This is a genomic window from Salegentibacter sp. BDJ18 (assembly GCF_017579965.1).
In the GTDB taxonomy this organism is placed as follows: Bacteria; Bacteroidota; Bacteroidia; order Flavobacteriales; family Flavobacteriaceae; genus Salegentibacter.
Window position 1 is genome coordinate 1 of the sequence record NZ_JAFLQX010000020.1, and the last position, 57671, is coordinate 57671.

General features: G+C 35.9%; 57 protein-coding genes (1 of these 57 running past the window's edge). 31 read left to right on the forward strand and 26 right to left on the reverse strand.

Annotation, left to right across the window (positions count from 1 at the left end):
• Positions 1 to 176: 176 nt before the first annotated feature.
• The gene (locus J0871_RS11190) at positions 177 to 521 is read right to left on the reverse strand and encodes a YbaB/EbfC family nucleoid-associated protein (protein ID WP_346014343.1); all 345 of its coding nucleotides are present in this window, start codon (positions 519 to 521) and stop codon (positions 177 to 179) included.
• Positions 522 to 628: 107 nt separating this feature from the next.
• Here J0871_RS11190 and J0871_RS11195 point away from each other — a divergent pair, with 107 nt between their 5' ends.
• The 3 genes from J0871_RS11195 to J0871_RS11205 all read left to right on the forward strand — a co-directional run bounded on the left by J0871_RS11195 (position 629) and on the right by J0871_RS11205 (position 5229).
• Positions 629 to 2689, forward strand: a complete 2061-nt coding sequence (locus J0871_RS11195; protein ID WP_208225303.1) for a S9 family peptidase — start codon at positions 629 to 631, stop codon at positions 2687 to 2689.
• 87 nt (positions 2690 to 2776) lie between these two features.
• Positions 2777 to 3817, forward strand: coding sequence for a cysteine synthase family protein (locus J0871_RS11200; protein ID WP_208225306.1), 1041 nt, complete (start codon positions 2777 to 2779; stop codon positions 3815 to 3817).
• Between the two features lie 146 nt (positions 3818 to 3963).
• The gene (locus J0871_RS11205; protein ID WP_093302578.1) at positions 3964 to 5229 is read left to right on the forward strand and encodes an aminotransferase class I/II-fold pyridoxal phosphate-dependent enzyme; all 1266 of its coding nucleotides are present in this window, start codon (positions 3964 to 3966) and stop codon (positions 5227 to 5229) included.
• 185 nt (positions 5230 to 5414) lie between these two features.
• Here the strand turns inward: J0871_RS11205 and J0871_RS11210 are convergent, their stop codons facing one another.
• Entirely contained in the window at positions 5415 to 6389 is a 975-nt protein-coding gene (locus tag J0871_RS11210) for a transporter (protein ID WP_208225308.1), read from the reverse strand.
• A gap of 106 nt (positions 6390 to 6495) precedes the next feature.
• On the opposite strand from J0871_RS11210, the gene J0871_RS11215 reads away from it, so the two are divergent.
• The 4 genes from J0871_RS11215 to J0871_RS11230 all read left to right on the forward strand — a co-directional run bounded on the left by J0871_RS11215 (position 6496) and on the right by J0871_RS11230 (position 12034).
• Positions 6496 to 6771: a DUF4834 domain-containing protein gene (locus J0871_RS11215; protein ID WP_075326750.1), complete on the forward strand. Its 276-nt coding sequence runs from the start codon at positions 6496 to 6498 to the stop codon at positions 6769 to 6771.
• Positions 6772 to 6850: 79 nt separating this feature from the next.
• Positions 6851 to 9268: a YfhO family protein gene (locus J0871_RS11220; RefSeq protein WP_208225310.1), complete on the forward strand. Its 2418-nt coding sequence runs from the start codon at positions 6851 to 6853 to the stop codon at positions 9266 to 9268.
• 8 nt (positions 9269 to 9276) lie between these two features.
• A complete protein-coding gene (locus J0871_RS11225; RefSeq protein ID WP_208225312.1) occupies positions 9277 to 10566 on the forward strand; it encodes a glycosyltransferase family 4 protein in 1290 nt (429 codons plus the stop codon).
• A 4-nt stretch (positions 10567 to 10570) separates the two neighbouring features.
• A complete protein-coding gene (locus tag J0871_RS11230; protein ID WP_208225314.1) occupies positions 10571 to 12034 on the forward strand; it encodes a polysaccharide biosynthesis C-terminal domain-containing protein in 1464 nt (487 codons plus the stop codon).
• A gap of 80 nt (positions 12035 to 12114) precedes the next feature.
• Here J0871_RS11230 and J0871_RS11235 read toward each other — a convergent pair whose 3' ends face one another.
• Both J0871_RS11235 and uvrA read right to left on the reverse strand, forming a co-directional pair.
• Entirely contained in the window at positions 12115 to 13320 is a 1206-nt protein-coding gene (locus J0871_RS11235; protein WP_208225316.1) for a hypothetical protein, read from the reverse strand.
• A gap of 190 nt (positions 13321 to 13510) precedes the next feature.
• Positions 13511 to 16297 (reverse strand): excinuclease ABC subunit UvrA, encoded by a 2787-nt coding sequence (gene uvrA / locus J0871_RS11240; RefSeq protein ID WP_208225317.1) that lies wholly within the window; start codon positions 16295 to 16297, stop codon positions 13511 to 13513.
• A 238-nt stretch (positions 16298 to 16535) separates the two neighbouring features.
• On the opposite strand from uvrA, the gene J0871_RS11245 reads away from it, so the two are divergent.
• Together J0871_RS11245 and J0871_RS11250 are read left to right on the forward strand one after the other, a co-directional pair.
• Positions 16536 to 17120 (forward strand): sigma-70 family RNA polymerase sigma factor, encoded by a 585-nt coding sequence (locus tag J0871_RS11245; RefSeq protein ID WP_075326756.1) that lies wholly within the window; start codon positions 16536 to 16538, stop codon positions 17118 to 17120.
• 59 nt (positions 17121 to 17179) lie between these two features.
• On the forward strand, positions 17180 to 17332 hold the full coding sequence (locus J0871_RS11250) for a hypothetical protein (protein WP_208225319.1): 153 nt from the start codon (positions 17180 to 17182) through the stop codon (positions 17330 to 17332).
• 164 nt (positions 17333 to 17496) lie between these two features.
• On the opposite strand, the gene nth is transcribed toward J0871_RS11250, so the two are convergent.
• Positions 17497 to 18153 carry an endonuclease III gene (gene nth, locus J0871_RS11255; RefSeq protein WP_208225321.1) on the reverse strand — a complete coding sequence of 219 codons (657 nt, stop codon included), beginning with the start codon at positions 18151 to 18153 and terminating at the stop codon, positions 17497 to 17499.
• A gap of 118 nt (positions 18154 to 18271) precedes the next feature.
• Between nth and bcp the strand changes: the two genes are divergently transcribed.
• Positions 18272 to 18727 carry a thioredoxin-dependent thiol peroxidase gene (bcp, locus tag J0871_RS11260; RefSeq protein WP_208225323.1) on the forward strand — a complete coding sequence of 152 codons (456 nt, stop codon included), beginning with the start codon at positions 18272 to 18274 and terminating at the stop codon, positions 18725 to 18727.
• A gap of 82 nt (positions 18728 to 18809) precedes the next feature.
• Here the strand turns inward: bcp and J0871_RS11265 are convergent, their stop codons facing one another.
• The 6 genes from J0871_RS11265 to J0871_RS11290 form a co-directional block, all read right to left on the reverse strand.
• The gene (locus tag J0871_RS11265) at positions 18810 to 19184 is read right to left on the reverse strand and encodes a DUF4258 domain-containing protein (RefSeq protein WP_208225325.1); all 375 of its coding nucleotides are present in this window, start codon (positions 19182 to 19184) and stop codon (positions 18810 to 18812) included.
• Positions 19185 to 19226: 42 nt separating this feature from the next.
• Entirely contained in the window at positions 19227 to 20426 is a 1200-nt protein-coding gene (locus tag J0871_RS11270) for an alanine dehydrogenase (RefSeq protein WP_075326760.1), read from the reverse strand.
• Between the two features lie 59 nt (positions 20427 to 20485).
• Entirely contained in the window at positions 20486 to 21085 is a 600-nt protein-coding gene (locus tag J0871_RS11275; protein WP_208225327.1) for a hypothetical protein, read from the reverse strand.
• A complete protein-coding gene (locus J0871_RS11280; RefSeq protein ID WP_208225329.1) occupies positions 21024 to 21170 on the reverse strand; it encodes a hypothetical protein in 147 nt (48 codons plus the stop codon). The genes J0871_RS11275 and J0871_RS11280 overlap by 62 nt, the downstream gene beginning before the upstream one ends.
• A 281-nt stretch (positions 21171 to 21451) precedes the next feature.
• A complete protein-coding gene (tsaE, locus tag J0871_RS11285; RefSeq protein ID WP_075326762.1) occupies positions 21452 to 21856 on the reverse strand; it encodes a tRNA (adenosine(37)-N6)-threonylcarbamoyltransferase complex ATPase subunit type 1 TsaE in 405 nt (134 codons plus the stop codon).
• Positions 21857 to 21940: 84 nt separating this feature from the next.
• Positions 21941 to 23491: a bifunctional response regulator/alkaline phosphatase family protein gene (locus J0871_RS11290; RefSeq protein WP_208225331.1), complete on the reverse strand. Its 1551-nt coding sequence runs from the start codon at positions 23489 to 23491 to the stop codon at positions 21941 to 21943.
• Positions 23492 to 23676: 185 nt separating this feature from the next.
• Here J0871_RS11290 and J0871_RS11295 point away from each other — a divergent pair, with 185 nt between their 5' ends.
• The 20 genes from J0871_RS11295 to hisIE all read left to right on the forward strand — a co-directional run bounded on the left by J0871_RS11295 (position 23677) and on the right by hisIE (position 44567).
• Positions 23677 to 24906, forward strand: coding sequence for an HD domain-containing protein (locus J0871_RS11295; protein WP_208225332.1), 1230 nt, complete (start codon positions 23677 to 23679; stop codon positions 24904 to 24906).
• Positions 24907 to 24930: 24 nt separating this feature from the next.
• Positions 24931 to 25959, forward strand: coding sequence for a UDP-3-O-(3-hydroxymyristoyl)glucosamine N-acyltransferase (lpxD, locus tag J0871_RS11300; protein WP_075326765.1), 1029 nt, complete (start codon positions 24931 to 24933; stop codon positions 25957 to 25959).
• Positions 25949 to 27349, forward strand: a complete 1401-nt coding sequence (locus J0871_RS11305; protein WP_075326766.1) for a bifunctional UDP-3-O-[3-hydroxymyristoyl] N-acetylglucosamine deacetylase/3-hydroxyacyl-ACP dehydratase — start codon at positions 25949 to 25951, stop codon at positions 27347 to 27349. Before lpxD ends, J0871_RS11305 begins: the two co-directional genes overlap by 11 nt.
• Before the next feature lie 5 nt (positions 27350 to 27354).
• Positions 27355 to 28140, forward strand: a complete 786-nt coding sequence (lpxA, locus tag J0871_RS11310; RefSeq protein ID WP_075326767.1) for an acyl-ACP--UDP-N-acetylglucosamine O-acyltransferase — start codon at positions 27355 to 27357, stop codon at positions 28138 to 28140.
• A 9-nt stretch (positions 28141 to 28149) separates the two neighbouring features.
• Complete coding sequence (gene efp, locus J0871_RS11315; RefSeq protein WP_075326768.1) at positions 28150 to 28716, forward strand: elongation factor P; 567 nt, start codon at positions 28150 to 28152, stop codon at positions 28714 to 28716.
• Positions 28717 to 28886: 170 nt separating this feature from the next.
• Positions 28887 to 29816 carry a UDP-3-O-(3-hydroxymyristoyl)glucosamine N-acyltransferase gene (locus tag J0871_RS11320; protein ID WP_208225334.1) on the forward strand — a complete coding sequence of 310 codons (930 nt, stop codon included), beginning with the start codon at positions 28887 to 28889 and terminating at the stop codon, positions 29814 to 29816.
• A gap of 6 nt (positions 29817 to 29822) precedes the next feature.
• Positions 29823 to 30218 (forward strand): hypothetical protein, encoded by a 396-nt coding sequence (locus tag J0871_RS11325; RefSeq protein WP_075326770.1) that lies wholly within the window; start codon positions 29823 to 29825, stop codon positions 30216 to 30218.
• 141 nt (positions 30219 to 30359) lie between these two features.
• A complete protein-coding gene (gene sucD / locus J0871_RS11330) occupies positions 30360 to 31235 on the forward strand; it encodes a succinate--CoA ligase subunit alpha (RefSeq protein WP_208225336.1) in 876 nt (291 codons plus the stop codon).
• 132 nt (positions 31236 to 31367) lie between these two features.
• Positions 31368 to 32114: a 3-oxoacyl-[acyl-carrier-protein] reductase gene (gene fabG, locus J0871_RS11335; RefSeq protein ID WP_075326772.1), complete on the forward strand. Its 747-nt coding sequence runs from the start codon at positions 31368 to 31370 to the stop codon at positions 32112 to 32114.
• Positions 32115 to 32180: 66 nt separating this feature from the next.
• Positions 32181 to 34211, forward strand: coding sequence for a VWA domain-containing protein (locus tag J0871_RS11340; RefSeq protein WP_208225338.1), 2031 nt, complete (start codon positions 32181 to 32183; stop codon positions 34209 to 34211).
• A 14-nt stretch (positions 34212 to 34225) separates the two neighbouring features.
• Complete coding sequence (locus J0871_RS11345; RefSeq protein WP_093302589.1) at positions 34226 to 35044, forward strand: prohibitin family protein; 819 nt, start codon at positions 34226 to 34228, stop codon at positions 35042 to 35044.
• 10 nt (positions 35045 to 35054) lie between these two features.
• Positions 35055 to 36353 carry a serine hydrolase domain-containing protein gene (locus tag J0871_RS11350; RefSeq protein WP_208225340.1) on the forward strand — a complete coding sequence of 433 codons (1299 nt, stop codon included), beginning with the start codon at positions 35055 to 35057 and terminating at the stop codon, positions 36351 to 36353.
• A gap of 372 nt (positions 36354 to 36725) precedes the next feature.
• Positions 36726 to 37589, forward strand: coding sequence for an ATP phosphoribosyltransferase (gene hisG / locus J0871_RS11355; protein WP_075326776.1), 864 nt, complete (start codon positions 36726 to 36728; stop codon positions 37587 to 37589).
• A gap of 1 nt (position 37590) precedes the next feature.
• Positions 37591 to 38874 carry a histidinol dehydrogenase gene (gene hisD / locus J0871_RS11360; RefSeq protein WP_208225342.1) on the forward strand — a complete coding sequence of 428 codons (1284 nt, stop codon included), beginning with the start codon at positions 37591 to 37593 and terminating at the stop codon, positions 38872 to 38874.
• A 117-nt stretch (positions 38875 to 38991) separates the two neighbouring features.
• Positions 38992 to 40038 (forward strand): histidinol-phosphate transaminase, encoded by a 1047-nt coding sequence (gene hisC / locus J0871_RS11365; RefSeq protein WP_208225344.1) that lies wholly within the window; start codon positions 38992 to 38994, stop codon positions 40036 to 40038.
• A gap of 118 nt (positions 40039 to 40156) precedes the next feature.
• Positions 40157 to 41299 (forward strand): bifunctional histidinol-phosphatase/imidazoleglycerol-phosphate dehydratase HisB, encoded by a 1143-nt coding sequence (gene hisB / locus J0871_RS11370; RefSeq protein WP_208225346.1) that lies wholly within the window; start codon positions 40157 to 40159, stop codon positions 41297 to 41299.
• 113 nt (positions 41300 to 41412) lie between these two features.
• Positions 41413 to 42015: an imidazole glycerol phosphate synthase subunit HisH gene (hisH, locus tag J0871_RS11375; RefSeq protein ID WP_208225394.1), complete on the forward strand. Its 603-nt coding sequence runs from the start codon at positions 41413 to 41415 to the stop codon at positions 42013 to 42015.
• A gap of 174 nt (positions 42016 to 42189) precedes the next feature.
• On the forward strand, positions 42190 to 42927 hold the full coding sequence (gene hisA, locus J0871_RS11380) for a 1-(5-phosphoribosyl)-5-[(5-phosphoribosylamino)methylideneamino]imidazole-4-carboxamide isomerase (protein ID WP_208225348.1): 738 nt from the start codon (positions 42190 to 42192) through the stop codon (positions 42925 to 42927).
• Positions 42928 to 42976: 49 nt separating this feature from the next.
• Positions 42977 to 43732: an imidazole glycerol phosphate synthase subunit HisF gene (gene hisF / locus J0871_RS11385; RefSeq protein WP_208225349.1), complete on the forward strand. Its 756-nt coding sequence runs from the start codon at positions 42977 to 42979 to the stop codon at positions 43730 to 43732.
• 196 nt (positions 43733 to 43928) lie between these two features.
• Positions 43929 to 44567, forward strand: a complete 639-nt coding sequence (gene hisIE, locus J0871_RS11390) for a bifunctional phosphoribosyl-AMP cyclohydrolase/phosphoribosyl-ATP diphosphatase HisIE (protein WP_346014342.1) — start codon at positions 43929 to 43931, stop codon at positions 44565 to 44567.
• A gap of 55 nt (positions 44568 to 44622) precedes the next feature.
• On the opposite strand, the gene J0871_RS11395 is transcribed toward hisIE, so the two are convergent.
• From J0871_RS11395 to J0871_RS11430, 8 genes are all read right to left on the reverse strand, one after another.
• On the reverse strand, positions 44623 to 45129 hold the full coding sequence (locus J0871_RS11395; protein WP_243870481.1) for a VOC family protein: 507 nt from the start codon (positions 45127 to 45129) through the stop codon (positions 44623 to 44625).
• Positions 45130 to 45240: 111 nt separating this feature from the next.
• Positions 45241 to 45639, reverse strand: coding sequence for a heme-binding protein (locus J0871_RS11400; protein WP_208225355.1), 399 nt, complete (start codon positions 45637 to 45639; stop codon positions 45241 to 45243).
• Between the two features lie 79 nt (positions 45640 to 45718).
• Complete coding sequence (locus J0871_RS11405; protein ID WP_075326785.1) at positions 45719 to 46459, reverse strand: NYN domain-containing protein; 741 nt, start codon at positions 46457 to 46459, stop codon at positions 45719 to 45721.
• A 220-nt stretch (positions 46460 to 46679) separates the two neighbouring features.
• Positions 46680 to 47840: a hypothetical protein gene (locus J0871_RS11410; RefSeq protein ID WP_208225356.1), complete on the reverse strand. Its 1161-nt coding sequence runs from the start codon at positions 47838 to 47840 to the stop codon at positions 46680 to 46682.
• Between the two features lie 111 nt (positions 47841 to 47951).
• Complete coding sequence (locus tag J0871_RS11415) at positions 47952 to 48830, reverse strand: cation diffusion facilitator family transporter (protein WP_208225358.1); 879 nt, start codon at positions 48828 to 48830, stop codon at positions 47952 to 47954.
• An 86-nt stretch (positions 48831 to 48916) separates the two neighbouring features.
• The gene (locus J0871_RS11420; RefSeq protein WP_208225360.1) at positions 48917 to 49747 is read right to left on the reverse strand and encodes a DUF1853 family protein; all 831 of its coding nucleotides are present in this window, start codon (positions 49745 to 49747) and stop codon (positions 48917 to 48919) included.
• 37 nt (positions 49748 to 49784) lie between these two features.
• Positions 49785 to 50852, reverse strand: a complete 1068-nt coding sequence (locus J0871_RS11425) for an AI-2E family transporter (protein ID WP_208225362.1) — start codon at positions 50850 to 50852, stop codon at positions 49785 to 49787.
• 78 nt (positions 50853 to 50930) lie between these two features.
• Positions 50931 to 51284 (reverse strand): SRPBCC domain-containing protein, encoded by a 354-nt coding sequence (locus tag J0871_RS11430; RefSeq protein ID WP_208225396.1) that lies wholly within the window; start codon positions 51282 to 51284, stop codon positions 50931 to 50933.
• 402 nt (positions 51285 to 51686) lie between these two features.
• On the opposite strand from J0871_RS11430, the gene hemN reads away from it, so the two are divergent.
• Positions 51687 to 53042: an oxygen-independent coproporphyrinogen III oxidase gene (hemN, locus tag J0871_RS11435; protein ID WP_208225363.1), complete on the forward strand. Its 1356-nt coding sequence runs from the start codon at positions 51687 to 51689 to the stop codon at positions 53040 to 53042.
• 92 nt (positions 53043 to 53134) lie between these two features.
• Here hemN and J0871_RS17370 read toward each other — a convergent pair whose 3' ends face one another.
• The 7 genes from J0871_RS17370 to ccoN all read right to left on the reverse strand — a co-directional run.
• Complete coding sequence (locus J0871_RS17370; RefSeq protein WP_257787181.1) at positions 53135 to 53269, reverse strand: hypothetical protein; 135 nt, start codon at positions 53267 to 53269, stop codon at positions 53135 to 53137.
• A 16-nt stretch (positions 53270 to 53285) separates the two neighbouring features.
• A complete protein-coding gene (locus J0871_RS11440) occupies positions 53286 to 53987 on the reverse strand; it encodes a sulfite exporter TauE/SafE family protein (RefSeq protein WP_208225365.1) in 702 nt (233 codons plus the stop codon).
• Positions 53988 to 54434, reverse strand: coding sequence for a FixH family protein (locus J0871_RS11445; RefSeq protein ID WP_075326793.1), 447 nt, complete (start codon positions 54432 to 54434; stop codon positions 53988 to 53990).
• Between the two features lie 61 nt (positions 54435 to 54495).
• A complete protein-coding gene (gene ccoG / locus J0871_RS11450) occupies positions 54496 to 55914 on the reverse strand; it encodes a cytochrome c oxidase accessory protein CcoG (protein WP_208225398.1) in 1419 nt (472 codons plus the stop codon).
• Between the two features lie 15 nt (positions 55915 to 55929).
• Positions 55930 to 56811 (reverse strand): cbb3-type cytochrome c oxidase N-terminal domain-containing protein, encoded by an 882-nt coding sequence (locus J0871_RS11455; RefSeq protein WP_093302620.1) that lies wholly within the window; start codon positions 56809 to 56811, stop codon positions 55930 to 55932.
• The gene (locus J0871_RS11460) at positions 56808 to 56996 is read right to left on the reverse strand and encodes a cytochrome C oxidase subunit IV (protein WP_075326796.1); all 189 of its coding nucleotides are present in this window, start codon (positions 56994 to 56996) and stop codon (positions 56808 to 56810) included. The genes J0871_RS11455 and J0871_RS11460 overlap by 4 nt, the downstream gene beginning before the upstream one ends.
• A 2-nt stretch (positions 56997 to 56998) precedes the next feature.
• Positions 56999 to 57671: the end of a cytochrome-c oxidase, cbb3-type subunit I gene (gene ccoN / locus J0871_RS11465; RefSeq protein WP_208225367.1), read on the reverse strand. The gene runs 1529 nt beyond the window's last position; 673 of the gene's 2202 nt are visible here — the last part of the coding sequence; its start codon lies beyond the right edge, outside the window; it ends in the stop codon at positions 56999 to 57001.

The following is a 57671-nucleotide window of genomic DNA, read 5'->3' on the forward strand; positions in this document are numbered from 1 at the left end:
TCTTGCCAGACATGAACTGGTCAAGTACCTTCTTCTCGAATTCTTGTTGTTCTTTTGTTGTCATAATTCTGTATGAATGAAATTAATAAATAATTCAATTCAGACAGAGTTTAATTTACACCCTCTTTTTTTGATTTAAATTCTGAAATAGATTCTGGATTTAAGATAATTAAATTTTATTTAAATTGATCTAAACCGGGAATATCTGGCATCCCGTCTTTTGCTACGGCAGCAAGTTCTGCTTCGTTAATATCTGAAGCTCTGCTTATCGCTTTATTTAAAGTTAATACCAAATAATCTTCCAGCTGTTCTTTATCTTCCATCAATTCATCAGCAACGCTAATATTCTTAATTTCACGTGTAGCGCTAATAGTCACTTTTAGAAGTCCGTCACTGGATTTTTCTTCAATAGTTACTGTTTTTAGGCGTTCTTTAGTTTCTTCAACTTTTTGCTGGGTTTCCTTGATTTTATTCATCATACCCATCATATCTCCAAACATATTCTCTTTTTTAAATTTAATAAACACAAATTTACTAATTACAGGTTTAATCCTGTTAATTTGAACCCACTAATTATGTATTTGGTTGGGAAGCCTTACCTTTGCAAGCGCTTAAAAATAATGCAGATTTGAAAAAAGAAATTTTACCGCCAAAAGCTAAGAAAATACCTAAAACCCTGGAATTTCACGGAGACGTGAGAATAGATAATTATTACTGGATGAACAATCGCGACAATCCAGAAGTTATTGATTATCTAAATCAGGAAAATGAATATAACCAGAAAATGACTGCCCATACCAAAGATTTTCAGCAGCGGTTATTTGAGGAAATGAAAGGCCGAATAAAAGAAGATGATGAATCGGTTCCCTATAAATTGAATAATTACTGGTATTTAACCCGTTTTGAAACCGGAAAAGATTACCCAATTTATTCAAGGAAAAAGCGGGAATTGGATGCGCCTGAAGAATTGCTTTTTGATGTTAATGAAATGGCAAATGGTTTTGAATATTACAGTCTTGGCGGATTGAATGTGAGCCCCGATAATAAAATGGTGGCTTTTGGGGTAGATACTTTAAGCCGAAGAAAATATACCATTCAAATTAAAGACCTGCAAACCGGAGAAACTTATCCTGATAAAATTGAAAATGCTACCGGAGGTTCTACCTGGGCGGCCGATAATAAAACGCTTTTCTATACTAAAAAAGACGAACAAACGCTCCGTTCTTATCGAATTTATAAACACATTTTAGGGACAGATTCTGCCGAAGATGAACTGGTTTTTGAAGAGGAGGATGAAACTTTTAACACCTATGTTTATAAATCGAAGTCCAAGGAATATATCATTATAGGAAGTCATAGTACATTAACTACAGAATACCGAATTTTAAAGGCTGATGATCCCTCTGGTAAATTCCAGGTTTTTCAGCCCAGGGAACGAGGTTTAGAGTATAGCATAGCGCATTACGAAGATAACTTTTACGTAATGACCAATAAAGATGGCGCCACCAACTTTAAACTTATGAAAACCCCGGTTGATAAAACCACAAAAGAAAACTGGGTAGACGTTATTCCGCATCGCGAAGATTATTTACTTGAAGATATTGATATCTTTAAAAAGTATCTGGTAGTAAGCGAGCGTAATAATGGCTTAAATAAAATAAAAGTGATTCGCTGGGATAATTCAGAAGAATATTATATTCCTTTTGATAATGAAACCTATACCGCTTATACCTCTATAAATCCTGCTTTTGATACTGATATTTTAAGGTTTACTTATAATTCTATGACCACGCCAACTTCGGTTGTAGATTTTAATATGGAAACCCGGGAAAAGACGGTTTTAAAAGAACAGGAAGTTTTAGATAAAAATTTTAATAAAAATAATTACCTCTCTGAGAGAATTTGGGCTACTGCCAAAGACGGCACTAAAATTCCGGTGAGTTTGGTTTATAAAAAAGGAACTAAATTAGATGAAAATAGTCCGCTACTACAATACGCTTACGGTTCTTACGGTTCTACCATAGACCCTTATTTTTCTACGGTAAGGCTAAGTTTACTAGACCGCGGATTTATTTATGCAATCGCACACATTCGTGGTGGGGAATATTTGGGACGTAACTGGTATGAAAACGGGAAGCTTTTCAATAAAATGAACACTTTTACCGATTATATAGATGTTTCAGAATATTTAATTCAGGAGAAATATACTTCCGCAGCACATCTTTACGCAATGGGTGGTTCGGCAGGAGGTTTGCTTATGGGCGCGGTTATTAATATGGCGCCACAGCTTTATAACGGAGTTATTTCTGCAGTTCCTTTTGTAGATGTGGTAACTACTATGTTAGATGATAGTATCCCTTTAACCACCGGTGAATACGATGAATGGGGAAATCCAAATAATAAAGATTATTACGAATATATGCTGCAATATTCGCCTTACGATAATGTAGTGGCGCAAGATTATCCAAATTTACTGGTAACAACAGGTTTACACGATTCCCAGGTTCAATATTGGGAACCGGCAAAATGGGTAGCGAAATTAAGAGAATTAAAGACCAATAATAATTTATTGTTGTTCCATACTAATATGGATGCCGGTCACGGTGGGGCTTCCGGACGTTTTGAAGCTTTAAAAGAAGTAGCCGAAGAGTATGCGTTTTTACTGGATTTGGAAGGAATTGACCACTAATTAAAAAATTTGCCTTAAATTTGGGGGATTTTACGCTCTTAAAAAGAGTGAAATAGTTAACCCAAATTTTGTAAAGAACTTCGATTTATGAAAGAAGATTTGCAAGTATATGATAATGTATTGCAATTAATTGGCAATACACCCTTGATACAACTGAATAAAATAACCCAGGAATTTAAAGGGGAATTCTTCGCTAAAGTAGAAGCCTTTAATCCGGGACACTCCGCTAAAGACCGTATTGCACTTTATATTATTGAAGAAGCCGAGAGAAAAGGTATTCTTAAACCGGGAAGCACAATTATAGAAACTACTTCTGGTAATACCGGTTTTAGTATTGCTATGGTGAGTGTTATAAAAGGTTATGAATGTATTCTTGCGGTAAGCTCCAAAGCTTCTAACGATAAGATTGATATGCTAAAAACAATGGGCGCCAAGGTGTATGTTTGCCCGGCGCACGTTTCGGCAGACGATCCTAGATCTTATTACCAGGTTGCTAAAAGATTGCATTCAGAAACTAAAGGCTCGGTTTATATTAATCAGTATTTTAATGAGCTGAATATTGATGCGCATTTTAATTCTACAGGCCCTGAGATTTGGAAACAAACCGAAGGAAAAATAACTCACCTGGTAGCTTGTAGCGGTACCGGTGGAACAATTTCTGGAACTGCTAGATATTTAAAGCAGCAAAATCCTGAAATGAAAGTTATTGGTATAGATGCTTACGGTTCAGTTTTAAAGAAATATCACGAAACAAAAGAATTTGATTCTGGTGAGATTTATCCGTACAGAATAGAAGGGCTGGGAAAAAACCTTATTCCATCTGCAACAGATTTTGAAATTATAGATCGTTTTGTTAAGGTTAGTGACGAAGATAGTGCACATACCGCCAGGGAACTTGCAAAAACCGAAGGTTTATTTGTAGGTTACACCAGTGGGGCAGCTACCCAAGGATTAAAACAACTTGCTGAAGAAGGAGAATTTGACGAAAACAGTAATGTTGTAGTAATTTTCCCCGATCACGGCTCCCGTTATATGGGGAAAGTCTTTAGCGACGATTGGATGGAAGAACAGGGCTTTTTTGATACTAAAAATGAAATTGAGGTACAGCCTATAGAATTTATAAAATAAGAAGTATTTTGAAATTTATTCAGAAATAAAGTTTATAAAAGCATCCCGCGTAGGATGCTTTTCTTTTATTTGAATTTGCTGAATAAATAACTTTGTGCAATTGAGCTAATTTTAAGTATTTTTGCGGCTCGACTAAAAAAAGATCGATGAGGGATTTATTTGAAAAAATATATAAAGATAAAGGACCATTAGGAAAATGGGCAGAGCAGGCTGAAGGATATTTTGTATTTCCTAAGCTGGAAGGGCCAATTTCTAACCGAATGAAATTTAGAGGGAAAGAAGTAATTACCTGGAGTATTAACGACTACCTGGGACTTGCCAATCATCCCGAAGTAAGAAAAGTAGACGCTGAAGCTGCTGCTGAGTACGGTTCGGCTTACCCAATGGGTGCTAGAATGATGAGCGGCCATACTCAGCTTCACGAAAAATTGCAAGACGAATTAGCTTCTTTTGTACACAAACAATCGGCCTACTTGCTTAATTTTGGTTACCAGGGAATGGTTTCTACCATAGATGCTTTGGTATCTAAACAAGATGTGATCGTATACGATGTAGATGCTCACGCCTGTATTATTGACGGTGTAAGATTACATTTAGGTCAGCGTTTTACTTATAAGCACAACGATCTTGAAAGTATAGAAAAGAACCTGCAGCGTGCCACTAAAATTGCAGAACAAACCGGAGGAGGAATTTTATTAATTTCTGAAGGCGTTTTTGGTATGCGTGGTGAACAGGGAAAATTAAAAGAAATCGTTGAGCTGAAGAAAAAATATAATTTCAGACTTTTTGTAGACGATGCCCACGGTTTTGGTACTCTTGGTAAAACAGGAGCCGGAGCAGGTGAGGAGCAGGGCATTCAGGATGAGATTGATGTGTACTTCGCTACTTTCGCTAAATCTTTAGCCAGTACCGGTGCATTTATCGCAGCCGATAAAGAAATTATAGATTATTTAAAATATAATTTACGTTCGCAAATGTTCGCTAAATCATTGCAAATGCAATTGGTGGTGGGAGCATTAAAACGTTTGGAAATGCTAAGAACAATGCCAGAGCTTAAAGAAAAGCTATGGGAAAATGTGAACGCACTTCAAAACGGACTTAAAGAAAACGGATTTGATATTGGAACCACCCAAAGTTGTGTGACTCCGGTATATCTAAAAGGAAGCATTCCGGAAGCAATGGCTTTAGTAAAAGATCTAAGAGAAAACCACGGCGTTTTCTGTTCTATTGTAGTTTACCCGGTTATTCCTAAAGGACTTATTTTATTAAGAATGATTCCTACCGCTACGCATACCCTTCAGGATATTGAAGAAACCCTAACTGCTTTTTCAGCAATTAGAGAACGTTTAGAAAACGGAACTTATAAAAGGTTATCTGCTTCAGTTTCTGCTGCAATGGCAAGCAAGGAATAGGTAAGATTAAGTTCTTAAAAATTAATAAAAGCCGTTTAAAATTTCACTTTTCGTCACCCTGAACTTGTTTCAGGGTCTAGTTTAATACCAATTAGATTCTGAAACAAGTTCAGAATGACGTTAGCAAGAAGAAATTTTAAACGGCTTTTTTATGTTTGAATTTTAGAAAAATTTAAGGTTCAGGATTAATTTCCAGAACCATTAACATCTTCATTTTCTTTATAAAATCCGGTTTCTTCCAATTCTTCACCACGTTGGTTTCGGTCGCCTTCATAAGTGTCTTCAATATATTCATCATCGTCGTGAAAATCGAATCTATAAGAAACTCCGGCAGCTACCTGCCATCTCGAAGGAGTGTCTTTAAAATTAACAAGACCAGAAATATCTACCTGAAAATCTTTTCCAAATAAATAAGCTGCGCCACCTCTTACCAAATCATCGGCATATAGATCACTTATATAAGTTTGGAATTCCCCAAAAACGGCAAATTTTGGAGTAACAGCGTGGGTTAAAGTAAAGATCCCGCCGTAAGAAGGATATTCTTCTGTAAATTTATCGGCTATAAAATTCATAACCAAAACCCATCGGCCCCAGTTATGTTGGGTTATTAAAGCAGCTTTAGGGCTAATTATTGATTCCCCCTCAAACATATAGGGATTTTCCCACCAGCTAAAATTGGCGCCGGCATACACCGAGACAGCGGGAATTAAACTACGTAGATTTAACCGTTGATTCGCCTTCCAGCTATATAAATTTACTTTTCTCTCTTTTACACTAACTCCTGGATCAAAAACCAGGAATTTAGCGCCAAGAGTATTTGTTTTAAAGTTGCTAAATCTAAACTCATCACTGCTATTTCCCACGGGAATAGAGGTAACCTGATCCTGAAAAGAACCAAAGAAGTTAAGTTCCAGTATTTCAGTTAAAAATCCATATCGTAACCCATAACTGGCACCTAAAATATCGGTGTCGCTATTAAATAAAGTATGATTATCATTACCGAAATAGCCACCGGCTTCAAGTTGTAAAACGTTTTTGCCCACGGCATACGCGCCCTGTGATTCTCCCGGGCGATTGGAGTTTATGGTTTCAGTATATTGCGCATTTGCGCTAAATATTCCGAGGAAAATAAAAGCGATACCTACTTTTAAATAGTGCATATTAGATTGGTTTGTTACTTTCAAAGATAGCAGATTTATTATTTTTTTAGGAGCTCAAAGCTTCTATTCTCAAGGCTTATTTTTATTTTTGCATAAATTCCTAAAAATGTTAGAAGCTTCTTTTTCCGATGTATTACAAACGATTCTAATCATTCTATTAGTATATTTTGCTTTTAAAATGCTAATTAAATGGTTTGGACCGCTTATTCTTAAATATTTCCTTCGGAAAATGGGAAAACGTTTTGAAGAACAATTCAGGCAACAACAAGGTCCTGCTTCACAGAAAAAAGAAGGAAAAGTTAGCATTGACAAGAAGCCGAAAGGAAAAAGGAATTCTAATAAAAACGTTGGGGAATATATAGATTACGAGGAAATTGATTAATTTCGGGATCAATTTTTTATATTGAAAAGGGAAGAAGCTGCCCGTTCAATTTAACAGAAAGTGATCTAAAAAATTTCAGATGGCCAATCTTAAAAAGTTTCTACCGCATCTTCTCGTTTTGGTAGGCTTCGTAATAGTTTCTTTATTTTATTTTAGTCCGGTTCTAGAAGGAAAAAAGATTTTTCAAAGCGATATAGTTCAATATATCGGGATGGCCAAAGAGCAAAACGATTTTCGCGATCAAACCGGCGAAGAGCCCTACTGGACCGATTCTGCTTTTGGAGGGATGCCAACTTTTCAGTTAGGCGCTTACTACCCACATAACTACGTTAAAAAGCTGGATTCAGTTTTAAGATTTTTACCCAGACCTGCCGATTATCTATTTCTTTATTTAATTGGCTTTTATATTCTCTTACTCTGCTTAAAATTAGATTTTAGACTGGCATTTTTAGGTGCTCTAGCCTTCGGGTTTTCTACCTATCTTATTATAATCCTTGGAGTAGGGCATAATGCCAAGGCTCACGCGATAGCTTATATGCCGATGGTCTTAGGCGGAATTATTCTCACTTTCAGGCAAAAATATTTATGGGGGTTTTTAGTCTTGGCTATTGGAATGGCGCTGCAAATTGGCGCAAACCATTTCCAGATGACCTATTATTTACTCCTCCTGGTAATTGTTCTGGGAATTGCATATTTAATTGATGCCTACCGAAAACATATACTTCCAAAATTCTTTAAAGCTTTAGGAGTAATGGTTGTGGCGGTTATACTGGCTATAGGCGCCAATGCTACCAATCTACTTGCAACTCAGGAATACACCGCACACAGTACCCGAGGTGATACCGGTTTAACCATTGCGCCCGACGGTTCAGATAAACCCGCAGCCGGCTTAACTTATGATTATATCACCGAGTATAGCTACGGGATAATGGAATCTTTTAACCTTTTTGCTCCCCGGTTTATGGGCGGCTCCAATGCAGAAGATATTGGAAAAGATTCAGAAATTTACGATTCCTTACTCAAACTTGGCGCATCCCCGGCACAGGCGGCTAATTTTACTGAAAATGCACCTACTTACTGGGGCGATCAGCCTTATGTAGGCGCGCCGGCGTATATTGGTGCCACAGTATTATTTCTCTTTATTTTTTCACTTTACCTTGTGAGAGGACGTTTAAAATGGTGGATTGTTGGAGGGAGTGTTTTAGCCTTGATTCTTTCCTGGGGTAAAAACTTTGAATTTTTTACCGAGTTCTTTATAAATTACGTGCCGCTGTACACTAAATTTAGAGCCGTTTCTTCCATACAGGTAATTATAGAATTATGCGTTCCTGTTTTAGCAGTTTTCGGCCTTTTTAAATTATTTGATCCCAAACTTCAAAAAGAGACAAAAGTTCACGCGCTTAAATGGTCTGGGATAATTGTAGGTGGAATTGGATTAGCTTTATTGCTTTTCCGTTCTGTACTATTTGATTTCAGCGGTGCGGGAGATTCAGCTTTAATTCAGCAAATGGGCGCCGATTTTGTAAGATCTCTAAAGGAAGACAGGCAGGCCATTTATACCGAAGATCTTATTCGATCACTTATTTTTTCAGCTTTAACAGCAGCAGCCCTTTGGTTATATATTGAAAAGAAAATCACGCAAAATTGGTTAGTACCAGCTTTAGCACTTCTAATTTTAATCGATTTAATTCCTGTAGATAAACGCTATGTAAATGATGATGATTTTGTAAGCGCTAGACAGATGGATCGTCCATTTCAACCTAATGCTGCCGATCAACAAATTTTACAGGACGATGCACACTACCGCGTTTTTGATGTTTCCGGCAGTCCTTTTAATACAGGAAGAACTTCTTATTTCCACAATGCAATAGGTGGCTATCACGCTGCTAAACCCGGCAGAATGCAGGATTTATACGATTTCTATATTTCTCAAAACAATATGGAAATTCTAAATATGCTGAATGCTAAATACTTTATTGTTCCTTCTGAAGGTGGTCAGCCGCAAGCACAACAAAATCCGAATGCTTTTGGAAATGCCTGGTTTGTAAAGGATATTATATGGGTTGAATCTGCCAACGAGGAAATACTTAATTTAAACGAAGTTGATCTAAAAAATACGGCGGTAATTAATTCAGAATTTAAGGATGAAGTTTCTGAAAATTTTAAAGCCATCGAAAATGCAGAAATTCAATTGCAAAGCTATCAGCCTAATGAATTGGTCTATGAAACTAATGCCTCATCGCCTCAGTTTGCAGTTTTCTCTGAAATGTACTACCAACCGGGTTGGCAAGCTTATTTAGATGGGGAAGAAGTAGATCACGTTAGGGCAAATTATGTATTGCGAGCAATGAATATTCCTGCAGGCGAGCATACTGTGACTTTTAGGTTTGAACCTGAAGTAGTAAATACCGGAAGCAGCATTGCCCTGGCAAGTTCTATAATTTTGGTTTTAATTATTTTAGGCGGATTTTACTATAAATCCCGAAAGAGGGAATAAGTTCTTAAATGGAAAAGGCACTCATTATAACTTATTATTGGCCACCGGCCGGCGGTCCCGGCGTGCAGCGCTGGCTTAAGTTTGTGAAGTATTTAAGGGATTTTAATATTGAACCTGTGGTTTATATTCCTGAAAATCCTAATTACCCTATGTTGGATAATTCTTTAAAAAATGAAATTCCGGGGGGAATAACTATTCTTAAGAAGCCAATTTTTGAACCTTACCAATTAGCCGGTTTTTTGGCAAAAAATCAAACAAAAACCATTAGCAAAGGAATTATTGCTGCTGAAAAAAATCAATCTTTTTTACAGAAAAGTCTACTTTTTATTAGAGGTAACTTATTTATTCCTGATGCCAGGAAATTCTGGATAAAACCATCGGTGAAATTCCTGAAAACCTATTTGAAAGAAGAAGGTATTAAAAAAATAATTACAACCGGTCCGCCGCATAGCTTGCATCTAATTGGTTTAAAATTGAAGCAGGAACTCGATTTAAAATGGATAGCCGATTTTCGAGATCCCTGGACTCAAATTGGATATCATAAAAAGCTGAAACTTACTGAATCCAGCAAAAAGAAACACTTACGTCTTGAACGAGAAGTTTTAAATTCAGCCGATCAAATTATAACTACCAGTTTTACTACAAAAGCTGAATTTGCAGAAAAAACCAGTAAACCAATAAGCATAATTACCAACGGATTTGATGTTGAAGAAAATGAAGCAATTACCAACGAATTAGATACTAAATTCAGTATTTCTCATATCGGTTCCTTGCTTTCAGAAAGAAATCCCGAGAATCTTTGGAAAGCCATAGCGGAACTTACAAATGAGAATTTAAATTTCTCAGAAGACCTGGAATTGAAATTAGCCGGTACGGTGAGTGAGGAAATAATCACTTCAATTAAATCTGTAGGATTAGGGGAGAAACTTCAGTTATTAGGTTATGTAAGTCATACGCAAGCAATCGCGCTTCAGCAGAAAAGCAGGTTATTATTATTAATTGAAATTAACAGCGAAGAAACTTGCGGAATTATTCCGGGGAAGTTATTTGAATATTTAAGTTCAAAAAGGCCCATATTAGCTATTGGACCCGAAAAATGGGATGTTCAGCAAATATTGCAGCAAACCAGATCTGGAGAATATTTTCAATATTCAGAAAAAGACCGACTTAAAAGTCTAATTTTAAGACATTACGATGCTTATAAAAAGGGCAACGGTAATTTTATAAAAGGAGATATTCAGCAATATCACAGAAGAAATCTTACGCAAAACCTGGCCAGTTTAATAAAGAGCCAATAGAATTATGGGAATAATAATCAAGCAATCTTTTAAAAACCTAATTACCACCTATTTTGGTTTTGCGATTGGCGCGATTAATACTTTGTTTCTATTTACTTACTTCCTGGAACCTGAATATTATGGGTTGGTGACCTTTTTACTTTCAGCGGCAAGTTTGCTTTGGCCTTTTATGGGTTTTGGTGTTCACAGTACATTAATAAAATTCTTCACTTTTTATAAAACCAGGGAAGAAAAAGATAAGCTACTAAATTTAGTGCTGTTTTTACCGCTAATCGTTTCATTAATCCTAGGATTAATAGTGGCTTCTGGTTATTCATTTTTAATCAATTATTTTACCCAGGGCAACGGATTGGTTCGACCGTATATTTGGCTAATTTTTTTAATAGCTTTTGCCACCGCCTATTTTGAGATCTTTTTCGCCTGGTCTAAGCTTTTTTATAAAAGTGTATTCGGAAACTTTATGAAGGAGGTTTTTCATAGGTTCTGCATCAGTTTATTGCTTTTAGGAGTTTATTTTAACTGGATTACAGTGCATCAATTTATCTATTGTATTGCCGGGGTTTTTATCCTGCGACTTATTGCAATGAAGATCTATGCGTTTTCGCTCTATTTGCCGCGTTTAAATTTTAAGTTCCCAAAAAACTTATCACCGGTTTTAAAATATACCTCGCTAATTCTTATTGCGGGTTCAGTCGCGACAGCTTTATTAGATTTAGATAAAGTGATGATAGAGTATTTTATGCCGATAGAAAACGTGGCTATCTACGGAATTGCAATTTATATCGCTACGGTAATTTCGGTGCCTCAAAAAGCTATGCACCAAATTACAAACCCCATGACGGCTGAATTCCTTAATACCAAAAATAAAAAAAGCCTTAAAGAGCTTTATAAAAAGAGTTCTTTAAACTTATTGATTGTAAGCTTACTCATTTTTATCCTGATAATCACTAACGTAAAACAACTTTACGAACTTATTCCCGATGAATATGAGTTGAGTATATTGGTGGTTTTATTAATCTCCCTGGTGAAGCTTTATGATAATCTTCTTGGAAATAATAACAGTATTCTTTTTAATTCAGATTATTACCGAATTGTACTGTTTATAGGTGTTCTTCTTGTTTTTGTAGCCTTTGTTTTAAATTTGATATTTATTCCTAGCTTCGGGATAGAAGGAGCGGCAATTGCCAGTTTTATAGCTTTTTTTGTATATAATTCTTCTAAAATCTGGTTGGTGCATAAAAAGTTTAATTTCCTTCCATTTACTTCAAAAACCTGGTTGGTACTTTTTACCGGAGTGATCCTTTCATTTGGGTTTTATTTCTGGGATTTTGGTTTTCATCCAATATTAAACATCGCACTTAAATCTATTTTAATAGGAATAAGCTATGTCGGCTTAGCGTATTTCCTGAATTTTTCTTCAGAAGTGAATTCTATAATTAATAAGGTTTTGGGTATAAAAATCTCTTAAAAACGGGAAACCCCCGAAGCTTTTGAGGCTTCAAGGGGTTTCCAACTAACCAACCAAAAAATTAAATTATGAATTCTTTATTATCTGTTATTCACATTTCGTGCCGAACTTCTTCCTCGTGAAGAAGAATTTGAAGTTCTAGCCGAAGATCTTGTATTTGTACTGCTTTTTACCGCTTGTGTGTTATTACTTCTATTACTACTTCTGGTGGTAGCCTGCGTTCTTCTTGAGCTTGGAGCGGTTGTAGCTCTACTGGTTTGCCTCGCAGGAGTACTTTTTATAGTTCTGCTATTCCTTGCAGAGGAGTTTACATTTGTATTAGAAGATCTACTGGTATTTACTGCAGCTCGTCTTGTATTCACACTTGAATTTGCATCAACTCTTGTACGGTTATTTCTGCTTTTCGCAACATCGCCAGTATTAGAACTTCTAGATGATCTTACAGCATTTCCTCGAGAATTGGTGCTACTATTTTTTTCTGATCTAATCGTTCTGCTTCTGTTAGCGGAGTTATTAGATCTTTCAGAATAAGCGTTGCTTCTTACATTTCTTGTATTTGAAGCTACACGATTTTCGTCACCTCTAATATCTTTTATATCACGTCTTTCAGAAGTTCTTCTTCCTTTATTATAAGAAACCGCTTGTTGATTTGGCCTGTAAAAATTTTGATGCACATTATTAGAATAATGATTATTATAATAATTCACATGTTGCACGTAAGTAACGCGGTTTGGCTGATAGTAAGCCCTGTAAGGTTGCCCAAATACTATGCTCACACTACTGCGAGGTCTTGAATAATACTGGTGCCACGGTCTATAAACATAAGTATTATTATAATGATTTATAAATCCTGTATAATTGGTGATTCGGTTAAAACGGTTGTATTGAATGTGTAAACCACCAACTCTTGCAATACGGCCACGACGGTTATAATCAATAAAAACATCACCGGCACGAATAATTCTTCCGTAGTAATCATAAAAAACCGGAACACTTTCAATTTGAATTACCGCTCCATAATCGTCATACTGCACATACGCATCATAATTATGTCCTGCGTTATAACTAATATTCATATTTGGAGTAGAAATATTTACTATACTGGTTCTTCTGAATTCCGGGTTATAATAGAAATCAAATTCCCCGTTGGGATAAACGGCAAACTCAACGCCGTTTTCAACGAAAATAAAGGCATTATTATAGGCATTACGAGGCATAGCTTCTGAAGCAGCCTTTGCCGAAATACCAATAAATAAAAAGCTGAATAAAATGGCGATATTTTTCATGGTTTGCGTTTTATGTTGTTAAAGTGATTCTCACTTAGAATCAATACATAAAATACAAACCGCGTGCCAAAAAAAGAAAACCTCTAAAAAAGCTTGTTTTTAGAGGTTTTATATAGAAAATCGAATAATTCAGTAGAAAATATTCAAGAGAAATGAAGTTTAGCGTATATTTTTTCAGAAATAATAATAGCTATAATTTTTCTTTGAGATACTTGGCGGTAAAAGATGTTTTTGATTTAATAATTTCTTCCGGAGTGCCGTTTGCAACGATATTTCCGCCGTTTACTCCTCCACCAGGGCCAATATCAATAATATGATCGGCACATTTCACCAGGTCCATGTTGTGTTCTATCACTACTACGCTATGTCCTTTTTCTATAAGGGCATTAAAAGACTTCAATAGCTTTTTAATATCGTGAAAGTGAAGTCCTGTGGTAGGCTCATCAAAAATGAACAATGCTTTTTCTTTGGTAGCGCCTTTTACTAAGAATGAAGCCAGTTTTATTCTTTGTGCTTCACCACCTGATAGGGTAGAAGAGCTTTGCCCTAATTGCACATAACCTAAACCAACGTCTTGTAATGGTTTAAGTTTTCTAACAATTTTATCGAGTTTGTTTTCGGCAAAAAAGTTAGTGGCGTCATCAATGGTCATATTCAGTACATCGTCAATATTTTTTCCTTCAAACTGAACTTCCAGCACATCTTTTTGAAAACGTTTCCCGTTGCAGGCTTCACATTCTAAATGAACATCGGCCATAAACTGCATTTCTATGGTAACTTCGCCTTCACCTTTGCAAATTTCGCAGCGGCCTCCTTCTACATTAAACGAAAAATGTTTAGGCTTAAAACCTCGAATATTCGATAATTTTTGATCAGAAAAAAGGTTTCGAATATCGTCGTAAGCTTTAATATAGGTTACGGGATTGGAGCGGGAAGATCTACCAATTGGATTTTGGTCTATATATTCTACGCTACCTAAATTTTTAAAATCACCTTCAATATCGGTGTATTGACCGGCTTTTTCTCCATAGCCTCCAATTTTCTTCTGAACAGCAGGATAAAGAATTTTCTTCACCAGCGTACTTTTTCCACTTCCTGAAACTCCCGTTATAGCGGTAAAGGTTTTAAGAGGAATTGTTACATCAATATTCTGAAGGTTATTTTCTCTAGCTCCCAAAATCCTAATTTCTCCCGAAGCTTTTCTGCGCTCTTTAGGAACAGGTATTTCCTCTTTTCCATTAAGATATTGAGCGGTAAGCGAATTTGATTTTAAAATCTGTTTTAGCGTTCCTGTGGCTACAACCTCACCGCCGTGGGTACCTGCTTCGGGGCCAATATCAATAATTTCATCGGCCGCATTCATAATATCCTCATCGTGTTCTACCACAATTACGGTGTTGCCAAGATCACGCAAGTTTTGAAGCACTCCAATTAAACGTTCTGTATCGCGCGGATGCAAACCAATAGAAGGTTCGTCTAAGATATACATAGAACCCACCAAACTACTTCCCAGGGAAGTTGCCAGGTTAATTCGTTGTGATTCACCACCAGACAGCGTGTTTGACTTTCGATTTAAGGTGAGATAATCTAAACCAACTTCCGATAAAAATTTGAGTCGGTTATTGATTTCTGTTAAAAGTCTTTTCGCAATTTGCTGGTCATATTCGTTCAATTTTAAATTAGAGAAAAATTCCCGCACTTTATCTAAAGGTTTTCCCACTAAATCGGTAATACTGTGATCGGCGATTTTTACATATTCAGCTTCAGGCCTTAAGCGCTTTCCTTTACAGGTACTACAGCGGGTTTTTCCGCGATAGCGGGAAAGCATCACTCTATTCTGAATTTTATAAGCTTTACTTTCTAAAAACTGAAAGAAATCGTTTAGACCTTCAAAATGTTTATTTCCATTCCAAACCAAATCCTTTTGTTCCTGCGTAAGCTGAAACCACGGTTTATGAATTGGAAAATCGAATTTATGCGAATTATTTACTAATTGATCGCGGTACCAGCTCATACTATCGCCGCGCCACGGGAAAATGGCATTTTCATAAATTGAAAGTCCTGTATTGGGAATAACCAGATCTTCATCAATTCCAATTACATCGCCATAACCTTCGCATTTAGGGCAGGCCCCGTAAGGATTATTAAAGCTAAAAAGGTGCACATTTGGCTCCAGGAAACTAATCCCATCTAACTCAAATTTATTGCTGAAATGGCGCTTTTTTCCTGATTTTAAGTTTTCAATATAAAGTTCGCCTTTTCCTTCAAAAAAGGCTGCATCGGTAGCATCAGCCAACCTATTGTAAAAATCTTCCTCATCTTTGGTGATAATTCTATCAACCACTAATAAAGTGTCTTCAGCTTTAATTTTTTCAAGATCTGCCTCATCTATTCTGAGAACATCGTCTTTTACTTTAATACGGCTATAACCTTGCTGCGCGAGAACCTTAATTTTTTCAGCAAGAGTTCTTCCTTCTTCAATATGAATTGGAGCCAGCAAAAGTAATTTTTCCCGTTCCTCAAACGATTTTACGTGATCTATTACATCGGCCACACGGTCTCGTTTTACCTCGTTGCCTGAAATAGGAGAGTAGGTTCGCCCTATTCTCGCGTAAAGTAATTTAAGGTAATCGTAAATCTCCGTAGATGTACCCACGGTGGAACGTGGATTGGTAGAATTTACTTTTTGCTCAATAGCTATGGCGGGAGCAATTCCTTTTATATAGTCAACTTTGGGCTTATTTAATCGGCCTAAAAACTGCCTGGCATAAGAAGAAAGACTTTCTACATAGCGGCGTTGGCCTTCAGCATAGAGCGTATCAAAGGCTAAACTGGATTTTCCCGAACCCGAAAGTCCGGTAATTACCACCAATTTATTCCTCGGGATAACTACATTTATATTCTTAAGATTGTGCAGTTTTGCACCTTTTATGATGATATTTTCTTTAGGATTTACCTCGGCAACGTCAATATTCATGCTTATTTTTCTAGTTCAGGAATGCAAAGGTACTTAATAAGAAGCAGTGTAAAAAGCCATAAAAATCCTATTGTAATGTTAAAAATTTAAACTTTTGTTTGCTTTTGTTAAATATATCTTGCTATATTTGGTCATTCAAAAATTATAAAACTACACCTGCCTATAGCATAAAGTTACTTTTAGAAACTAAATAACCTAACCTCAGGAGCCCCAACCGTCCTGAACAAAAGTAACTGATATGAATAACGTTGAAATCACTGACGCTGTTCTTGTGCGTGAATACATGCAAGGAAATGAAATCGCCCTAAGCAAACTTATAAACAGGCACCAACACCGAATTTATAGTTTTATTTTCTCTAAAGTTTTTGACAGGGATGTTGCTGAAGATATTTTTCAGGACACTTTCATCAAAGTCATTAATACCCTTAAACGTGGAAAATATAATGAAGAAGGTAAGTTTCTTCCCTGGGTAATGCGAATTGCGCATAACCTGGTTATTGACCATTTTAGAAGAAATAAACGTATGCCTAAATTTGATAATAGTGGCGACTTTAATATTTTTTCGGTTTTAAGTGATTCTGAATTGAATATTGAAACTCAAATTATTAAAGACCAGATTGAAAATGATGTAAAGGAGCTCATTAAAGAATTGCCTGAAGACCAATTAGAGGTTCTTACTATGAGAATTTACAAGGATATGAGTTTTAAAGAAATTTCTGAGCGTACCGGTGTGAGTATTAATACAGCTTTGGGAAGAATGCGCTACGCTTTAATCAATCTTAGAAAGATTATTGAAAAACATAATTTGGTTTTAACAAACTAATCTATAATATTCCTCAAAAGATTGCGTTAGAATAAGAAACCAACGCAAAATATTATCTAATGAGGAAACTTTACACTAAAAAACTATCAAAAAAAGATCAGTTTAAGGACTTGAATCCCAAAAAAGAAACGGTAGAGTTTCTTTTAAATTATTCAAAAGCATTAAGAGTGGTGGAAACCCGAGGAATTAAATTCGGTACCATTCTTAATTAGTATTTGACAAAGAGGCTGTCTGAAAATCTCTGTTTTTCGTCAAGCTGTCCCGAAGTTTCGGGTTTCAGCTTCTAACATGTTTTTCACTTTAACATCTTATATCCTGAAATAAATTCAGGATGACGTTATTAAGAGATTTTCAGTCAGCCACTTTATTTTTAAATCTATTTCTTCTTTTTATAATATTCGCTAATCACAGATTTTCTACCAATTTCTTTGGTAATAATATCTTTATCAAGGTTCCAACCTCTTGCCGGGGAAAACTGGCGACCGTACCAAATAATTTGTAAATGAAGTTTATTCCAGAGATCTTTTGGAAATAGGCGTTTTGCGTCTTTTTCGGTTTGAGTTACGTTTTTTCCGTTGCTGAAATTCCAGCGATACATTAAGCGGTGAATATGGGTGTCTACCGGAAATGCAGGAACGTTAAAAGCCTGTGCCATAACCACACTTGCTGTTTTATGGCCAACTGCCGGTAAAGCTTCAAGGGCTTCAAAACTTGCGGGAACCTCGCCATTGTATTTATCCAGTAAAATTTCAGATAAACCGTGAACTCCTTTAGATTTCATAGGCGAAAGACCCACCGGTTTAATAATTTCCCGAATTTCTTCTACTGAAAGTTTTACCATATCCTTTGGGGTATCGGCAATTTCGAAAAGTTTGGGAGTTATCTGGTTTACTTTTACATCGGTACTTTGTGCTGAAAGTAGTACTGCAATCAATAAAGTATAAGGATCTTTATGATCTAACGGAATTGGAATTTCTGGATAAATATCGTTTAAGGTATCAATTACGAACTGTACCTTTTCTTGTTTGGTCATATTGTTTAAATTTACTCGATAAGTGAGATTATAACTTCGACCTTTATGTCGAAATTTTAAAAATTAAATCTAATCCTTTGGTTAGGCCGAAGGATAAATTATTGCAAAAATAAGAATTATGACAACATTAGCTGCGGGCGACAAGGCCCCTGAATTTTCAGTAAAGGATCAGGATGGAAATACAGTAAAATTATCAGATTTTAAAGGTAAAAAGTTGGTATTGTTTTTCTATCCCAAAGCGAGTACTCCGGGTTGCACCGCAGAGGCCTGTAACCTAAGAGATAACTGGGAGCGTTTTCAGGAAAAAGGTTATGCGATTCTGGGCGTGAGTGCCGATACACAGAAAAGACAAAGCAATTTTAAAAATAAATACGAATTTCCTTTTCCATTGTTAGCCGATGAAGACAGGGAAGTTATCCAGGCTTACGGTGTTTGGGGACCAAAGAAATTTATGGGAAAGGAATATGACGGAATTCACCGAACCACCTTTATTATTGATGAAGATGGTAAAATTGAAGAGGTAATTAAAAAGGTAAAAACTAAAGAACATACCGCTCAAATTCTTTTTGAATAAATTGAACCAAATGTCACCTCGGGTGCAGTTGAAATGTTTAAAAACTCTCTGACTGCGCTCAGGCTGACAATTCTTTTTAGAATTAATCTTTTAAAATTGCCTTTTGAATAGTGGCCGTGCTATCGCAATTTTCAATTTGAAGCTCAAGGATTGCTGAATCGACTTTGTTGGTAATTAGGTAAATGTTACAAGGTTCGGTATCGGTATTGCTTCGGCTAAAGTCTACATCGCCATTTTCTAAACTGTGGGAAACCAGGGCGGTATCTAATTTATTAGTCTCAAAATAGCTAAAAGCCTCTTCAGTAAAAATACGCTCTTTAATCCTTATATTCTTTAAAACACGGGCATCGGGAGAATAATCGCAAGAAGTTTTCTTTCCGCTTAAAAAGAAAAGTAAAATCACAATCCCGAAGAACAAGCCCACCGAGAAATATGCAATTCTATGAATAAGTTTCATCTATTTATAAATTTGAGAAAGTAAACCTGATTAGAAATTGATCTAAAAAATGAGCAAATTAATGTCTCTGTAAGAAAGATCAAACCAATCGGCTATAGATTTGTTGGTTAAAATTCCGTGGTAAAAGTACAAACCATTTCTCAAACCTTTATTAAATCTCAAGGTGTTTTCGAGTCCGCCTTCTTCAGCAATATGTAAAAGATATGGCGTAAATATATTACTGATTGAAAGTGAGGAAGTTCTAGCGTACCTGGAAGGGATATTTGGAACACAATAATGCAAAATATTGTGTTTAGTAAAGATTGGTTTATCGTGCGTGGTAATTTCGCTGGTTTCAATACAACCTCCCATATCTATGCTAACATCTATAATTACAGCGCCACGTTTCATACTGGTTACCATATCTTCGGTAATTAGCACCGGAGAACGATTTTTACCGCGAACTGCGCCTATTAGAACATCACAACGCTTTATGGCTTTACTCAAATTTTTAGGTTGAATGGTAGAAGTGTAAAATGTTTGATTAAGATTGGTTTGAATATCTCTTAGCCGGGTAAGCGAACTGTCAAAAACTTTAATACCTGCACCCAGTCCCAAAGCCGAACGGGCGGCAAATTCACCAACTGTACCCGCGCCAAGAATTACTACCTCTACCGGTGGAACTCCACTTATATTTCCAAACATTAAACCATTACCGTTTACATTATTGCTCATAATTTCTGAAGCAATTAATACAGAAGCAGTGCCTGCAATTTCACTTAACGCCCTAACAATGGGATAACTCCCGTCGTCATCCCGAATAAATTCAAAGCCCAAAGCGGTTATTCGTTTAGAAGCTAATTTCTGAAAATATTCTTTGCATTGGGTTTTTAGCTGAAGCGCAGAAATTAAAATAGTTTGCGGATTAATTAAATCCAGTTCTTCTAAAGAAGGTGGTTCTATTTTAAGAATAGTAGGGCAGGAGAAGACTTTACTGGTGTCTTTGGTGATTTCGGCACCGGCGTTAGAATAATCTTTATCGCTAAATCGAGCCCATTTTCCTGCTCCAGATTCTATCATAACCCTATGGCCGTGTGCTGTAATTGCAGCAACAGCATCGGGACTTAAACAAATACGTTTTTCCTGATAAGAGGTTTCTTTAGGAACGCCAATAAATAACTGTCCCTTGTTTTTGTAGATTTCCAGGGTTTCTTCCTGCGGAATTAATTGCTCTTTGGTAAAAGGCGAAACCTGTTTGCCCATAGTTAAATGCTAAAACTTTAGAAAAGGGAAATTACAACTATTTTTAAAAACAGCGGGAATTAAAGTCGGGTATAGTATTCTTCCTGAGGTGGTTCCCAATATTCCTCTTCTTCCTGGAAAGATTTAACTTCCCTGCGATCGGTTTCGGAAATAGGGGAAAAGACAGAAACATCGGTTTCATCAATTTCGCTAAGGTCAATTCCATAAACCCGATCAAAGATTTTGATTCTGATAAGGTAAACCAATGAAAGTATTATGATAAAGAAAGGAGCTAGATAAATAAGTTGATTAGCGTCCATTACAAACTCATCTTGAGGAGCATAAAAATCTTGGTAAAATGTAATAATAATTTGAAAACTATACATTGCAATAGGTATCAAAATTGCATGATACCACCAATGTTTACAAGTAAAAAACCAAATAAGAAGAAGAAGTAGAGGGACAATTTTCCCTAAATAGGTCCAGGCTGCGGTAAGCACATTTTCATAATATTTACTTTCATATGTAAATAAAGAAGTTTCCCAAACGGGACCGCTTGGGAAAATTTCATATAAATAAAATAAATAAGGTGAAAATGCGATTGTAAGCGCAATTATACTACCCAGCAGCAGGAACTTTGATCGTTCTTTTGTCCACTGCTTGTTTTTTAATTTGGTCATTATTAGTATCGTTATCTGTAGTTGAAGTTACAAAAAAACTTGCTCCAAAAATTGCTGCTGCGAAAAGTACTGCTTTAAGTTTCATAATAATATAGTTTAGATTGTTGTTTCGTTTTGTTTACTGAAGCAAACCTATAAAATTATAAAACGCTAAAAATTAATACATTAATCGTACTTTTGCGCCTTTTTTTAAGCAAAAAAATGGCTATTTTTTAGCGGTTTTTAATTTACACTGCTAAAAATTTAATAGCCAAAAATATAAAAATTTTCTGTTTATTATGTTTTTTTGTTTAATACTGTTTACCAAAACACCTTAAAATACTAACACTGGATTTTTTAAGCAATTAGAGTTTCATTAACTTTTCATTAACATAAATTTAACGTTCTTGTATTTTCATCCTGAATTGAAATTTCAATTTTCTGAAAGTTTTCTTCCAGGAAATCCTGTATTTTTTGTGGCCATTCTATTAAAATCCATCCAGGTGAATTTAAATATTCTTCTAAACCTATATCCAGGGCTTCATTGGGGTCTTCAAGTCTGTAAAAATCAAAATGATAAATTGGTTCCTGGGGAGTATGGTACTCATTCACTAATGAGAATGTGGGGCTTGATACTTTGTCTTCACTCCCTAAAGCTTTTACTAAAGCTTTGATAAGGGTGGTTTTTCCGGCACCCATTTCACCATAAAATAACAGAACATTATTTTTAGCGTTCTTTATTATGTATTGTACAGCCTCATCAATTTGGGCTAAATTGTAGGTAACCGGCATATTAAATAATAGATTTTGGGCAATACAAAGATAGGGAATAATTTAATATACCCTATATTCTGCTAGAAATCAGGGATTAATCCCCTATTTTGGCTCCATTACTACAAATGGTATAATCATTTCCTCCAGGGACACACCACCGTGTTGATAGGTGTTTCTGTAGTAGCTTACATAATGATTGTAATTATTAGGATAAGCAAAGAAAAGATCTCCCTTTGCGAAAATAAAAGAACTGCTCATATTAATACTGGGTAGATGTATGCTCTTTGGGTTTGTAGCCGCCAATACATCTTTTTCTTCATAAGTTAGACTTTTACCCGTTTTATACCTAAGGTTTAAACTGGTGTTCTTATCTCCAATTACTTTTGAAGGATTTTTAGCATTAATAGTTCCGTGGTCTGTGGTAAGAATTAATTTAAAACCAAGTTGTCGCGCTTGCTGAATAATATCTAGTAACGGGGAATTCTTAAACCAGCTATAAGTTAAAGATCTATAAGATTTATCGTTAGAAGCCAATTCTTTAATTACCTCCATCTCTGTTTTAGAGTGAGAAAGCATATCTACAAAATTGTAAACTACAACAGTAAGATCATTATCTTTTTGAGTTTTAAAGTTTTCTGCAAGTTTCTTACCTGCTTTTAAACTCGTAATTTTATGATATTCACTTTTAAAGCTTTTGCCCAGTCTTTTTAATTGTTCATTTAAAAACTCAGCTTCGTGGTTATTTTTCCCTCCTTCTTCAGTATCGTTTTTCCAGTATTGCGGGAATAACTTTTCCATTTCACTGGGCATTAAGCCAGAGAACATTGCGTTACGAGCATATTGCGTTGCTGTTGGTAAAATACTGTAATAAGGTTCTTCCTTTTCTTTTTTATAATAATTAGAAATTACCGGTTCTAAAGCTTTCCATTGGTCGTATCTTAAGTTGTCTACCACTACAAGTAAAGTAGGTTGATCTTTGTTAATTTCTGGAACAACTTTTTCTTTAAAAATGGTATGCGACATAATTGGAGCCTCTACACCTTTTTCAAACCATGAAGGATAATTTTTGTCTATAAATTTACAAAACTGTGTATTGGCTTCATTTTTCTGCGATTCCAGAATTTCAAACATTCCGCTGTCTTCCAAACCTTCAAGTTGAAGTTCCCAGTAAATTAGTTTCTGATAAAGTTCTGCCCATTCTTCAAAAGTATTCACCTGGCTTAAATCCATCGCGATCTTCCTGAATTCCTGCTGGTAATTTGAAGTTGTTTTCTCAGAAATAAGTCGGGAGTGATCCAGGTTCTTTTTTATACTAAGCAGAATCTGGTTGGGATTTACCGGTTTTATAAGATAATCGGCTATTTTAGAGCCTATAGCTTCCTCCATAATATATTCTTCCTCACTTTTGGTAATCATTACTATAGGAAGATTTTCTCTTTTCTCCTTTATCTCTGCAAGAGTTTCAAGGCCGGTAAGTCCGGGCATATTTTCATCGAGGAAAACTATATCAAAACTTTCTTCTTCAATTTGTTCTAAAGCTTCAGTTCCACTTTGGCTGGTAACCACTTCATAATCCTTAGATTCCAGAAACAAAATATGCGGTTTCAGTAAATCTATTTCATCATCTACCCAAAGTATTTTTATCTTATTCATATCTTATATTTTTACTCATTTAATGAGATTTTCTTCTTCTATGTATTTGTCGACTTAAGTCTTTTTTCAATTAATTGTTCTTATTAGTTTATTGAAAATTGAGGTTTTTTATAACTTAATAATTGGTTTTTCAACTTCCAAAGTCTATCTATGTATCTTTGTTTTAAATTAATACGTTACAAAGCTTGACTTCAACTAATAAACTCAAAATATTAAACGACCCAATTTACGGATTTATTACCATCCCGAGTGAGCGAATCTTTAGTATTATTGAGCATCCTTACTTTCAGCGTTTACGCAGAATTTCGCAAATGGGAATGTCTTATTTGGTTTATCCCGGTGCGCATCATACCCGTTTTCATCATGCTATTGGCTGTGTGCATTTAATGCAAAAAGCAGTGCAGATACTTCGACATAAAGGAGTTATAATTTCTGAAGCCGAAGAAGAAGCTCTCCAAATTGCCATTTTATTGCACGATATTGGCCACGGCCCGTTCTCTCATGCCATGGAACATAGCATTGTAGAAGGCGTAGATCACGAAAGTATTTCTTTGCTTTTTATGGAAGAAATGAACCGTGACTTTAACCAAAGTTTAACGCTGGCACTTCAAATTTTCCGCGGAACATATAACCGAAGATTTTTAAACCAGTTAATTTCAAGTCAGCTGGATATGGATAGGCTTGATTATTTAAAGCGTGATAGTTTTTATACCGGAGCCGCAGAGGGAAACATAAATAGCGAACGTTTAATAACCATGTTAAATGTGGTAAATGACGATTTGGTGATTGAAGAAAAAGGAATTTATTCGGTAGAAAAATTTCTTGTTGCCAGAAGGCTAATGTACTGGCAGGTTTATTTGCATAAAACCAGTTTGGTCGCAGAGCAACTTTTAATAAGAGTTTTAAAACGTGCTAAAGAGCTGGTTGAAAAAGGTGAAAAACTTAATGCCAGTAAAGCGCTTTCGTATTTTCTTTATAATAAGATAGGGCCAGAGAATTTTTCTTCGGAAACCTTATCGGTTTTTGCCCGTTTAGACGATTATGATATTATTTCGGCAATGAAAGAATGGCAATATCACAGCGATTTTGTGCTGAGTAATTTATGTAATATGATTATAAACCGGGATCTTCTAAAAGTAAAAATCAAGAAGAAAAAACCATCGGTAGAAAAGCTCGAAAAACGCCGCATAGCACTGCAGGAAAAAGAGAGTATTTCAGCAGAAGAAGCAGATTATTTTGTGTTTAGCGGCGAAGTGACAAATACCGCGTATAAAAGTGAAAATAATAATATTAATATTTTACATAAAAACGGGAAGATTAGCGATGTAGCTAAAGCATCAGACCAATTAAACCTGAAAGCCCTTTCAAAAACTGTGGTTAAGTATTATATATGCTACCCGAAGGCCAAACATTAACGCTTTTTTTTTACTTTTGCCAGAATGAAATTTACAGCAGCACAAATAGCAGAGATTCTCGACGGAAAAATTGAGGGCAATCCTGAGGTCGAAGTATCTGAATTAGCTAAAATTGAAGAAGGCGGGGAAGGTTCCCTTACCTTTTTAAGTAATCCTAAATATACTTCTTATATATATTCTACCCAGGCGTCTATAACCATTGTAAATAGTGATTTTGTAGCCGAAGAACCAATTACAACCACCCTAATAAAAGTAAAAGATGCTTACAAAGCATTCTCTAAATTACTTGAATATTACAACCAGATAAAATTAAACAAGCAAGGAATTGAACAGCCCAGCTTTGTTTCAGATTCAGCTGAGTTTGGAGAAAATCTTTATTTGGGTGCTTTCGCATATATTGGTGACAATGTGAAAATTGGTAAAAACGTAAAAATTTACCCTAATGTTTATATAGGGGATAATGTTAAGATAGCAGATGATGTTATTATCTTTCCCGGTGTAAAAGTCTATTCAGAAACAATTATAGGTAATAATTGTGTGTTACACAGCGGCGTGATAGTTGGAGCAGATGGTTTTGGATTTAGCCCTGGAGAAGATGGGATATATTCAAAAGTTCCTCAAATTGGAAATGTAATTATAGAAGATAATGTAGATATTGGGGCTGGTACTACAATAGACCGGGCCACATTAGGTTCTACTATTATAAGAAAAGGTGTAAAACTGGATAATCAAATTCAAATTGCACATAATGTTGAAATTGGCTCTAACACAGCTATCGCTGCACAAGCCGGAATTGCAGGTTCTACTAAAATTGGTAAAAACTGCCTAATTGGAGGACAGGCCGGGATTGCAGGACATTTGCAAATTGGAGACAGGGTGAAAATTCAGGCGCAATCCGGGATTGGTCGAAATGTGAAAGATGATGAAATGCTACAGGGTTCTCCCGCTTTTGGCTATGGAGATTTTGCCAAATCTTATGTTCATTTTAAAAACTTACCTAAAACCATAGATACACTTAACCAATTAGAAAAAAAGATTAAAAATGGCTTATAAACAGGCGAAACAACATACCATAGATAAAGAGATTTCTCTTCAAGGGGTTGGGCTGCATACCGGGCAGAAAGTAAAAATGACTTTTAAACCTGCTGCAGAAAATACTGGTTATGTTTTTAAAAGAATGGATCTTGAAGGAGAACCCGAGATTGAAGCAGATGTAAGTTATGTTGTAAATACCCAAAGAGGTACCAACCTGGAAAAGAAAGGGGTGAAAATCCAAACATCAGAACACGTGCTTGCCGCTTGTGTAGGTATGGATATAGATAATATTGTAATTGAATTAGATGCATCTGAACCTCCAATAATGGATGGCTCTTCAAAGTTTTTTGTTGAAGCTTTGGAAAAGGCCGGGGTAGTTGCACAGGAAGCAGAGCGTGAAGAATTTGTAGTAGAAGAAGTAATTACATATCACGACGATGAAAGTGGAAGCGAAATAATTGTAATGCCCGCCGATGAATACCAGGTTACCACCATGGTTGATTTTGAAACAAAAGTTTTGGGTACGCAAAACGCTACTATTTCACACCTTTCTGAGTTTAAGAATGAAATTGCAAATGCGCGAACCTTCAGCTTTTTACACGAGCTTGAAGCTTTGTTAGATCACGGATTAATTAAAGGAGGTGATCTAAACAATGCTATTGTTTATGTAGATAAAGAAATAAACGAAGAAACCTTTAAAAAACTTCGCATTGCTTTTAATCGTGATAATATTTCGGTTAAACCAAATGGAATTCTGGATAATTTAACCTTACATTATCCTAATGAAGCTGCAAGACATAAACTTTTAGATGTGGTGGGAGATCTTGCTTTAATAGGAACCAGAATTCGCGGCAAAGTTATTGCCAACAAGCCTGGACATTATGTAAATACCCAGTTTGCCAAAAAACTGGCCAAAATAATTAAAGCCGAAAAGCGCAATAATGTTCCAAAAATAGATTTTGATCAAAAACCATTAATGGATGTTACCGATATCATGGATATATTGCCACATCGCTCTCCATTTCTCCTGGTAGATAAAATTTATAGCTGTACAGATAGCTGTGTGATTGGTTTAAAGAATGTAACCATGAACGAGCCTTTTTTTGTAGGTCATTTTCCGGGGAAACCGGTAATGCCGGGCGTACTTCAGGTAGAAGCTATGGCTCAAACTGGGGGTATTCTTGCTTTAAAATCGGTGCCAGATCCAGAAAATTATCTTACTTATTTTATGAAAATAGATAATGTAAGATTTAAACAACAGGTAGTACCTGGTGATACTTTAATATTTAAATTAGAATTACTTGCGCCTATTCGCCGCGGAATTTGCCAAATGCAGGGCTATGCTTATGTGAATGGAAAATTAGCTACCGAGGCTGTACTAATGGCGCAAATTGTAAAATCAAAATAAAAAATATGAACCAGCCTTTAGCTTACGTACATCCCGGAGCCAAAATTGCTAAAAATGTAGTGATAGAACCTTTTACCACTATTCATAATAATGTGGTAATTGGCGAAGGAACCTGGATAGGATCTAACGTAACTATAATGGAAGGTGCCCGCATTGGAAAGAATTGCAGTATTTTTCCGGGAGCCGTTATTTCTGCTATTCCGCAGGATAAAAAGTTTGACGACGAAGATACCATTACGGTTATTGGAGATAACACAACCATTAGGGAATGTGTAACTATTAACCGTGGTACTACAGACCGAATGAAAACGGTAATAGGGAAAAATTGCTGGATTATGGCTTATTGCCATATTGCCCACGATTGTATTGTAGGAGATAATTGTATTTTCTCTAATAACAGTACCCTTGCCGGCCATATAAATGTTGGAGATTACGTGATTCTTGCGGGAATGGCGGCAATTCAGCAGTTTTGTAGTATTGGGAGGCACGCCTTTGTAACGGGTGGATCTTTGGTTAGAAAAGATGTGCCACCGTTTGTAAAAGCGGGAAGAGAACCGCTTTCTTATGTTGGTATTAATTCTATTGGCTTACGCCGAAGAGGATATACCACCGAAAAAATTCGTGAAATACAGGATATTTATAGAATTTTATATCAGAAAAACTATAACAACTCCCAGGCTGTTGCTATAATTGAAGCTGAAATGCAAGCAACTGCAGAAAGAGACGAAATTTTAGAATTTATTAAAAACTCACAGCGAGGTATCATGAAAGGATACTTTAGCTCTAATTAAAACAAAAGAATGGCTAGTACAAGCGATATTAGAAACGGATTGTGTATTCGTTACAACCACGATATTTATAAGATAACTGAATTTTTACACGTAAAACCTGGAAAAGGTCCTGCTTTTGTAAGAACTAAACTTAAAAGCGTAACCACCGGGAAAGTTATAGAAAACACATTTTCTGCTGGTCATAAAATTGAAGATGTTCGTGTAGAGACCCATAAGTTTCAGTATTTATATAATGATGGTGAATTTTATCATTTTATGAATGTTGAAGATTATACCCAAATTCGTCTTGTAGAGCAAGCTTTAGATCAGCCAAAACTTTTAAAGGAAGGTGAAGTGGTTACAGTTATAATCAATACCGAAGATAACGCTCCTCTTTCAGTAGAAATGCCTGCAAGCGTTGTGTTAGAAGTATCACACACTGAGCCTGGGGTTAAAGGAAATACAGCTACAAACGCTACAAAGCCGGCAACTGTTGAAACCGGTGCTGAAGTAAACGTTCCTTTGTTTATCAATGAAGGCGACAAAATTAAAATTGAAACCGAAAAGGGTACTTACAAAGAAAGAATTAAAGAGTAGTTCTTTCAGAATTATAAGGATTGAAAATTTAAAAGATCGTTATCCTGTCCCTAAGTTTCGGGATATTTCAGGATCTAAGAATAAAAATTATATTAATGTTAGAAGCTGAAATAAGTTCAGCTTGACGTTACAGGATTTTTAATCTTTTTCTATAGTTAACATTAATCAATATGAAATTTCCACAAGAACATACGCTGCAACAAATTGCCACTATTATTGATGCTCAATACATTGGGGATGCCAATTTTCCGGTTTTGGGTATGAATGAAATTCACGTGGTAACACCCGGCGATATTGTTTTTGTAGATCATCCAAAATATTACGATAAAGCTTTAAATTCGGCTGCGACCGTAATTTTAATCAATAAAAAAGTGGATTGTCCTGAAGGTAAAGCTTTGCTTATTTCAGAAGATCCTTTTTCAGATTTTAATAAGCTTACCCAATATTTTAAACCCTTTCAGAAATCTAAAAAATCTATTTCAGATTCAGCTCAAATAGGGGAGGGTACGCATATTCAACCAAATACTTTTATTGGAAATAATGTGAAAATTGGCAGTAATTGCTTAATTCATTCCAACGTAAGTATATATGATAATGCTGTAATTGGGAACAATGTAATTATACATTCCGGTACTGTTTTGGGTGGTGATGCTTTCTATTACAAAACCCGGCCAGAAGGTTTTGATAAATTAAGATCTGGCGGACGTGTGGTTATAGAAGATGATGTAGAAATTGGCTCAAATTGCACTATAGATAAAGGAGTTACGGGAGATACTACGATTAAAGAAGGAACTAAACTGGATAATTTAATTCAGGTTGGTCACGATACCGTAATTGGAAGAAAATGTCTTATTGCCAGCCAGGTAGGAATAGCCGGTGCTGTAACTATTGAAGACGAAGTTACGGTTTGGGGCCAGGTTGGGATGCGCAGCGGGATTACCGTAGAAAAAGGCGGAATTCTTATGGGCCAGGCCGGAATCACAAAATCTACAAAGGCTAATAAAATTTATACAGGAAACCCGGCAATGGAATCCCGGGCAAAATTAAAAGAGTTGGCGCTCTTAAGGCAATTACCTAAATTGCTGGAAAAATTAAAGTAAAAGACTATGGGCTTAAAAAGTAAAGAGATTGTTGAGAATTTTTATACTTCCTTATTTAAGGACGAAAAAGGAACATTAGACAATTATTTACATCCCAATGTAAATCTCACCTGGTATGGTACTACCGGACTTAAAAAGCTGAATTTTGATGAGATTCTTTCCATTAGAAATGATATGTCTAAAAACTACGAATCGCTTAAAGCTGAAGTTGAAAAAACAGTAGAAGAAGATCATCAAATCGCTATTCAGTTTACTTATCACGTAAAAACTATAGAAAATCCCGATGAAGAAATGCCGCTTGCGCATTTTATGGCCATTTGGGAATTAAAAGACAATAAACTTTTTAAAGGGGTACAAATCTCGCAACTTGGAGAAGAGATAGATGAAAGTCCCTGGTCTTAAATTTTAAAGATTCGCATTAATTAAAGATTTTGAGTTGAAACTTTAATTCAATTTTAAGAGTACAAGCCCAATAAACCACCAAAAAACTTTAGGTTTTATATTTAAAAACCTACTTTTGTAATCGCAAAAATCAAAAAATTTATGAGCGTTTTAGTCAATAAAAATTCAAAAATAATAGTTCAGGGATTTACCGGTAGCGAAGGTACTTTTCACGCTGAACAAATGATAGAATACGGAACCAATGTTGTTGGAGGTGTAACTCCCGGTAAAGGAGGTCAAAAACACCTTAATAAACCGGTTTTTAATACAGTTTCTGAGGCTGTTGAAAAAACAGATGCCGATGTTTCAATAATCTTTGTACCACCAGCTTTCGCTGCAGATGCAATTATGGAAGCTGCAGATGCGGGTATTAAAGTAATTATTACAATTACAGAAGGTATTCCTGTTGCCGACATGGTAAAGGCTTACGATTATATTCAGGATAAAGATTGCCGTTTGGTAGGTCCTAACTGTCCGGGTGTAATTACTCCGGGAGAAGCAAAAGTTGGGATTATGCCAGGTTTTGTTTTCAAAAAAGGAAAAGTAGGAATTGTATCTAAATCGGGTACTTTAACTTACGAAGCTGCAGATCAGGTTGTAAAACAAGGTCTTGGAATTACTACCGCTATTGGTATTGGTGGAGATCCAATTATTGGAACCACTACTAAAGAAGCCGTAGAATTATTGATGAACGACGAAGAAACCGAATGCATCGTAATGATTGGTGAAATTGGAGGTCAATTAGAAGCAGATGCGGCTAAGTGGATTAAAGAAAATGGAAACAGAAAACCGGTTGTAGGTTTTATCGCCGGAGAAACTGCACCAGCAGGACGTACAATGGGGCACGCAGGAGCAATTGTAGGTGGAAGCGAAGATACCGCTCAAGCCAAAAAAGCTATTCTAAAGGAAAATGGAATTCACGTTGTTGATTCTCCAGCTGAAATTGGAAAGAAAGTAGCCGAAGTTATGAAAGGATAATTTCTGGCTTAAAACTATATTAAAATCCTCCTTATTTGGCATAATGGCTAAATACAGGAGGATTTTTTATTTCTTGCCTTCAGCTTTTGCTATATTTGAAACTATTAAATAAACACCAATCTTTTTATAAATATGAAATTATTAGAAGGAAAAAATGCTATAATAACCGGTGGTAGTCGCGGAATAGGGAAAGGTATTGCAGAAGTGTTTGCACAACACGGTGCAAATGTAGCTTTTACCTATAATTCTTCGGCCGAATCTGCAAATGCACTAGCCGATGAATTAAGTAAACTTGGAGTAAAAGCTAAAGCTTACCAGTCTAATGCGGCAAGTTTTAAGGAAGCAGAGCAATTGGTAAAGGATGTAGCTGCCGATTTTGGAGATATAGATATAGTGGTTAATAATGCCGGAATCACCAAAGACAACTTGTTAATGCGAATGAGCGAAGAAGATTTTGATAAGGTGATTGAAGTTAACCTGAAATCTATCTTTAATATGACTAAAGCGGTACAACGCACTATGCTGAAACAACGCAAAGGAAGTATTATTAATATGAGTTCGGTAGTTGGAGTTACCGGAAACGCCGGCCAGGCAAATTACGCAGCCTCAAAAGCCGGAATTATAGGTTTTTCTAAATCAATGGCACAGGAACTTGGTTCCAGGAATATTAGAACCAACGTGATTGCTCCAGGATTCATAGAAACCGAAATGACAGAAAAGCTTGATGAAAAAGTTGTGGATGGATGGAGACAGGCTATCCCGTTAAAACGAGGTGGAGCTCCAGAAGATATTGCAAACGCCTGTGTTTTTCTTGGCAGCGACCTTAGTTCTTATATCACCGGCCAGGTACTTCACGTAGACGGCGGAATGCACACCTAGTTAGATAAAAGTGAATAGTTATTAGTTAAAAGATTTACCATTAACTTTTAACTCTATTTCCCATAAATGAATATAAGCAACATCATACTCATAACCCTGGCCATAATTACTGCGCTGGGGTTTGCTTTTTTTCAGTATCTCTTTAAGAATAAAAATAAAAGAAGGGAAATTTACATTCTTTTTGCTCTACGATTTCTTTCTGTCTTTATACTGCTTTTGCTACTTATTAACCTTAAAATTACCTCTACAACTTACGAACTCGAAAAATCAAATTTAATTCTGGCTATAGATGATTCTGAATCTATCGCGCATCTAGAGCAGGAAGATACAGTACCTAAAATTTTAGAAAAGTTAAAGTCGAATAAAGCACTCCAGGAACGTTTTGAGTTGACTCAGTATAATTTTGGTAATGAATTATCAAATTCTAACAAGCCACAATTTAAAACATCTCAAACCAATATTAACGCTGCGCTGGAATCACTAAAAGAATTATATAGAAAAAAAGCTACGGCCGTAATACTTATTTCTGACGGCAATCAAAGCACGGGTAGGGATTTTCGTTACTTTAAACCAGGAAATAACCAGGAAATTTATCCCATAGTAGTAGGTGATACCACACGTTATTCAGATTTAGAATTAACTCAATTTAATGTAAATACCTACGCTTTTTTAAATAATCGCTTTCCGGTTGAAGCCCTCATTTCCTATTCGGGCGAAGAGCAAATAGATTCAGAATTCGTAATTAAATCTGGGGAAAATATAATTTTTTCAGAAAAAATTTCTCTTAATTCAGATAACAATTCGGCTGTAATTCGAGCTGAGCTTCCGGCTTCAAGGCTTGGTGTTCTTTCTTATGAAGCCGAAATTATTCCGTTAGAAAATGAAAAAAACAAAGCAAACAATTCTAAAAAGTTTGCCGTTGAAGTTATTGACGAACGCAGTAAAATTCTTTTAATAAGTGCTGCGCCACATCCCGATATAGGAACTTTTAAAAAGTCTATTGAAACTAATAAACAACGACAACTTGATATAAAATATCTTCAGGATAATTTATCAAATTTAGAAAATTATCAGCTAGTTATATTGTACCAGCCAACTTCAGGTTTTGCCACTATTTTTGATGATTTAAAAGAGAATAATCAAAATTACCTACTGGTTACTGGAACTCAAACCGATTGGAATTTTCTTAATAGAATTCAGGGTTTTGTGGCAAAAGATTTTACTAATCAGTCACAGGAAATTTTTGCTGTAAAAAATTCTAATTTTAATCAATTTCAGTTTGGAGAAACCGGGTTTTCAGAATTTCCTCCGTTGGAAGATAAGTTTGGAAATATCAGTATTCAAAATAATAGTTTTGAAAGCATTTATTTTCAGAAAATTGAAAATGTAGAAACTTCACAGCCCTTAATTGCTATTGCCGGGAAAGGCCAAAATAAAAATGCCTTTATTTTTGGAGAAAATCTCTGGAGATGGCGTTCTAATACCTTTTTAGAACATAAATCTTTCGAGAAATTTGATGATTTTATTGGTAAGCTGGTTCAGAATATTGCTTCAACACAACAACGAGAACGATTAACTGTAGATTATAATTCATTTTATTACGAAAACGAAGCTGTAAAAATAACAGCTAATTTCTTCGATCAAAATTATCAGTTTGATCCTAACGCGAACCTGGTGATTTCCGCAGAAAATGCTGTAGAGAATCTAGAGTCTCAATTAGTTCTAAGAAACAACGGTTATGAAGTAGTTTTAGGCAATTTACCTGCCGGAAATTATGATTTTACTATTACCGAAACAACATCTCAAATATCCCGTTCAGGTAGCTTTGAAGTAATTGCCTACAATATTGAGCAGCAGTTTATTTCAGCTAATAAAAATGCGATGGAGGCGCTTGCAGAAAATTCTGGAACCAGGGTTTATTACAAAGATGAACTTCAGGAAATAAGCAATGCACTTTTAAGCAACGATAAATACAAACCTGTTCAGAAAAGCCGTCAAAAAATTGTACCTTTGGTAGACTGGTATTACCTTCTATTTCTGCTTGTTTTGATACTCACCGCAGAATGGTTTTTCAGAAAATACAAAGGATTAATTTAAATACAATTATATAGATGGAAAGATTACCTAAACTCGGAATTCCTATTATTATAGGAATCGTACTTTTAATAATATTTGTTGCAAAATCTACTGTTACCATAGGTTCTGGTGAAGCCGGTGTGCTTTATAAAACTTTTGGTGGCGGTGTAGTTACAGATGAGCCACCGTTAAATGAAGGTTTTCACCTGGTAGCTCCCTGGAACAGGGTTTTTGTTTATGAAGTAAGACAACAGTCGCTGGAAGAACAAATGCAAGTGCTAAGTTCTAACGGACTTCAAATTGATATTGATGCTTCTACCTGGTTTCAACCTTCTTATGCAAACCTGGGAAGCCTACACAGGGAAAAAGGTGAAGAATATATTAGGCGTTTACTTCAACCCGCAGTAAGATCAGCTGCAAGATCTGTTGTAGGAAGATATAACCCAGAGCAACTTTATGCCAGTAAGAGAGAAGCTATTCAGAAAGAGATCTTAGAAGAAACTCAAATTTTGCTACAGGACCAATATGTACAGGTAAACGAGGTTTTGGTACGTGATGTATCCCTTCCGCCAAATATTAAAGATGCGATTGAGCGTAAATTACGCCAGGAGCAGGAATCTTTAGAATATGAATTTCGCTTGACCAAAGCTGAACAAGAAGCCGAACGTCAACGAATTGATGCTGAAGGTAAAGCTCGTGCTAACGAAATCTTAAACGCCTCTTTAACACCCAATATTCTAAAGGAAAAAGGAATTCAGGCAACATTAGAACTTGCGAAATCGGGTAACTCTAAAACCGTTATTATAGGTTCAGGTGAAGATGGTATGCCTTTAATTTTAGGGGGTTCAAATTAAACTATTAAAGATGAGATCTATTTTCTTAAATATCGCAAGGCTTTCTATTTTTATAGGAAGCCTTGCTATTTCTGCACAAACGACTTCCGTTATTGATTCCGGAAAACTGGAATCAGCTACTCCTGCTGAAGTAGGGATGTCTTCAGAAAGAATTCAGAAGATTGAAGAAATGCTCCAATCGGCAATTGAAGAAAACCAAATACCGGGAGCGGTTGCTTTAATAGCCAGGGATGAGAAAATTGTTTTTTACGAAGCTTATGGCGAAGCTAATGCTCCAGGAAAAGAACTTGAAAAAGATGCGATTTTTAGATTAGCCTCTCAAACAAAAGCTATTACAGCTACCGCGGTAATGATGCTTTGGGAAGAAGGAAAGTTCCGTTTGGACGATCCTGTTTCAAAGTATATCCCTGAATTTAAAGATCCCAAAATTCTAAAGAGTTTTAATGAAGCTGACAGTAGTTTTACTTCTACGCCAGCTGAAAATGAAATAACTATTCGGCACCTACTAACACATACTTCTGGTCTTGGTTATGGAGCGATAGACAGTGACGAGCGTATTAAAAAGATTTACGCAAAGGCGGGAATTACCGAATTGTTCACTGAAGAAGAAGTTAAGATTGGAGAAAATGTAAAAAAATTGGCCGTTTTACCTTTACATCACGAGCCCGGTGAAAAATTCACTTATAGTTTAGGTTTGGATGTTCTGGGTTATTTTATTGAAGTAGTTTCAGGACAGGATTTTGATGAATTCTTACAAGAGAGAATCTTCGACCCTCTGCAAATGGATGATACCAGGTTCTATCAACCTTCATCTAAAAAAGATCGCTTAGTGGCTGTACAGCATAAAAAAGATGGAAAATGGGAAAACTTTCCGAATACATTTTATAATACCAATTATCCGCTAACAGAAGATGGAACATTTTTTTCAGGAGGCGCCGGACTATCCGGCACCGCAGAGGATTATGCTAAATTCCTTCAAATGTATCTAAACGGAGGAGAATACAATGGTATTCGCTTATTAAGCCGGAAAACGGTAGATATTATAATGGGAAATCAAACAGGAGAAAAATTTAATTTTCCAAATCAGTACTATGGTATTGCCTTTGGCGTAGTTAGCAAAAAAGGAGAAATTGCAGGAGGGCAGGGTAGTGCCGGTACTTTTGATTGGGGTGGTTATTTTAATACCCAGTATTTCGCCGATCCCGAAGAGCAAATAATTGGTATTTTGTTGAAGCAAACCCAGGGAAATACCGGTGATGAAACCGGCTGGAAATTCCGGCAAATGCTTTTTAGTGCTATAGATGATTAGTATATAGAATCAATTGAATTTTACTGCTAATGCAAACTTCAACAGATTTTTAGAAAATTATTTCAAGTAAGATTCCGAAATATTAAGAGGAGTAATTTAGATCTAACAGGCTTCGAAGCATTTAAATCTAGATTATCGAGTAAAACAATTCATAAAAAACAAGAAAGCTGTTTTGCAGTTTAAAATTTATATTTAGATTTGTAATCACAATGAAGAATTTTCAATTACATCACCATCATATTTACTACTGCGCTCAGGCGAGGTAAATTTGGTGTGTTGTGATTTCAGCATATTTAAAACCCGTTTGAGCTATTCAAACGGGTTTTTTATTTTATAGCCACCAACCAAAAATTAAAAAGAAAAATTAAAAAAATGAGCCAAGAAAAATTAAGAATAGCTATTCAAAAATCAGGGAGATTAAACGAAGATTCCCTTAAAATATTAAAGGATGCGGGCATTTCTATAGATAATGGAAAGGAACAACTCAAAGCTTCGTCTCGTAACTTTCCTTTGGAAGTAATGTATCTTAGAAACGGTGATATTCCTCAATATTTAAGAGATGGTGTTGTAGATGCAGCAATTATTGGGGAGAATGTTTTAATTGAAAAGGGTAAAGATATTATCCAGGGTGAAAAACTTGGCTTTTCAAAATGTCGTGTTTCTCTTGCTGTACCAAAATCGATGAAATATAATGGCATTAATGACTTGGATGGAAAAAAGATAGCCACTTCTTATCCAAATACTGTAAATGAATTTCTGGAAAAGAAAGGAATTACAGCCGAATTGCATATTATTAATGGCTCTGTAGAAATAGCTCCAAATATTGGGCTTGCAGATGGTATTTGTGATATTGTTTCCAGTGGAAGCACGCTTTTCAAAAACGGACTAAAAGAAGTAGAAGTAATGCTGAAGAGTGAAGCTGTGCTCGCTATTTCACCTAAAATTTCGGAAGTTCGTCAACAGATTTTAGAGAAATTACAATTCAGGTTGAAATCGGTTTTAAATGCGCGTACTTCTAAATATATTCTTTTAAATGCTCCAAATGAGAATTTAGAGAACATAATCAAATTACTACCTGGAATGCGCAGCCCAACTGTTTTACCACTTGCTGAAGAAGGTTGGAGTTCTATACATACCGTAATTAATGAAGAGCGTTTCTGGGAAGTTATAGATGAATTAAAACAAAATGGTGCCGAAGGTATTTTAGTAGCGCCAATCGAAAAAATGGTACTTTAAAATGAAAAAGTTTTTTAATCCTACTAAAGCCGAATGGCCTGAAATTTTAAAAAGACCCACCCAAACCGTAGAAGATATTGAAGAAACGGTAAATCAGGTTTTTGCTGAAGTTAAAACCAAAGGGGACGCCGCGGTTTCGAAATATACCGAACTTTTTGATGGCATAAACCTCGCAAATACTCAGGTTACAGAAAAAGAAGTAAACACCGCTGCAAATGAGGTTTCCGAAGAATTGAAAGGAGCCATAAAACTGGCGAAAAGTAATATTGAAAAATTTCACACCGCCCAGAAAACCGATAGAATTGAAATTGAAACTACCAACGGCGTAAAATGCTGGCAGGAAAAGAGGGCGATTCAAAAAGTTGGGTTGTATATTCCCGGCGGCAGCGCTCCTTTATTTTCTACTATTTTAATGTTAGCCGCACCCGCAAATATTGCTGGTTGTAAGGAAATTGTGCTTTGTACTCCGCCAGATAAGAACGGAAATGTGCATCCAGCCATTTTATACACCGCCGAACTGTGTGGCGTTACCAAAATATATAAAGTTGGGGGAATCCAGGCGATTGCGGCTATGACCTTTGGGACAGAAAGTATTCCTAAAGTTTACAAGATCTTTGGTCCCGGAAATCAATTTGTTACCGTGGCTAAACAACTGGCAACCCGCCATAATGTAGCGATAGATATGCCTGCCGGGCCATCAGAATTATTAGTTTTCGCCGATGATTCTTCCAATGCTGCTTTTGTTGCTTCAGATCTTTTAAGTCAGGCAGAACACGGTGCAGATAGCCAGGTAATTCTTGTTTCTACTTCCAAAAACCTAATTGAAGCAGTAGAGAAAGAGGTAGAAAGTCAGTTAGAAGTTTTACCCAGGAAAAGTATTGCTGAAAAGGCAATAGCTCATTCGAGACTAATTTATGTTGAAAAGAAAGAAGACGCGCTGGAGTTAATTGACGAATATGGGCCAGAGCATTTTATTATTTGTGCTGATGATGAGGCCTTTTTTACTGAAGGAATTCAGAATGCAGGTTCGGTTTTTATAGGGAACTATACCCCGGAAAGTGCTGGCGATTATGCTTCAGGAACAAACCATACTTTGCCAACTAATGGCTACGCCAAGCAATACAGCGGTGTAAACCTTGATAGTTTTATGAAGAGTATGACTTTTCAAAAAATATCAGAAGATGGTATTCGTGGTATTGGACCAGCCATAGAATTAATGGCTGAAGCCGAAGGTTTGGAGGCGCACAAAAATGCGGTGACATTGCGATTAAAGGAATTGAAATAATTTTAAAAATAACGTCACCCTGAACTCGTTTCAGGGTCTAACTTAAGTAGATTTTCAGATTCTGAAATAATCCCGAAGAGTCGGGACAGAATGACGATTTAAGACCATTTAAATAGAATGAAAGAATTCAATATAAATAACCTGGTAAGGCCAAATGTGGCCGGTTTAAAACCTTATTCTTCCGCCAGGGATGAATATCAGTCTACGGGCTCAGAAATGGTTTTTCTGGATGCTAATGAAAATCCGTTTCAAACCGATGTTAACCGTTATCCAGATCCGCAACAACGCAACCTAAAGGCGGAATTGGCAAAAATCAAAAATGTTTCGACCGAGCATATTTTATTGGGAAATGGGAGCGATGAAGTGCTGGATCTATTATTTAGGGCGTTTTGTGAGCCTGGCGAGGATAATGTGATTACTTTACCACCAACTTATGGAATGTATAAGGTGTTGGCCAATATCAATAATATTGAGAATAGGGAAGTTTTGCTGAATTCAGATTTTGAACCAAATATTGAAGAAATTCTGAATTCGGTAGACCAAAACACAAAAATGATCTTTTTATGTTCGCCGAATAATCCTACCGGAAACTCATTTTCAGAAGAAAAAATCAGCCATATTCTTGAAAATTTTAAGGGATTAGTAATTATCGATGAAGCCTATATTGATTTTTCAACTGAAGAAAGCTGGCTAAATAAACTGGAACAATATCCAAATTTGGTGATCACCCAAACGCTTTCAAAAGCATTTGGAATGGCAGGAATTAGACTTGGAATTTGTTATGCTTCCGTAGAAATTATTGAGATTTTAAATAAAATAAAACCTCCCTATAATGTAAACGAATTAACTCAGCTAAGAGCTTTAGATCGCGTACTGAATAAGGAAAAAGTGGATTCGGAAATATCTGATTTACTGAAGGAAAGAGCTCTTTTAAGTGAAGCATTAGTTGAAGTGAATTTTATTGAAAAAATATATGCTTCAGACGCTAATTTTATATTGGTGAAAGTAGATAATGCAAATAAAAGATATGATCAACTAATAGAAAAAGGTATAGTAATTAGAAACCGAACTACACAACCGCTTTGTGAAAATACCTTACGGTTTACGGTTGGAACTGGAGAGGAGAATGAGAAATTACTGAAGGCATTGAAAGATATAGATTAAATGTAAGCGTCATCCTGAACTTGTTTCAGGATCTAAGTTGTTAGCATAAAAAACATGTTATAAGCTGAAACAAGTTCAGCTTGACGTGGTGGTTAGACCATCGTAGAAAAAATAGATTATGAAAAAAGTATTATTTATAGATCGTGACGGGACTTTAATTCACGAGCCGGAAGATTTCCAGGTTGACAGTATTGAAAAGCTGGAATTTTATCCGGAAGCTTTATATTATTTAAAGAAAATTGCCAAAGAACTGGATTTTGAGTTGGTAATGGTAACCAATCAGGATGGTCTGGGAACAGAAGCCTATCCTGAAAAAGACTTTTGGCCTATTCAAAACTTTATTCTTCAAACCTTTAAAAATGAAGGAGTGGAATTCAAGGAAGTGCTAATGGATCGTACTTTTGCAAAAGATAATTCTCCTACCCGAAAACCCAATACCGGACTTTTAGAAGAGAAATATCTAAATAACGAAGTAAACTACGATCTGAAAAATTCTTTTATGGTCGGAGACCGACTTACAGATATTGAATTTGCTTATAATTTTGGAGGAAAAGGCATTTTTATAGATACTCACGAAGATCTTGCAACTGATGAAGTTAAAAATGATCAGGAAAAAGTTAAAGAAACTATTGCTTTAAAAACCGATAGTTGGAAAGAGATTTATGAATTCCTAAAGCTAGATGATAGAACCGCTGAAATTTCAAGGAAAACCAATGAAACCGATATCTTTATTCAACTAAATTTAGATGGTACCGGAAAATCTGATATTAGTACAGGAATTGCATTTTTTGACCATATGCTAGATCAGATTGCACGTCACGGCCAAATGGATCTTACCGTGAATGTTAAAGGAGATCTGGAAGTTGATGAGCACCATACCATAGAAGATACGGCAATTGCGCTTGGAGAGGTTTTCAGCAAAGCTTTGGGTAATAAACTTGGAATAGAACGATACGGTTTTTGCCTGCCTATGGACGATTGCCTGGCACAGGTGGCCATAGATTTTGGTGGTAGAAATTGGATAGTTTGGGAAACCGAATTTAAACGAGAAATGGTAGGAAAAATGCCTACAGAGATGTTCTATCATTTCTTTAAATCATTTACCGATGGTGCTAAGGCCAATCTCAATGTAAAAGCTGAAGGACAAAATGAGCATCATAAAATTGAAGCGATATTTAAAGCTTTTGCCAAAGCAATTAAAGTAGCGGTAAAACGCGATGCTGAAAAAATGATACTTCCATCGACTAAAGGAATGCTTTAAAAGCCCCCTAGCCCCCGAAGGGGGAATAACGTGAACTAAAAAATGTTTAGATTTTGAAAATTGAGAATGAAATAAATAAAAAGCCCTCCCCCTTAGGGGGAGCCGGAGGGGGCTTGAAGATTGTAATAATAGATTACGGAGCAGGTAATATTCAAAGTATCAAATTTGCGATAAAGAGACTTGGGTATGAGGCGATTTTAAGCAGTAATGTCGAAGAAATAAAGTCAGCAGATAAAGTAATTTTCCCTGGAGTGGGCGAGGCCAGCAGCGCAATGAAAATGCTAAAGTCTACCGGTTTAGATAAAGTAATTCCTACTTTAAAACAGCCGGTTTTAGGAATTTGTTTGGGAATGCAGTTAATGTGTACTTATTGCGAGGAAGGAGATACAAACGGACTTGGAATTTTTCATGCTGATGTTGTGAAATTCAATAATAAACTAAAAGTTCCGCAAATTGGGTGGAATAAAATTTATGATTTAAGGTCAGAGTTGTTTGATGGAATTTCAGAAGGAGAATTCGTGTATTTGGTACATAGTTTTTATGTAAAGGAATGCGCTGAAACCATAGCTTCAACACAGTATGGAGTAGAATACACGTCAGCTATTCTGAAAGATAATTTTTATGGTGTACAATTTCACCCGGAAAAGAGCAGCGATGCAGGGGAGAAAATTCTGGAGAATTTTTTGAAAGTCACCCAATCCAACACGGTAAAGTAGATTTAAAGAATATGTCCTTGCGATGGGGCACGACTGAAGCAATCTTTTTAATTAGAAAACTTCTATCAAAAGATTACCACCCTCCTTTGTCGCTCGTAATGACCTAGAAAAGCAAAATTGATAATAAAATAAATTATTAGTGAATTCGTGGCAAAACAATAAGTAAAAACAAAAATGAGAATAATTCCCGCTATAGATATAATTGAAGGTAAATGTGTTCGTCTTTCTAAAGGTGATTATAATACCAAGAAAATTTATAATGAAAATCCGCTAGAAGTAGCCAAAAATTTTGAGGCGCACGGAATTCAGTACTTACATTTGGTAGATTTAGATGGTGCAAAATCAAAAAACATCGTAAACCATAAAATCCTGGAAGAGATCGCTTCAAAAACCAACTTAAAAGTTGATTTTGGGGGTGGATTAAAAACCGATAAAGATTTGCAAATTGCCTTTGAATGTGGAGCTCATCAAATTACCGGAGGGAGTATCGCGGTCAAAGATCCTGATATTTTTAAATCCTGGATTCAGAAATTTGGTTCGGAAAAAATAATTTTGGGAGCTGATGCTAATAATGAAAAAATTGCGGTTAGCGGCTGGCAGGAAGAATCTAATAAAGAACTGATCCCTTTTATTCAGGAGTACCAGGAGGAGGGGATAAACTATGTAATTTGCACCGATATCTCTAAAGATGGGATGCTGGAAGGTCCTTCCTTTGAACTTTACCGCAGAATTCTGGAAGAGACTTCATCAGAAGATAAAAAACTAAAACTTATAGCTTCGGGCGGAATCTCTACTTTTAGCGAGTTACCGAAACTGGCTGAACTTGGCTGCGAAGGCACTATAATAGGAAAAGCGATTTATGAAGGCCGTATCCAAATGAAAGAATTAGAGAGATTTATTATAGCCCCCTAGCAGCCAAAGGGGGAATTAAAAAGTATTTAATTAATACAAAACCTTTAAAATGCTCACAAAACGTATTATACCCTGCCTGGATATTAAAGACGGAAGAACCGTTAAAGGCGTAAATTTTATAGATTTACGCGATGCCGGTGATCCTGTAGAATTGGCTGAGATCTATGCTAAGTCTGGTGCAGATGAATTGGTTTTTCTGGATATCTCGGCTACTGAAGAGAAGCGAAAAACCCTGGCCAATTTGGTTAAACGGGTTGCCGAAAAAGTAAATATTCCTTTTACCGTTGGCGGTGGAATTTCATCAGTGGAAGATGTGGATATTTTGCTAAAAAATGGCGCCGATAAAGTTTCTATAAATTCTTCGGCGGTGAAAAATCCTGGTCTAATTAACGAGCTCGCTGCTAAATTTGGAAGTCAGTGTATAACGGTGGCGATAGATGCCAAGCAGGTAAACAGCGAATGGTTGGTGCACCTGGTAGGGGGAAAAGTGCCTACTGATATCAATTTATTTCAATGGGCGAAAGAAGTTGAAGAGCGTGGTGCCGGTGAGATCTTATTTACTTCTATGAATAATGATGGAACTAAAGAAGGCTTTGCTAATGAAGCCCTGGCAGTTTTATCGTCAGAATTAAATATTCCAATAATCGCCTCAGGTGGTGCCGGAAATATGCAGCATTTTTGTGATACTTTTATTGAAGGAAAAGCTGATGCAGCACTTGCGGCCAGTGTTTTTCACTTTAAAGAAATTGAGATTAAAGATTTAAAAGAAGAACTTCGTAGAAATGGAGTGGAAGTTCGGCTTTAAATAATAGCCAGAAAAAAGAGAAGAGAAGATAGAATAGAGAAACAAGCTTGGTTGGTGTTATATTTCGTCAAGCTGAACTTGTTTCAGCTTCTAACTAGTTTGAAATAATCCTGAAGCTTTAGGTTAGCATAAGGGTTTTCAAAGCTTATAAAACAGTTTCAATTAATACAAATATACATCCTGAAATAAATTCAGGATGACGTATAAAAAAATAAAGATGAATATAGATTTTAATAAAAATAACGACGGACTTGTTCCTGCGATAATTCAGGATGCATCAACTAAAAATGTGTTGATGCTGGGATATATGAACGAGGAGGCATTTTTGAAAACTAATGAAACCAAGAAAGTCACTTTTTTCAGTAGGACCAAAAACCGTTTGTGGACCAAAGGCGAAGAAAGCGGCAATTACCTTCATTTAGTCAATATTAAAAATGATTGTGATAATGATACCTTGCTAATTTCAGTTAATCCCGAAGGTCCAACCTGCCATAAAGGAACTGATACTTGCTGGGCAGAGGATAATGAGCCTAATTTCGGTTTTCTTTCTCAACTGGAGGGAATTATCGCCAAACGAAAAAGAATGAGCGAGGTGGAGCCTGAGTTACGAGAAGATAAAAACTCGTATGTGGTTTCGCTTTTTGATGCGGGTATGAATAAAATAGCTCAAAAAGTAGGTGAGGAGGCTGTAGAAACGGTTATTGAAGCCAAAGATGATAACGAAGAGTTGTTCCTAAATGAAAGCGCCGATTTACTTTTTCATTACTTGATTCTGTTAAAAGCAAAGGGATATTCTTTAAAAGATATCGTTGAAGTTCTGGAAAAGAGACATTAAAGAAACTTAACCAGGTATATTTGAATGAACTGTTGTTAGTTTGCTAAATGCAGCATTATTTCTTTGCATCATTTATTTCTAACCAGTTTCCATCTGGGTCGGTGATATAAATTTGTTTTACTGCGTCAACGCGATTGGTAACCGTTTGTTTTTCTCCTAGCCAGTTTTCATAAGGTATTTTATTTTTTTCTAAAACCTTAATAAAATCAGGAACAGATGGAACAGACAGCGAAAGATGGCTGTTTTTATCGGGTTCAATAGTTGTAGAGGCACCTTTAATTAAATGCAGTTGAACATTTGACCCTAAAGTAAACCAGGTATGTTTGCCATCCTTAAAAGGTTCGGGTATTTTTTCTAACCCAATGATGTTTTCATAGAAATTGGTGCTTTTTTCAAGATCAACTACATAAACTGCGATATGATCGATAGTGATTTTAGAATTAAGTTCCTGAGCTTTTGTAGAAAGCGTAATAAATATGAAGAATAAGGGAATTAAAATCAATGATTTTTTCATATAGTTTTGTTGTTTAATGAAACCAGTATTTAGCTGTAGTAATAACATCAATCTTTGCCGGTTAGCTCAATTTTAAATTCTCTAAACAAATATATAAGTAAGATATAATGGAAGCCGAAAATAGGACTTCCATTACATATTAGTTTTCATTTTAATACTCTAAATGCTTTCCGCAGCATAATTTGCAACTGCGTGATCGTTTTCTACAGAACTTCCAGAAACTCCTACAGCTCCAATAATTTCACCGCTTTTATTTTTTAAAGGCACGCCACCAGGAAACGTGATAAGTCCGTTGTTGGAATGCTCAATATTGAAAAGTGATTCGCCGGGTTGTGACAATTTTCCAATTTCTCCAGTATTCATATCAAAAAACCTGGCAGTCTTAGCCTTTTTAATGGCAATATCTACCGAGCCTAGCCAGGCGCCGTCCATCCTGGCGAATGCAGTTAAGTTTGCGCCAGAGTCTACTACCGCAATATCCATTTTCACATCTAATTCTTTCGATTTCTTTTCGGCGGCAGCAATTACTTTTTGTGCTTGTGCTAAAGTGATATTCATAATTTAAGGTTTTTAATTTGTCCTAAATTATATAATCAAAAACGGAATATATTGATTTTAAGAGGAATATAACGAATATTTAATCTTTGTTCCTCACGTAAATTAATTTGAATTTACTGCTTTGATTGGTACGGGATTCAATTTCAAATTTATCTATAGAATGAATCATTGGGGTAAGTTTCTGAAAGCCATAGTTACGCGAATCAAAATTAGGTTGTTTCTTTTGAAGCAAGCTTCCTACATCGCCCAGAAATGCCCAACCGTCTTCATCGGCAACATCTGAAATTGTTTGAGAAATAAGCCTTACCACTTTTGGAGTAATTTTATCTACGTTTTTCTTTTTGGAAGTTTTTCCACCTTTTTCGCTTTCTTGCTCATTATCCTTATCAGAACTCTTTAAAATTTCAATATAAATAAAGCGGTCGCAAGCTACAATAAATGGTTCCGGGGTTTTCTTTTCTCCAATTCCAATTACATTTTTTCCTGCTTCACGCAGTCTTGTAGCTAATCTTGTGAAATCACTATCGCTGGAAACCAGGCAAAAACCATCTACTTTATCTGAATATAAAATATCCATGGCGTCTATGATCATTGCAGAATCTGTCGCGTTTTTCCCCTGGGTGTAACCATATTGCTGAATAGGGTTTATTGCGTTTTCCAACAAAACATTTTTCCATTTTACCAAATGGGGTTTTGTCCAGTCACCATAAATCCTTTTAATAGTGGGATTACCGTACTTGGCAATCTCTTCCATCATTTCTTTTATATATGCTGATGGTATATTATCACCATCAATTAGTACCGCTAGGTTGGTTTCCATAGAATCTATTATTTAAAGTCAACTACTCCGGAGCAAGCTCACGAAGCATTATTATTGGAAAATATAATTTAATTTTGAGTTAAGCTTGGGAACATTTAATCTCGATTATCGAGTAAAGATACTTTTTTTGCATAAAAAAGACGGCTGTAGGCCGTCTTTTCCTTGTTAGATAACTTAATAGTTTTACTCGGTAATAAAGAAAACCTTAAAAAGGTAATTACTAGTTAAAACGATAAAGTGCATTCATTTTTGAATTTTTATCTGGCATTTGGGCGTCAGGAATTAGAAAAACATTTCCTCCCTGTCTTAAAACTTCTTTGGCAGCCCAGTTCATTAATGAATAGTTCTTACTCGTTTGCTCATTATCTATACTCACATTCATATTATCATTATTGTAAGTGCCCCAGATTTCATTTCTATTTTCCAGGAATAAAGTATCTACTTTTCCTTGTTGTATTGCCGGGAGAATATCGGTTACTGATGTGCCGGTACTTTCGGTATTATTCAGTTCTTCAAATTTCTTCATTTTATCCCTTTTTGTTTTTTCAAGATATGGTTCTACAGTTTGCAACGCTTTTTCATGTAATCCAAACATATCGGTATCAGATGGGTTACCGGGAACCACTTTATCAAACAAATGTTTATAAGTGTTTACATCCTTATAAATAGGGAAAAGATAATCTTGAGTAGATACTACCAGTGGAACATTTTCGTTGTGTAGAATAGTATCCAGACCTTTATCTATAGCTCTAAAATACTTTAGAATTTCTTCTTTTCGTTCTTCTTCGCTACCACTGCCGTGCCCATGAAAAATGGTTTTTTCTCCACCGGCGCCCTGGCTTCTAAAATCTAAATGTTTTTGTTTATAATCAAAACCTACGCGTTCTTCCAAGCGGGAAGGTGTTAAATCGTCTACATCTACCTGGCCTATGCTGTATTTGGTAGCTTCATATAAAACCACATCTTCTAATTGAAGTGCCAACAAATAGAAACGGGTATCTTCAGAAAACATGGGGACCAATGGTTTTATATAAAACTCATTTGAAATATAAGTATGCGTTTCAAAGTTTACCGGCAGGGTGTACTTTTCAAAAAATCCTTCAGCAGCAAAAATTGCGAGTCCGTCGCTTTGATGGCGCCAAAAAGATTTATCATTAAGAAGTTCTTCTATAGGTTTACCAATTTCCTGAATTTTCTCTTCAGAAATATCTTTCTTCTTAAGTTCATTACCAACTTCTTTCCAAAGAGATTTTAGGTGGGTTTTATTTTTTTCTTCCAGCACTTCTTTTCCTCCTCTTTGAGTAGGAATAAAAATAGAAATACAGGTTTTATTTTCTTGATTGCTTAATTTTTGCAAGTCTTTTTCATTTATCAAACTCATCTTACTAATTTTTTGGTTAACTATTTATTCAAGATAAGTTGATTTCGCTTTATTTCAATGGGGTTTAGCAGGGCTTTAACGCTAATCTTAAGAAGATGTCAAAGTTTAGATTTAATAGAAATCATCGGGTTCAACGTGAATAAGCACGTCAAAAATTTCGGGGAAGTGGGCCAGGAGTTCATTTTTTACATTGTGAGCAATATCGTGACCTTTTTTTACACTAATTTCAGCATTTACGGTTATATGGAGATCTACGTGGTAGGTCATTCCGGTTTTTCTAACATAGCATTTTTCGGTATCTAAAACTCCTGGAACGCCACTAGATATTTCTCTAATCTCACCAATCATATCATCATACATATGCTCGTCCATTACTTCGCCAAGTGCTGGGCGTAAAATAAGATAGGCATTGTATAAAATAAATCCGGAAGCAAAAAGCGCAGCCCAGTCATCTGCCGTTTCGTAACCTTTTCCCATAAAAAGTGCGATAGAAATTCCTATAAATGCCATTAATGAAGTAATGGCATCGCTACGATGGTGCCAGGCATCAGCTTTTAATGAGGTGCTGTTTGTTTCATTGCCTTTTTTAGAAACTTTTCTGTAAAAATATTCTTTAATAATTATAATTACTGCAAGAACAATAAGGGTATAAGGTTCGGGAACTTTGTGCGGGGTTCTAATATGTTCTATACTTTCGTAAGCGATAACTGTGGCTGAAACTACCAAAAACCCTACTACGGCAAATGTCATTAAAGGTTCTGCCTTTCCGTGGCCGTAAGGATGATTTTTATCTGGCGGGCGACTCGAATATTTAAGTCCTAATAATACTAAAAATGACGAAAAAACATCGGTGGTAGATTCAATGGCATCAGCGATTAAGGCGTAAGAATTTCCAAAAACCCCGGTGATAAATTTTGCAATAGCCAATAAAGCATTTCCTATAATGCTAAGCCAGGAGGCCTTTATTGCTTCATTGGTGCTTTGATCCATTGTGCGGTGTGGTTCAGCCTGCAAATTTAATGGGAATAATATTATTCTCTGGATTTAAACCAGTGTTTCTCCAAAAATCGTCTAATCTACCACCAAACAACAAATAGCCGTTCAAATTTATTTCCCGGTTTTTTTACCCAAATTAATGGCGCTTTTTTCCTTTGGAATGAATTTTCAATTTGAGCAATTATTTCTGAATGATTAACCCAGTTTTCGCCGTGTTGTGGTAAAATTAGCCAGTCTTGCTTTTTTGGAGCGTAAAATTGTAACGTATGATATTCAGCTGAAAGAAAATCTTTAAAATGAAGCCATATTCCCGCAATACATTCATTATTTATTACCGGGAATTGTTTTTCCTCAAGATGCTTCGGCACAAATAAATTAGCTTTAAAACAGGTTTGCTGTAATATTTCTTTTGGTTTCACACCTAAAGAATTCAATACTTCTTCGGTTTCGGGTTTGTAAAGTAGGGGGAACTGTTTTTCTATTAATTTCCCGGTTTTTTGCAATAAAGTATCCCGGCGGTTGGGGCCTATCCAGCGTTGCATTTCTGTTGAAAAAGAAGGATCGTAAACATAGAATTTATAAACCATTTCAATATGACTTACCTGCCTATTTATTAAGTCTTCAACAAGAAAATCTAGTTCGCCAAGGGTAATTTTATTGCGACTAATTTGCATATTTTCAGCCAGCAAATTATAATTTGGATTTTGGTTAATTATCCATTTAAAAAATCGTTCTACCCGCTTTCCCATTACAAAATTTGATGAAAGCGAAGGTAAATCTTTGGTTATGGGCTGCTTTAATGGCTGGTCAATTTCAGGAAGTTTAAACTGATCTATTTGTTGAAATGAGTTTCTCCAAAGGGGAGGTGTTTTTAAAAATCCCTGAAATTGCTTTTCGGCGCGATTTTGCATTCTTCTTATTTAGAACTAAGTAGTTTAGAAAAATAAATTAATCTTTATCTTCATCTGTGCTTAGCAGGTATCCAAAAGGTTTTAAAGATGGCACGTGATTAAAGATTACATTTAAAATTCCTAAAACCGGAATTGCCAATATCATTCCCATTACGCCCCAAGTCATATTTCCTAAAATTATGGCAAGGATTACGAAAAAAGGATGAATATCAACTTTGTCACCTACAATAAATGGTTCTAAAACATAACTTTCAATAAATTGTACTATTGTAAAAGTAAGAATTACGCCAATTAAAATGCTGGTTTCGCCCTGGGTTAGGTAACCAAATATTAAGGCAAGTCCCATCCCAATAATATTTCCTATAAACGGAATAAGGGTGAGAAAAGAAGCGATTACTGCAATTAAAATATAATTATTCACGCCCGAAATTCCCAGGCCTATACTGTAGAGAATAGAAAGGATTATAATTAAGATTAATTTTCCTCTTAAATAAAATTGCGCCACCCGGGCAGTTTCATCAATAATTTGCTTTACTTCCTCTTTACGTTGATTGGAGAATAATTTTAGAATAAATATTTTGAAGCGTCTTCTATAATTTAGCAGGAAAAAAATATAAATAAAAGTGAGTAAATAATTACTAAAAAAGCTGGTTACAGAATTAAGAAAGTTAAAGGCCTTTTGTCCTGAATTTCCGCCAGAAGTGAGCATACTTTTTATATCATTTTCTTTCTTGTATTCTTCTAAATCTTCACTGCTTAACGCGGTATGCTCGTAAGCATAATTTTGTAGCTGTTCAATTTTGGGCGTCATGGTCTCCTTAATTTTATCCCAGTCGTCTACAAAATTTTTAATTCGAAAAGAAAGTAAAATAAAAACCCCAAAAGAAAATAGCAATAATAAAACGGTACTTATAAGTGATGAAAAAAGACGGTTTAGCTTTTCTTCCATAAGATTAGCCAATGGAATAAGTAACAGCGCGAGAATTATTGCGGTTACTAAGGGAGCTAGAAAGCCTTTAGCATCAACCAGGCCTGTGAAAAGAAAATAAGCGCCTAGTATTAAGGCAACAAGCGGATAAAGCAAGTTTTTTGGTGCCGAATTCATTTTTTAAAGTTGGTTTCAAACTTTGAAGGTAGAAAAAGAAATTTAATTTTTCTACTCTTCCTTTAAATGAAGCACATTTTAGCTATAAACCGGCACATTTTCCTGTTCTACAAGATTTTTTAGCGATTCAAGGTTTTCTTCCCAACCAGATTCACAATCAGAGTAAAATTGATCTGCTTCAGATTTTTTGGGAAAACCTGAGTGTTCTAATTTTAGGACACAATATTTAGTTTCACAGTGAATTCTGAATTTCACTTTAAATTTTGCCTTAAAAGGTAAATATTCATTATCGGCTAAATAGGTATAATCGCTTAAGGTAAGTTTTACGTGGGGTTTAAATTCTGAAATTTTTGCCGCCGCAATGTAATCAGCTTTATCAGGATTTTCTCCCCAGCTTAAGGCAAAAACGCCATCTTCATCTGGTACTACAATGGCTTGAGAAGCACCTCACCATTCTTTAATTAAATTGGGAGTTATTAGCGCATTAAATACTTTACCTCCATTTTCGTTAATTCGAATTTCCTTCTTTATTTTTCGGGACATAGAATAGTTTTTTAATTAAACCGTGAAGCGTATAAGATTTTATCGCGGTTAACTGTTATAAGACGAATATTAAAAATCACCAGCTTCACCTTTGCTTATTTAATTAAATTTAAGAAAAATTAACAAGTTAAATTATAAAAATCGTAAATATTAATTCTCAAAATTAGAGATTCTGTTTTTTTAAATTATAAGGAGAAAAAACCATATTAGTTCAAATTTTTCTACAGAACCTGATCTTACTCATATCTAATAAAGCACACGTATTTTAATTTTGTAAAAAACTATTGCTTTATGTCTTCTAATCTTATTAGTAAATACAATGTTCCGGGACCACGATATACCAGCTACCCAACAGTACCATATTGGGACGACAATACTTTTTCGGCAAGTGCCTGGGAGCACAGTTTAAAACGCAGCTTTCAGGAAAATAGAGAAATTAGCCTTTACATACATTTACCGTTTTGTGAAAACCTTTGTACTTTTTGTGGCTGTAACAAGCGAATTACAAAAAAGCACTCGGTAGAAACGCCATATATAGAAAGCGTGTTACGGGAATGGGATCTTTATTTAGAATTGCTGGGCGAAAAACCAATTATTAGAGAAGTGCATCTTGGTGGGGGTACGCCAACCTTCTTTGCTCCAGAGAACCTTAAATTTTTACTGAATATGCTTTTTCGTAAAGCCGAAAGAGATTGTAACACAGAATTAAGTTTTGAAGGACATCCAAATAATACTACCAAAGAACATTTAAAGGTTTTAGCCGATCTTGGTTTTAGAAGAGTAAGTTACGGCGTGCAGGATTATAGTGAAAAAGTACAAAAAGCAATTCATAGGATTCAACCTTTTAAGAACGTAAAAAATGCCACCGAACAGGCCAGGGAAACCGGGTTTACATCGGTAGGACATGATATTATTTTTGGTTTACCATTTCAAACCAAAGAAGATATAATTGATACTATTGAAAAAACGAAGCAGTTAATGCCAGATCGTATTGCGTTTTACAGCTATGCGCACGTACCGTGGATAAAAGGAAACGGGCAACGCGGCTTCAAAGACTCTGACCTTCCCGGAGCCGATGAAAAACGTGAAATGTATGAAACGGGAAAAAAAATGCTGGAAGAAGCAGGATATATTGAAATAGGAATGGATCATTTTGCTCTTAAAACCGATTCTCTTTATAAAGCGGTAGAAGATAAAACATTACACCGTAATTTTATGGGGTATACCACCTCTTCTGGTGCGTCTATGATTGGCCTGGGAGTTTCAGCAATTAGTGATAGCTGGTACGGTTTTGCCCAAAATGAAAAATCGGTTGAGACTTACCAGGAACTTATTGCCGAGGGAATAATTCCGGTTTTCCGGGGGCATATTTTAAATGAAGAAGATCTTGTGATAAGAAAACACATTCTTAACTTAATGTGTCGCCTGGAAACGAGTTGGACCGCACCCGAAGATTATTTTGAAGAATTACCCGAAGTACTTATTAAATTAAGAGAAATGGAAGCTGATGGACTCGTTAGTTTTTCTGAAAAAGGCTTAACCATTCCCGAAAAGGGAAGACCATTTGTTCGTAATATTTGTATGGCTTTTGATTTAAGAATGCAGGCACAAAAACCAAACACCCAATTATTTTCTATGACAGTTTAGTTTGAAAGTAGAATACAAAAAAGTCCGTCTGGAAATTCCCAGACGGACTTTTTTATGTTTATAAGGTTCTTTTTTTTTTGAAAATTTAATCTCTATTCTTTGTCATTTCCGCTGCCTATCATATTTAGAACAATAAGCACCAGGCCGGCACAGACAACAAAAAACATCGCGATTAGAAAAGTGCCCAGTTCCCAATTTACTAATGCAATAGTGTCAAATAAATTCATAACAAATGTTTTAGGTTTAATGGCAGCTTTGCGCTGCAGTGATTTCCGGAGTTATTTCCATAGGGGAGAGGTATGGAATTCCGAGTCCCATTCCTCTAAGTATAAATAGCAATCCCATTATTACCACAAAAACAGGAACTGCTTTTCTAATTTTTGATCTCAGGTTAAGGTTAATAAAGTTTCCCAGGTAGATTGCGGCAGTCATTAAAGGCACCGTGCCAAGGCCAAAAAGCGCCATATATAAACTGCCTTCTAAAGCCGTTCCCGAAGCGATAGCTCCAAAAACTGCCATATAAACCAGTCCGCAGGGGAGAAATCCATTTAAAAATCCGATGGTATAAAAAGTGTCGGGAGATTTTTGTTTTAGCTGTTTACCCAGGTTGCTTTTTACTTTTGAAACAATTTTGAAGATAAATTTTGAACCATTGTATTTACTGAATTTTTTATACGGAATAAGAATTACTAAAATCATTAAAACTCCCACTAAAATTGAAAGTTGCTGTTGAAGCCCAAACAATCTGAAACTTTTGCCGAGCAAGCCAAATAGAATACCAATAAGGGCGTAGGAACTTATCCTTCCAAAATGATAAAGGGAAATTTGGCCAAGTTTTTTTAAGTTGTTTTTATGATCTACCGGCAGTAAAAATGCAATAGGACCGCACATTCCCACACAGTGGAAACTTCCTAAAAGACCAAATATTAATGCCGAAATCCACATTTAGTAAACAATTTCGTTTTTATATAAATAGGGCGTTTCTTCATATTCCCAGTGAATATTGATATTCCAACGCCCCTCTACAAGGTTTTTATCTGCAATAAAAATTTGATGTGATGTTAATTCTAAAGGAATATTAAAATCAAGTTTAGCATTAGAAGGGCGATAGAAATTTAGGTTTCCTGAAATTTTAGAAAGTTCCAGGTTCTTAGGAAATTCCACGATCCATCCATCTTTTACACGCCGGTCACTAATGTTTTCTTCTAATGAAAATGCATTGTTTTCTGCATCAATTTCTTCCTGGTAATGCAGTTCCTTTTGGTAGTATTCTTCAGTTACCAAATCGTGATCAAACTTTTTATCGGTAAGCATATTTATCACTAAATACATAATGAAACTTATAAAAAGTGCCATTCCAATTACAATTCCTGTTCCCCAGTTTATTTTCATTTTTTTATATTTTACTCTTAATCGAGGTTTAATAATTTATGAGTTCTTATGCGCACTTTTATTAATTAAAACTGCGGGGTCCCATAAACATAGTGTTCGTTGTTTCTATTAATCTGTCACCACTATAAACCCCAATTTTCAGCTTTTCTTTTTCATCTTCTAATGCGGCCCTATGTATTTCAATAAAGAGTGTTCCCTCGGTTAACTCCTGTCCCGGCACGGTAATATTTGAAGTCTTTACCGGTTTTATTACTCCTTTGTGAGACAATAATCTAAATTCAATATCTTCAAAATCGGCTGTGGTTTTATTTACCAATTTGTAGGTGAAAACATTACTCACCACGTTATCGGCTTTGCGTTCGTATAACTGTCCGGGTAATCTTAAAATACGGGCCTCAACTTCACTTCTTATAAATAACATCCCCACCAAAACTGCGGTTAAGATTCCTAATACAATGCTGTAACCTTTTAACCTGGGTGTAAACCTGAATTTTGCTTTCTTTTCAATATTTTCTTCGCTGGCGTAACGAATTAAACCTTTTGGGAGGTCTACCGCTTCCATCATACTATCGCAGGCATCTATACAAGCGGTACAGTTTATACACTCCAGCTGCGTACCGTTCCTAATATCTATTCCCGTTGGGCAAACCTGCACACATTGGAAACAGTCTATGCAATCTCCTTTTCCGGTTTCTGCACGGTTTTCATTTTTCTTGAATTTTGCTCTTCCTTTTTCCTTTTCTCCACGTTTGTGATCGTAGGCTACTACTATAGATTTATTATCTAAAAGAACGCCCTGAAGCCTTCCATAAGGACAGGCAATTACACAAACCTGTTCTCTAAACCAGGCAAATACAAAGTAAAATACCGCGGTAAAAATCAATAATGAAATAAAAGTGCTCAGATGGTTTAGTGGGCCATCTGTTACGTATTGAATTAAGCGATCACTTCCAATTAAATAAGCGAGGAAAACATTGGCTATAAGGAACGAAATAACAAAGAATAAGAACCATTTTAGAGCACGTTTTCTAATCTTTTCGGCATCCCATTTTTGTTTTTCCAGGCGCATTTGTTTTCCGCGATCACCTTCAATCCAATATTCAATTCTGCGGAAAACCATTTCCATAAAAATGGTTTGTGGGCAAAACCAACCGCAAAATATTCTACCAAAAGCTACCGTAAAGAGGATGATAAAGACCACCCCAATTACCATCATAATTACAAAAATGTGAAAATCCTGGGGCCAGAAAGGAAAACCAAAAATATTAAAACGTCTTTCCAGGATATTAAACATCATAAACTGATTGCCGTTTATCTTTACAAATGGAGCGGCAAAAAGTAAAATGAGCAATATATAACTTACATATTTTCTATATTCATAAAATTTTCCAGAAGGTTTCTTCGGAAAAACCCATAGTCTTTTTCCCTGGTCGTCTGCCGTGGCTATTTTATCCCTGAATTTTTCCTGATTTTCCAAAATCTGTTCTTCTAAAATTTATTCTGAATCTGCTTCCCAAATGTCTCCTTCCGGTGCTTTAGCATCTGGAGGATTGGTTCCCTGCAGACTTAAAACATAGCTGGATACCTGGGCTATTTCCTGTGCATTCAACTCAGATTTCCAGGCCACCATTCCTTTTCCGTCACGGCCACCTTCAGAAACTGTTTGAAAAACATTGCTAATTCCGCCTCCAAGAATCCAATGATCATCGGTAAGGTTAGGACCAATAGCGCCACCACCATCGGCGCGGTGACAAGCCATACAACTTGCCATATAAATGGTTTCTCCCGCTTCTAAATCGGCAGCATCAGTTAGCAATTCTACTGAAGAAGCATCTATAAGATCTGGATTAGCAGCTTTATAAGCTTCAATTTCTTCTTCGGCTTCGGCAACGGCAGCCAGGTATTCTTCAGTTTGATTTTCCCCATCAAAAATGTGGTAGTAAGCCATATACACAAAGGCAAATACAATACTTACGTAAAACCCATAAAGCCACCATGCGGGAAGATCGTTGTCCAGTTCTTTTATACCATCATAATTATGATCTAAAAGAATTTCTTCTTCTTTTTCCAGAGGTTTCTGGTTCAGCATTTTCTTATAGAACTTTTTTAAGCCTATAAACTGCTTGTCAGAATTTTCAATTTTTAACCTGGTATAATGTTGCTGGGCTTCAGAATTAAGACTTTTAAAAACCATATTTTCTAAAGCAGCTATAGAAATTTCTATGGCTACAGCAATTACCAGTACTACACCTAAAACCCACCAAATAATCGGGTATTCTTCAATTGCCCAACCACTTTCGGTCTCAACGGTTAATTCTATTAATACGAGGGCAAGAATTAAAAACCCCAGAATTCTTAAATATCCTATTGTTTTCATAATTCCTGGTTTTCGGTATTAATATCTAAGGGTAATTTGCTTACCTCTTCTATGTCTTTCTTTTTTGCGGTAATTACCCATAAGAATAGCACTACAAAAAAGATGAAGAAAATGAGCAGGGAAATTAGCGGGTAGATCATAACCCCGTCTATACTTTCCATATGGCCTTTTACGAATTTAAACATGCTTAGTTGGTTTTAGTGGTTGATACTTCTGCATCCTTCGCATTAATGTCAGTTCCGAGACGCTGTAAATAAGCAATTAGCGCTACAATTTCGCGGTTTCGCATTTCTACGAATTCGGTACCGTTTTGTTCTGCAAATTCTTTTTCAGCTTCATAAGTTTTTACAAAATCGGGATCTGCGTACAGGTTTTTCTCAATTTGAGTTCCCTGTTCTGCCATCCATTGCTGGGCGCTTTCTATTTCTTCTAAAGTATATGGTACGCCAAGCTTGCTAAGAGCTCTCATTTTAGCTTCGGTATCACTTTTATCAAGCTCGTCTGTAATTATCCATTTATAAGAAGGCATAATAGAACCTGAAGAGGTACTCTGCGGATCGTACATATGGTTAAGGTGCCAGTTATCGGAATATTTACCGCCTACCCGCATAAGATCGGGGCCGGTACGTTTACTTCCCCATAAGAAGGGATAATCGTAAGCATATTCCCCGGCTTTGGAGTATTCGCCATAGCGTTCTACTTCACTTCTAAATGGCCTAATCATTTGCGAGTGACAACCCACACAACCTTCCCGGATGTAAATATCCCGGCCTTCAAGTTCTAAAGGAGTATAAGGTTTTACACTGGAAATTACCGGCACATATTCGTCTACCATTAAGGAGGGAACAATTTGTACCGCG

Excerpts from the sequence above, each read along its gene's own strand:
- J0871_RS11200 (WP_208225306.1), top strand. The coding sequence starts at position 2,777 with ATGAAAGAAGATTTGCAAGTATATGATAATGTATTGCAATTAATTGGC.
- J0871_RS11205 (WP_093302578.1), top strand. The coding sequence starts at position 3,964 with ATGAGGGATTTATTTGAAAAAATATATAAAGATAAAGGACCATTAGGA.
- J0871_RS11210 (WP_208225308.1), bottom strand. The coding sequence starts at position 6,389 with ATGCACTATTTAAAAGTAGGTATCGCTTTTATTTTCCTCGGAATATTT.
- J0871_RS11215 (WP_075326750.1), top strand. The coding sequence starts at position 6,496 with ATGTTAGAAGCTTCTTTTTCCGATGTATTACAAACGATTCTAATCATT.
- J0871_RS11220 (WP_208225310.1), top strand. The coding sequence starts at position 6,851 with ATGGCCAATCTTAAAAAGTTTCTACCGCATCTTCTCGTTTTGGTAGGC.
- J0871_RS11225 (WP_208225312.1), top strand. The coding sequence starts at position 9,277 with ATGGAAAAGGCACTCATTATAACTTATTATTGGCCACCGGCCGGCGGT.
- J0871_RS11230 (WP_208225314.1), top strand. The coding sequence starts at position 10,571 with ATGGGAATAATAATCAAGCAATCTTTTAAAAACCTAATTACCACCTAT.
- J0871_RS11235 (WP_208225316.1), bottom strand. The coding sequence starts at position 13,320 with ATGAAAAATATCGCCATTTTATTCAGCTTTTTATTTATTGGTATTTCG.
- uvrA (WP_208225317.1), bottom strand. The coding sequence starts at position 16,297 with ATGAATATTGACGTTGCCGAGGTAAATCCTAAAGAAAATATCATCATA.
- J0871_RS11245 (WP_075326756.1), top strand. The coding sequence starts at position 16,536 with ATGAATAACGTTGAAATCACTGACGCTGTTCTTGTGCGTGAATACATG.
- J0871_RS11250 (WP_208225319.1), top strand. The coding sequence starts at position 17,180 with ATGAGGAAACTTTACACTAAAAAACTATCAAAAAAAGATCAGTTTAAG.
- nth (WP_208225321.1), bottom strand. The coding sequence starts at position 18,153 with ATGACCAAACAAGAAAAGGTACAGTTCGTAATTGATACCTTAAACGAT.
- bcp (WP_208225323.1), top strand. The coding sequence starts at position 18,272 with ATGACAACATTAGCTGCGGGCGACAAGGCCCCTGAATTTTCAGTAAAG.
- J0871_RS11265 (WP_208225325.1), bottom strand. The coding sequence starts at position 19,184 with ATGAAACTTATTCATAGAATTGCATATTTCTCGGTGGGCTTGTTCTTC.
- J0871_RS11270 (WP_075326760.1), bottom strand. The coding sequence starts at position 20,426 with ATGGGCAAACAGGTTTCGCCTTTTACCAAAGAGCAATTAATTCCGCAG.
- J0871_RS11275 (WP_208225327.1), bottom strand. The coding sequence starts at position 21,085 with ATGACCAAATTAAAAAACAAGCAGTGGACAAAAGAACGATCAAAGTTC.
- J0871_RS11280 (WP_208225329.1), bottom strand. The coding sequence starts at position 21,170 with ATGAAACTTAAAGCAGTACTTTTCGCAGCAGCAATTTTTGGAGCAAGT.
- tsaE (WP_075326762.1), bottom strand. The coding sequence starts at position 21,856 with ATGCCGGTTACCTACAATTTAGCCCAAATTGATGAGGCTGTACAATAC.
- J0871_RS11290 (WP_208225331.1), bottom strand. The coding sequence starts at position 23,491 with ATGAATAAGATAAAAATACTTTGGGTAGATGATGAAATAGATTTACTG.
- lpxD (WP_075326765.1), top strand. The coding sequence starts at position 24,931 with ATGAAATTTACAGCAGCACAAATAGCAGAGATTCTCGACGGAAAAATT.
- J0871_RS11305 (WP_075326766.1), top strand. The coding sequence starts at position 25,949 with ATGGCTTATAAACAGGCGAAACAACATACCATAGATAAAGAGATTTCT.
- lpxA (WP_075326767.1), top strand. The coding sequence starts at position 27,355 with ATGAACCAGCCTTTAGCTTACGTACATCCCGGAGCCAAAATTGCTAAA.
- efp (WP_075326768.1), top strand. The coding sequence starts at position 28,150 with ATGGCTAGTACAAGCGATATTAGAAACGGATTGTGTATTCGTTACAAC.
- J0871_RS11320 (WP_208225334.1), top strand. The coding sequence starts at position 28,887 with ATGAAATTTCCACAAGAACATACGCTGCAACAAATTGCCACTATTATT.
- J0871_RS11325 (WP_075326770.1), top strand. The coding sequence starts at position 29,823 with ATGGGCTTAAAAAGTAAAGAGATTGTTGAGAATTTTTATACTTCCTTA.
- sucD (WP_208225336.1), top strand. The coding sequence starts at position 30,360 with ATGAGCGTTTTAGTCAATAAAAATTCAAAAATAATAGTTCAGGGATTT.
- fabG (WP_075326772.1), top strand. The coding sequence starts at position 31,368 with ATGAAATTATTAGAAGGAAAAAATGCTATAATAACCGGTGGTAGTCGC.
- J0871_RS11340 (WP_208225338.1), top strand. The coding sequence starts at position 32,181 with ATGAATATAAGCAACATCATACTCATAACCCTGGCCATAATTACTGCG.
- J0871_RS11345 (WP_093302589.1), top strand. The coding sequence starts at position 34,226 with ATGGAAAGATTACCTAAACTCGGAATTCCTATTATTATAGGAATCGTA.
- J0871_RS11350 (WP_208225340.1), top strand. The coding sequence starts at position 35,055 with ATGAGATCTATTTTCTTAAATATCGCAAGGCTTTCTATTTTTATAGGA.
- hisG (WP_075326776.1), top strand. The coding sequence starts at position 36,726 with ATGAGCCAAGAAAAATTAAGAATAGCTATTCAAAAATCAGGGAGATTA.
- hisD (WP_208225342.1), top strand. The coding sequence starts at position 37,591 with ATGAAAAAGTTTTTTAATCCTACTAAAGCCGAATGGCCTGAAATTTTA.
- hisC (WP_208225344.1), top strand. The coding sequence starts at position 38,992 with ATGAAAGAATTCAATATAAATAACCTGGTAAGGCCAAATGTGGCCGGT.
- hisB (WP_208225346.1), top strand. The coding sequence starts at position 40,157 with ATGAAAAAAGTATTATTTATAGATCGTGACGGGACTTTAATTCACGAG.
- hisA (WP_208225348.1), top strand. The coding sequence starts at position 42,190 with ATGAGAATAATTCCCGCTATAGATATAATTGAAGGTAAATGTGTTCGT.
- hisF (WP_208225349.1), top strand. The coding sequence starts at position 42,977 with ATGCTCACAAAACGTATTATACCCTGCCTGGATATTAAAGACGGAAGA.
- hisIE (WP_346014342.1), top strand. The coding sequence starts at position 43,929 with ATGACGTATAAAAAAATAAAGATGAATATAGATTTTAATAAAAATAAC.
- J0871_RS11395 (WP_243870481.1), bottom strand. The coding sequence starts at position 45,129 with ATGTTATTACTACAGCTAAATACTGGTTTCATTAAACAACAAAACTAT.
- J0871_RS11400 (WP_208225355.1), bottom strand. The coding sequence starts at position 45,639 with ATGAATATCACTTTAGCACAAGCACAAAAAGTAATTGCTGCCGCCGAA.
- J0871_RS11405 (WP_075326785.1), bottom strand. The coding sequence starts at position 46,459 with ATGGAAACCAACCTAGCGGTACTAATTGATGGTGATAATATACCATCA.
- J0871_RS11410 (WP_208225356.1), bottom strand. The coding sequence starts at position 47,840 with ATGAGTTTGATAAATGAAAAAGACTTGCAAAAATTAAGCAATCAAGAA.
- J0871_RS11415 (WP_208225358.1), bottom strand. The coding sequence starts at position 48,830 with ATGGATCAAAGCACCAATGAAGCAATAAAGGCCTCCTGGCTTAGCATT.
- J0871_RS11420 (WP_208225360.1), bottom strand. The coding sequence starts at position 49,747 with ATGCAAAATCGCGCCGAAAAGCAATTTCAGGGATTTTTAAAAACACCT.
- J0871_RS11425 (WP_208225362.1), bottom strand. The coding sequence starts at position 50,852 with ATGAATTCGGCACCAAAAAACTTGCTTTATCCGCTTGTTGCCTTAATA.
- hemN (WP_208225363.1), top strand. The coding sequence starts at position 51,687 with ATGTCTTCTAATCTTATTAGTAAATACAATGTTCCGGGACCACGATAT.
- J0871_RS17370 (WP_257787181.1), bottom strand. The coding sequence starts at position 53,269 with ATGAATTTATTTGACACTATTGCATTAGTAAATTGGGAACTGGGCACT.
- J0871_RS11440 (WP_208225365.1), bottom strand. The coding sequence starts at position 53,987 with ATGTGGATTTCGGCATTAATATTTGGTCTTTTAGGAAGTTTCCACTGT.
- J0871_RS11445 (WP_075326793.1), bottom strand. The coding sequence starts at position 54,434 with ATGAAAATAAACTGGGGAACAGGAATTGTAATTGGAATGGCACTTTTT.
- J0871_RS11455 (WP_093302620.1), bottom strand. The coding sequence starts at position 56,811 with ATGAAAACAATAGGATATTTAAGAATTCTGGGGTTTTTAATTCTTGCC.
- J0871_RS11460 (WP_075326796.1), bottom strand. The coding sequence starts at position 56,996 with ATGTTTAAATTCGTAAAAGGCCATATGGAAAGTATAGACGGGGTTATG.